Source organism: Sphingomonas sp. Ant H11, assembly GCF_000797515.1.
GTDB lineage: Bacteria > Pseudomonadota > Alphaproteobacteria > Sphingomonadales > Sphingomonadaceae > Sphingomonas.
The window spans coordinates 1-57,671 of sequence record NZ_JSBN01000040.1 but is presented as its reverse complement, the minus strand read 5'-3'; the positions used below and the strand labels follow the sequence as shown (position 1 = coordinate 57,671).

47 protein-coding genes and 14 pseudogenes (1 of these 61 running past the window's edge) are annotated in these 57,671 nt (G+C 62.3%); 35 read left to right on the top strand and 26 right to left on the bottom strand.

The window, feature by feature from the left end; genetic code table 11:
- Nucleotides 1-1,862, top strand: the 3' portion of a protein-coding gene (locus tag NW75_RS08820) for an Atxe2 family lasso peptide isopeptidase (RefSeq protein WP_081988701.1). 373 nt of this gene lie to the left of the window's left edge; the window shows 1,862 of its 2,235 coding nt (coding positions 374-2,235); its start codon lies beyond the left edge, outside the window; it ends in the stop codon at nt 1,860-1,862.
- Here NW75_RS08820 and NW75_RS23690 read toward each other — a convergent pair whose 3' ends face one another.
- The 6 genes from NW75_RS23690 to NW75_RS08795 all read right to left on the bottom strand — a co-directional run bounded on the left by NW75_RS23690 (nt 1,863) and on the right by NW75_RS08795 (nt 6,220).
- The gene (locus tag NW75_RS23690; protein WP_081988700.1) at nt 1,863-3,539 is read right to left on the bottom strand and encodes an asparagine synthase-related protein; all 1,677 of its coding nucleotides are present in this window, start codon (nt 3,537-3,539) and stop codon (nt 1,863-1,865) included.
- Nucleotides 3,539-4,249: a lasso peptide biosynthesis B2 protein gene (locus tag NW75_RS22850; protein ID WP_197057774.1), complete on the bottom strand. Its 711-nt coding sequence runs from the start codon at nt 4,247-4,249 to the stop codon at nt 3,539-3,541. The genes NW75_RS23690 and NW75_RS22850 overlap by 1 nt, the downstream gene beginning before the upstream one ends.
- Before the next feature lie 13 nt (nt 4,250-4,262).
- Complete coding sequence (locus NW75_RS27305) at nt 4,263-4,397, bottom strand: hypothetical protein (protein WP_269430303.1); 135 nt, start codon at nt 4,395-4,397, stop codon at nt 4,263-4,265.
- A gap of 153 nt (nt 4,398-4,550) precedes the next feature.
- Nucleotides 4,551-5,195 (bottom strand): GntR family transcriptional regulator, encoded by a 645-nt coding sequence (locus tag NW75_RS22845; protein WP_052192324.1) that lies wholly within the window; start codon nt 5,193-5,195, stop codon nt 4,551-4,553.
- Between the two features lie 13 nt (nt 5,196-5,208).
- The gene (locus tag NW75_RS08800) at nt 5,209-5,625 is read right to left on the bottom strand and encodes a helix-turn-helix domain-containing protein (RefSeq protein WP_033964766.1); all 417 of its coding nucleotides are present in this window, start codon (nt 5,623-5,625) and stop codon (nt 5,209-5,211) included.
- 163 nt (nt 5,626-5,788) lie between these two features.
- Complete coding sequence (locus NW75_RS08795; protein ID WP_033964765.1) at nt 5,789-6,220, bottom strand: hypothetical protein; 432 nt, start codon at nt 6,218-6,220, stop codon at nt 5,789-5,791.
- Between the two features lie 307 nt (nt 6,221-6,527).
- Here NW75_RS08795 and NW75_RS08790 point away from each other — a divergent pair, with 307 nt between their 5' ends.
- The 23 genes and pseudogenes from NW75_RS08790 to NW75_RS24415 all read left to right on the top strand — a co-directional run bounded on the left by NW75_RS08790 (nt 6,528) and on the right by NW75_RS24415 (nt 29,834).
- Nucleotides 6,528-6,806, top strand: a complete 279-nt coding sequence (locus tag NW75_RS08790; RefSeq protein ID WP_033964764.1) for a hypothetical protein — start codon at nt 6,528-6,530, stop codon at nt 6,804-6,806.
- A 50-nt stretch (nt 6,807-6,856) separates the two neighbouring features.
- On the top strand, nt 6,857-7,603 hold the full coding sequence (locus NW75_RS08785; RefSeq protein ID WP_052192323.1) for a DsbC family protein: 747 nt from the start codon (nt 6,857-6,859) through the stop codon (nt 7,601-7,603).
- A gap of 214 nt (nt 7,604-7,817) precedes the next feature.
- Nucleotides 7,818-8,132, top strand: a complete 315-nt coding sequence (locus NW75_RS08780) for a hypothetical protein (RefSeq protein ID WP_025549873.1) — start codon at nt 7,818-7,820, stop codon at nt 8,130-8,132.
- Between the two features lie 116 nt (nt 8,133-8,248).
- Nucleotides 8,249-8,515 carry a type IV conjugative transfer system protein TraL gene (locus tag NW75_RS08775; protein ID WP_033964762.1) on the top strand — a complete coding sequence of 89 codons (267 nt, stop codon included), beginning with the start codon at nt 8,249-8,251 and terminating at the stop codon, nt 8,513-8,515.
- 7 nt (nt 8,516-8,522) lie between these two features.
- Nucleotides 8,523-9,162 (top strand): annotated as a pseudogene (locus tag NW75_RS08770) (TraE/TraK family type IV conjugative transfer system protein).
- Nucleotides 9,146-9,914: pseudogene (locus tag NW75_RS08765) on the top strand (type-F conjugative transfer system secretin TraK). The pseudogenes NW75_RS08770 and NW75_RS08765 overlap by 17 nt, the downstream one beginning before the upstream one ends.
- Nucleotides 9,911-11,246, top strand: a pseudogene (locus NW75_RS28195) (TrbI/VirB10 family protein). The pseudogenes NW75_RS08765 and NW75_RS28195 overlap by 4 nt, the downstream one beginning before the upstream one ends.
- Complete coding sequence (locus NW75_RS08755) at nt 11,246-11,968, top strand: TraV family lipoprotein (RefSeq protein WP_081988697.1); 723 nt, start codon at nt 11,246-11,248, stop codon at nt 11,966-11,968. Before NW75_RS28195 ends, NW75_RS08755 begins: the two are co-directional and overlap by 1 nt.
- Complete coding sequence (locus tag NW75_RS08750; RefSeq protein ID WP_033964761.1) at nt 11,965-14,499, top strand: TraC family protein; 2,535 nt, start codon at nt 11,965-11,967, stop codon at nt 14,497-14,499. The genes NW75_RS08755 and NW75_RS08750 overlap by 4 nt, the downstream gene beginning before the upstream one ends.
- Nucleotides 14,499-14,840, top strand: coding sequence for a hypothetical protein (locus NW75_RS08745; RefSeq protein ID WP_081988696.1), 342 nt, complete (start codon nt 14,499-14,501; stop codon nt 14,838-14,840). Before NW75_RS08750 ends, NW75_RS08745 begins: the two co-directional genes overlap by 1 nt.
- Nucleotides 14,841-15,042: 202 nt before the next feature.
- A complete protein-coding gene (locus tag NW75_RS24420) occupies nt 15,043-15,234 on the top strand; it encodes a hypothetical protein (protein WP_197057773.1) in 192 nt (63 codons plus the stop codon).
- An 8-nt stretch (nt 15,235-15,242) separates the two neighbouring features.
- Entirely contained in the window at nt 15,243-15,491 is a 249-nt protein-coding gene (locus NW75_RS08735; RefSeq protein ID WP_182914010.1) for a hypothetical protein, read from the top strand.
- A complete protein-coding gene (locus tag NW75_RS08730) occupies nt 15,484-16,161 on the top strand; it encodes a conjugal transfer protein TraW (RefSeq protein ID WP_231565064.1) in 678 nt (225 codons plus the stop codon). The genes NW75_RS08735 and NW75_RS08730 overlap by 8 nt, the downstream gene beginning before the upstream one ends.
- Nucleotides 16,158-17,171 (top strand): TraU family protein, encoded by a 1,014-nt coding sequence (locus NW75_RS08725; protein WP_052192321.1) that lies wholly within the window; start codon nt 16,158-16,160, stop codon nt 17,169-17,171. The genes NW75_RS08730 and NW75_RS08725 overlap by 4 nt, the downstream gene beginning before the upstream one ends.
- Before the next feature lie 326 nt (nt 17,172-17,497).
- Nucleotides 17,498-19,429, top strand: a complete 1,932-nt coding sequence (locus tag NW75_RS08720) for a hypothetical protein (protein WP_033964759.1) — start codon at nt 17,498-17,500, stop codon at nt 19,427-19,429.
- 212 nt (nt 19,430-19,641) lie between these two features.
- On the top strand, nt 19,642-20,649 hold the full coding sequence (gene traN / locus NW75_RS08715; protein WP_033964806.1) for a conjugal transfer protein TraN: 1,008 nt from the start codon (nt 19,642-19,644) through the stop codon (nt 20,647-20,649).
- Between the two features lie 25 nt (nt 20,650-20,674).
- Nucleotides 20,675-21,508, top strand: coding sequence for a type-F conjugative transfer system pilin assembly protein TrbC (locus NW75_RS08710; RefSeq protein WP_231565063.1), 834 nt, complete (start codon nt 20,675-20,677; stop codon nt 21,506-21,508).
- Nucleotides 21,480-22,076, top strand: a complete 597-nt coding sequence (locus NW75_RS08705) for a S26 family signal peptidase (RefSeq protein WP_033964757.1) — start codon at nt 21,480-21,482, stop codon at nt 22,074-22,076. Before NW75_RS08710 ends, NW75_RS08705 begins: the two co-directional genes overlap by 29 nt.
- An 86-nt stretch (nt 22,077-22,162) precedes the next feature.
- Nucleotides 22,163-22,969, top strand: coding sequence for a conjugal transfer protein TraF (locus tag NW75_RS08700; RefSeq protein ID WP_156143006.1), 807 nt, complete (start codon nt 22,163-22,165; stop codon nt 22,967-22,969).
- 62 nt (nt 22,970-23,031) lie between these two features.
- Nucleotides 23,032-23,565: a hypothetical protein gene (locus NW75_RS08695; RefSeq protein ID WP_081988705.1), complete on the top strand. Its 534-nt coding sequence runs from the start codon at nt 23,032-23,034 to the stop codon at nt 23,563-23,565.
- A 52-nt stretch (nt 23,566-23,617) separates the two neighbouring features.
- Nucleotides 23,618-25,064, top strand: a pseudogene (locus tag NW75_RS08690) (conjugal transfer protein TraH).
- Between the two features lie 11 nt (nt 25,065-25,075).
- Nucleotides 25,076-28,803: pseudogene (locus tag NW75_RS08685) on the top strand (conjugal transfer protein TraG N-terminal domain-containing protein).
- 89 nt (nt 28,804-28,892) lie between these two features.
- Nucleotides 28,893-29,834 (top strand): annotated as a pseudogene (locus tag NW75_RS24415) (IS5 family transposase).
- A 128-nt stretch (nt 29,835-29,962) separates the two neighbouring features.
- Here NW75_RS24415 and NW75_RS22840 read toward each other — a convergent pair.
- Both NW75_RS22840 and NW75_RS08665 read right to left on the bottom strand, forming a co-directional pair.
- Nucleotides 29,963-30,415, bottom strand: a complete 453-nt coding sequence (locus NW75_RS22840) for a hypothetical protein (RefSeq protein ID WP_052192320.1) — start codon at nt 30,413-30,415, stop codon at nt 29,963-29,965.
- Between the two features lie 646 nt (nt 30,416-31,061).
- Nucleotides 31,062-31,814 carry a helix-turn-helix transcriptional regulator gene (locus NW75_RS08665; RefSeq protein ID WP_052192319.1) on the bottom strand — a complete coding sequence of 251 codons (753 nt, stop codon included), beginning with the start codon at nt 31,812-31,814 and terminating at the stop codon, nt 31,062-31,064.
- Nucleotides 31,815-31,938: 124 nt separating this feature from the next.
- Here NW75_RS08665 and NW75_RS28190 point away from each other — a divergent pair.
- Nucleotides 31,939-32,046, top strand: a pseudogene (locus tag NW75_RS28190) (IS5/IS1182 family transposase); the annotation flags it as partial.
- 72 nt (nt 32,047-32,118) lie between these two features.
- Here NW75_RS28190 and NW75_RS08655 read toward each other — a convergent pair.
- From NW75_RS08655 to NW75_RS08615, 10 genes and pseudogenes are all read right to left on the bottom strand, one after another.
- Complete coding sequence (locus NW75_RS08655; RefSeq protein ID WP_052192318.1) at nt 32,119-33,807, bottom strand: long-chain-fatty-acid--CoA ligase; 1,689 nt, start codon at nt 33,805-33,807, stop codon at nt 32,119-32,121.
- Between the two features lie 26 nt (nt 33,808-33,833).
- Nucleotides 33,834-35,593, bottom strand: a pseudogene (locus tag NW75_RS08650) (acyl-CoA dehydrogenase C-terminal domain-containing protein).
- Between the two features lie 18 nt (nt 35,594-35,611).
- Nucleotides 35,612-36,463: an enoyl-CoA hydratase/isomerase family protein gene (locus NW75_RS08645; RefSeq protein ID WP_197057772.1), complete on the bottom strand. Its 852-nt coding sequence runs from the start codon at nt 36,461-36,463 to the stop codon at nt 35,612-35,614.
- Nucleotides 36,399-37,517 (bottom strand): thiolase family protein, encoded by a 1,119-nt coding sequence (locus NW75_RS08640; RefSeq protein WP_033964751.1) that lies wholly within the window; start codon nt 37,515-37,517, stop codon nt 36,399-36,401. Before NW75_RS08640 ends, NW75_RS08645 begins: the two co-directional genes overlap by 65 nt.
- A 191-nt stretch (nt 37,518-37,708) precedes the next feature.
- A pseudogene (locus tag NW75_RS08635) lies at nt 37,709-38,184 on the bottom strand (OmpW/AlkL family protein).
- A gap of 298 nt (nt 38,185-38,482) precedes the next feature.
- Nucleotides 38,483-40,111: a GMC family oxidoreductase gene (locus NW75_RS08630; RefSeq protein WP_033964749.1), complete on the bottom strand. Its 1,629-nt coding sequence runs from the start codon at nt 40,109-40,111 to the stop codon at nt 38,483-38,485.
- Between the two features lie 48 nt (nt 40,112-40,159).
- Nucleotides 40,160-41,620, bottom strand: coding sequence for an aldehyde dehydrogenase family protein (locus NW75_RS08625; RefSeq protein WP_081988692.1), 1,461 nt, complete (start codon nt 41,618-41,620; stop codon nt 40,160-40,162).
- Nucleotides 41,621-41,683: 63 nt separating this feature from the next.
- Nucleotides 41,684-41,899: a rubredoxin gene (locus tag NW75_RS08620; RefSeq protein WP_025549963.1), complete on the bottom strand. Its 216-nt coding sequence runs from the start codon at nt 41,897-41,899 to the stop codon at nt 41,684-41,686.
- A complete protein-coding gene (locus NW75_RS23675; RefSeq protein WP_081988691.1) occupies nt 41,896-42,114 on the bottom strand; it encodes a rubredoxin in 219 nt (72 codons plus the stop codon). The genes NW75_RS08620 and NW75_RS23675 overlap by 4 nt, the downstream gene beginning before the upstream one ends.
- A gap of 166 nt (nt 42,115-42,280) precedes the next feature.
- On the bottom strand, nt 42,281-43,492 hold the full coding sequence (locus NW75_RS08615) for an alkane 1-monooxygenase (protein WP_033964747.1): 1,212 nt from the start codon (nt 43,490-43,492) through the stop codon (nt 42,281-42,283).
- A gap of 202 nt (nt 43,493-43,694) precedes the next feature.
- On the opposite strand from NW75_RS08615, the pseudogene NW75_RS26185 reads away from it, so the two are divergent.
- Nucleotides 43,695-43,866 (top strand): annotated as a pseudogene (locus NW75_RS26185) (IS5/IS1182 family transposase); the annotation flags it as partial.
- Nucleotides 43,867-44,228: 362 nt separating this feature from the next.
- Here the strand turns inward: NW75_RS26185 and NW75_RS08605 are convergent.
- The 5 genes and pseudogenes from NW75_RS08605 to NW75_RS08590 form a co-directional block, all read right to left on the bottom strand.
- Nucleotides 44,229-45,268, bottom strand: a pseudogene (locus NW75_RS08605) (IS110 family transposase).
- Nucleotides 45,269-45,374: 106 nt separating this feature from the next.
- Nucleotides 45,375-45,695 (bottom strand): 2Fe-2S iron-sulfur cluster-binding protein, encoded by a 321-nt coding sequence (locus NW75_RS08600; protein ID WP_033964799.1) that lies wholly within the window; start codon nt 45,693-45,695, stop codon nt 45,375-45,377.
- Nucleotides 45,696-45,774: 79 nt separating this feature from the next.
- On the bottom strand, nt 45,775-46,128 hold the full coding sequence (locus tag NW75_RS25055; RefSeq protein WP_197057768.1) for an oxidoreductase C-terminal domain-containing protein: 354 nt from the start codon (nt 46,126-46,128) through the stop codon (nt 45,775-45,777).
- Nucleotides 46,118-46,993 (bottom strand): NAD(P)/FAD-dependent oxidoreductase, encoded by an 876-nt coding sequence (locus tag NW75_RS08595; RefSeq protein WP_197057767.1) that lies wholly within the window; start codon nt 46,991-46,993, stop codon nt 46,118-46,120. Before NW75_RS08595 ends, NW75_RS25055 begins: the two co-directional genes overlap by 11 nt.
- A 12-nt stretch (nt 46,994-47,005) precedes the next feature.
- Nucleotides 47,006-48,262, bottom strand: a complete 1,257-nt coding sequence (locus tag NW75_RS08590; RefSeq protein ID WP_033964744.1) for a cytochrome P450 — start codon at nt 48,260-48,262, stop codon at nt 47,006-47,008.
- A 1,142-nt stretch (nt 48,263-49,404) separates the two neighbouring features.
- Between NW75_RS08590 and NW75_RS08585 the strand changes: the two genes are divergently transcribed.
- From NW75_RS08585 to NW75_RS22830, 8 genes and pseudogenes are all read left to right on the top strand, one after another.
- Nucleotides 49,405-50,277, top strand: a complete 873-nt coding sequence (locus NW75_RS08585; RefSeq protein WP_033964743.1) for a hypothetical protein — start codon at nt 49,405-49,407, stop codon at nt 50,275-50,277.
- On the top strand, nt 50,274-50,945 hold the full coding sequence (locus tag NW75_RS08580) for a hypothetical protein (RefSeq protein WP_033964742.1): 672 nt from the start codon (nt 50,274-50,276) through the stop codon (nt 50,943-50,945). Before NW75_RS08585 ends, NW75_RS08580 begins: the two co-directional genes overlap by 4 nt.
- 119 nt (nt 50,946-51,064) lie before the next feature.
- On the top strand, nt 51,065-51,919 hold the full coding sequence (locus tag NW75_RS08575; RefSeq protein WP_197057766.1) for a helix-turn-helix transcriptional regulator: 855 nt from the start codon (nt 51,065-51,067) through the stop codon (nt 51,917-51,919).
- Nucleotides 51,829-52,260: pseudogene (locus tag NW75_RS27715) on the top strand (hypothetical protein); the annotation flags it as partial. The gene NW75_RS08575 and the pseudogene NW75_RS27715, both read left to right, overlap by 91 nt.
- Entirely contained in the window at nt 52,239-52,988 is a 750-nt protein-coding gene (locus NW75_RS08570) for an alpha/beta fold hydrolase (RefSeq protein ID WP_331386024.1), read from the top strand. The pseudogene NW75_RS27715 and the gene NW75_RS08570, both read left to right, overlap by 22 nt.
- 297 nt (nt 52,989-53,285) lie before the next feature.
- Nucleotides 53,286-53,549, top strand: a complete 264-nt coding sequence (locus NW75_RS23665) for a transposase (protein ID WP_081988690.1) — start codon at nt 53,286-53,288, stop codon at nt 53,547-53,549.
- Nucleotides 53,550-53,804: 255 nt separating this feature from the next.
- Nucleotides 53,805-54,146, top strand: coding sequence for a hypothetical protein (locus NW75_RS25050; RefSeq protein ID WP_197057765.1), 342 nt, complete (start codon nt 53,805-53,807; stop codon nt 54,144-54,146).
- Nucleotides 54,100-54,489, top strand: coding sequence for a hypothetical protein (locus NW75_RS22830; RefSeq protein WP_052192316.1), 390 nt, complete (start codon nt 54,100-54,102; stop codon nt 54,487-54,489). Before NW75_RS25050 ends, NW75_RS22830 begins: the two co-directional genes overlap by 47 nt.
- A 71-nt stretch (nt 54,490-54,560) precedes the next feature.
- On the opposite strand, the pseudogene tnpC reads toward NW75_RS22830, so the two are convergent.
- A pseudogene (gene tnpC / locus NW75_RS08555) lies at nt 54,561-55,921 on the bottom strand (IS66 family transposase).
- Nucleotides 55,922-55,986: 65 nt separating this feature from the next.
- On the opposite strand from tnpC, the pseudogene NW75_RS26175 reads away from it, so the two are divergent.
- A pseudogene (locus tag NW75_RS26175) lies at nt 55,987-56,205 on the top strand (IS5/IS1182 family transposase); the annotation flags it as partial.
- 63 nt (nt 56,206-56,268) lie between these two features.
- Here the strand turns inward: NW75_RS26175 and NW75_RS08550 are convergent.
- Nucleotides 56,269-56,748, bottom strand: a complete 480-nt coding sequence (locus NW75_RS08550) for an IS5 family transposase (protein ID WP_052192315.1) — start codon at nt 56,746-56,748, stop codon at nt 56,269-56,271.
- Between the two features lie 144 nt (nt 56,749-56,892).
- Nucleotides 56,893-57,671, bottom strand: a 779-nt coding sequence (locus tag NW75_RS08545; protein ID WP_033964739.1) for an FAD-dependent oxidoreductase, incomplete at its 5' end; no start/stop codon positions are given.

Below are 57,671 nucleotides of genomic sequence, written 5' to 3'. Positions count from 1 at the left end.
CGTTGACCCGCACTGGAATCGCCAATTTTCCGACGGGAGTTCCGAAGGTGATCACCCCTCATTGGTCGCCAGATGGCGAGTGGATCGCTTACCTGAAACGCCGGAATGGCATTACCCAGGTTTGGCGGGCGCGTGCCGATGGGTCCGCGGCCGAGGCTGTGACGACTTCCGAAATCGATGTTGAGGATCTGGCCTGGTCCGAAGATGGTGGATCGATCATCTTTTCTACCAAGCCGGGTTTGCGCGACACGGAGCGGGCCTTCGATCGTGAAGCGCAAGTCGGTTATCTTTTCGACGATCGGTTTGTACCGAAGGCCAGCAGCCGTCCGTTTGCCTATTCTCCCTTAAACGCGGCCTATTTCGTCGTTGATCTGGGGTCGCGCAACGTCCGGCAGGCCACGTTGCTCGAACGTCAGTTGGTCGATCCAACCAGCGATCCCAAGCGGCCACCGCACGCGATGCTCGTGGCGACCGGTCGCGATAGCGTGGCTTGGACGCGTGCCCGCGATGCCAATGAGTATATTCCCACGACCGAGTTGCACGCACGAATTGCGCAGGGACCAGAATTCGTCTGCCGGACGGATGCCTGCACGCACATCGTCGGTGTGTGGTGGGCGGATGACGGACAAACGGTACGGTTCATGCGACGGGAAGGCTGGGGCCTGAGCCAGCTCGGCATTTATGTCTGGCGCCCAGGGCATGGAAATCCACGTCGCACGTTTTTAACCGATGACTTGCTCGCCAATTGCCAGCCCGCAAGAAGCGATCTGATCTGCCTTCACGAAAGCTCCGGGAACCCGCGCCGTCTAGTGCGCCTGCATGATAATGATCGGATCGGAACCATCATCGATCTCAATCCGGAGTTTGCGGGGCTGGAGCTGGGCAAAATAGAGCGTCTCAAATGGAGGAATGATCGTGGCGTTGAGACGTTTGGCGATCTCGTCCTTCCTCCTGAGCACCGACCGGGCCAGCGCCATCCGCTGATCATCGTGCAATATGACAGCCGCGGATTTCTTCGCGGCGGCACCGGCGACGAATATCCGATCCAACTTTTCGCCGCTAACGGCTTCGCTGTGTTGAGCTTTGAGCGTCCGCGCGAAGTAGGACGGCTGTCGCCGAACCGCGACGGTGACGAGCTTGAGCGCAAGAATATGGAAGGATGGGCCGATCTTCGCAGCGTCCTTTCCTCCCTGGAGCAGGGCATCCGCATCGTTGTGGGGCGAGGGGTCGTCGACCCGAAGCGGATAGGCATAACCGGCCTCAGCGACGGCACTCGAACCATCCAATATGCCCTCTTGCACAGCACCTGGTTTGCGGCTGCAGCCGTCAGCAGCTCATTTGAGGAACCGGGGTCGCTCATTCCGCTGGCAGGCTCTGGAGCTGAAAAGAGCTATGTGCGCTCCGGTTATCCGGCGCGCGGCGACGAGGGAGAAGCGTTTTGGGACTGTTATTCGATCGCGCGCAATGCGAACCGGATCAGAACTCCGATCCTGATGCAGCTCTCCGACGACGAGTATCTGGGCGCACTGGAGACCCTGGCCGCGTTGAGACAGCACCATGTCCCGAGCGCGTTATATGTGTTCCCAGGTGAGCATCATATTAAATGGCAACCCGTACACCGACTGGCGGTATACGAGCGAAACCTTGCATGGTTTCAGCTTTGGCTTGGCGATAAGGATCAGGCGCCGCGGCGGTCACCGCCTGATGAACGAAACCCTGGCGCGACACCGTCGGATCAGCGCATTTCATTGGGCATGTTTCACGTCGCGCCGATGGCTCCTGCGCCTTCAAAAATTCCCGCTCCGGTCGACCAGTGTCGCGCCCAAGCCTCGGCGTCGACGAGCGCAAGCAACCGGAGGTGATCATTGTCGCGTGCCGGCCCGACGTAGGAAAGGCAACGCTCGACAGCACCTCGGTCTAGGATGCCATTTTGCGCAAGTAGTCCGTCCATCAACATTTCCCTGACCACCTCGCGATATGCGACCAGCAGGTCGATGCAAAAAAGCCTCGGGTCCCCCTTTGACGGTACGTTTGAGCGTGGCGGCTGGTAGCACATCAGCATAAGCCCGTCGTACCGCCGAACGATTGATACCGCCTGCCACCCATTCCCAGCTTGGAATGCCCAGGCAGTGTTCGACGATGGGTTGCGCCTGCAACGGACAAATGAGCTCGAGAGAAGCGCTGGGAGCATAGCCTTCCGCAAATCGCTGAACGCGAACCACCCACTGAACGTGGGCGGCACGCCCAGGTGGAACGGCCCGCCTCGTGGCAAGCCAGGGATGGCCTGGATATGCCGAAGAGAATCCCGCTTCCGACGCCAGGAAACGATTGTCGCGATGATCGCCTGATGAGCGGGGGCCTGCACAAGCTCGTTTCAATGCCGCGCGCAGAACCGCGCCCAGGCTGCTTTCCGTTAATTTGCAGACGTCTCGTATGGTGCGCCAGATAGCCGGGTGCAAACCCTCTGCAGCCAGACGATCGACGATCGGCGATGCGTTCTGCATGAAGCAGAAAACCGCGTCGCCACCATTGCCCCGGAAGAGACTGTCGATGCGCTCGTCCCGGGCAATTTCCCGCACGATACGGTCAAAGCTCTGCAGGAAGGGCTCACCGATTGGACGGGGTATGGAAGGAGCACTCGGCCGTCGAAGATCCACATGGTCGATCGAGAGCTTTGCTTCATGGAGTGGTAGCCCCACAGCAGCACACATTTCGCGCGCAAAGCCGCGTTCATCCCCAGCGGGGTGATCGGTCGCAACGGTCACGCCATCGGGCTGGCAATGGCCGCGCACCAGGGCGGAGGCGATAATCGAAGAATCCAAGCCGCCGGAAACGCCCACCAGCATCCGTCCCTTTGGTATCGCCAGTGCTTGGATGCAGCCATCGACGGTGCGGCGTAAGCGTTCACCGACGTCGCCTGTCACATTAACGGAGGGAGAGCCGATATAATCCCATGGTGACCAGTAGGGCTTTTCGGCGATGTCGGAGCCATCAAGAACCAATCCGAAACCTGGCAGAAGTTCGCGCACACCCTTGAGCGCCGTGGCCGGCGATCTCTGATTTGGGAAGCGAAACTGGAAGCCGATGTTGTCCCAATCCACCTCGGCTCGCAAAAGCCCAGCCGCTACGAAAGTTTCAACGTCCGATGCAATGGCGTGATCCCCGCCAACGTGAAGGTGATACGCAGGGAGACCACCGGACGGGTCACGCATGACTGAGACCGTACCATCGGCGTCCTGCGCAACTGAGACATATCGGCCCCAGCACTTTTCAATCAGGTAAGATTGAATGCAGCCGAGAGGCTCATCGGCAGGCAACGCCGCACTTTCGAGCGGCCTGAAGGTTGCTTTGTCGAAGATAGTTCCGACGACTATCCCTCTGTCGTCACGGCGGGCAGTGAGCGGACAATCGGACCCGGTGAGAACGGATATATGATGGCCTTCAAAGGCCGAGCGCATACCCGTGAGTCTCGTGATCCGACTCTTTACATCCGGGCGTTCCGCCAAGCGTGAGAGCAGGATTAGATATCGGGCAGCCATCAGACGACCAGGATCGGCGAGAAAGTTCGAACGCGATCAAGGCTATCATTCAGAACACAATCGCCACGCTGTACCCAGGCATGAGCAGCGAATGGAGCAGCCGTAACGCCGATCACGAGAACGGCGTCGACGCCTGTTGATCGCAGCAGCTGCAAGAAAGCTATCGATCGGATGAGGCACTTATCGGCCGTTGAGATCGCGAAATCGGCAACGGCAAATGCCGACCGAAGTCGATGAATTCCATGCTCGACGTCAGCCTCAATCAATAACCGACTATTTGGGCCTTCTTCCGCCAACTCGCTGATCAGATCTTGGAATCGGGATCGCCTAAGCGCGACTGCCACGCGGTGCTGTCGCCACAGGACATGCAAAGCAAGCAAGGCGCTCGTACGAACCTTTGCCTCAGCGTTCCAGGATTTGAGCGGCGTGATGAAGAGTTGGGGTTGTCGGCTCGTTCTGCATTGGCCGCCTGCGCGCAGGATTCCTGCATCAAGCAGTTTCTGATGTGCGATATCTCCTTGGCCGGACGGCTTATCGTCCTCCAGGGCCGCGCGGAATGATGAATTCCAGCTTGGCGGTATGCTGAAATAGCGGCCGGTGGCGACATTCAAAAAAACGATGTGGCCACCAGCGTCACTGAAATGCAGATGCGGTCCGAGCACGTACGCCATAGCGGCCAACATCGGGATCGGGGCACGCAGAGTCTGCATGCCCCGACCGCCTTCAGTCGTCGAGGATGCCGGCGCCGCCGAGCGGCGACTGGTCCAGATCCTTCGACAGGCCGACGATCCCCTTGGTCTCGACCGCGACGGATCCGAGGTCGAAGAGGTCATTCTCGGTTTCGATTTCGCGTTGCATGATACACTCCTTGTCACGCTGCGGACTGCAGCGGCGGGATGTTACCGGCTGGGGAGCGTATTCGAGACTTTATAAGTGACCGATATGGGAGCTTATATGCGTGGCCGAAGGCAGGCCGGAGATGAAGCTCATGTCGCTACAGGTTGAGTCAATCTAATCAAATTCTTGCGCTGCGGTCGTGCCGCTGCCCAATTTTATAAGAGCCGGAACGCGGCGCAGTCTCCGCCGATGATAGGCCCAGATGGCGTCACGGATGGTCGATTCTCGACCGGATGCGGTCGCGACCCAGACCGCGCGAAGTTCGCCCACACGGTCCTTGATCGACGACTCGCGTAATCGAGTCGCATATAGCTTGTCAGCCACAGCCGCGATCGTCGCCGCATGTTGCCGGTTGCGCGAGCCGGCTGCGAGACGGCCGAACAATTCCGTCGTTGCGTCGGTGATCGCGCGTGTATCCATCGGGTCGAGAGCGTCCAATGCAGAAGACATGTCGATGCTGATGCTGGGGCTTGAGCGATGTTTGATCGCGAGACGTAAGACCTGGCCATGCCAGACATACAGATCCCGGAGATCTTGTTCCGTGAGAACGGGAAGCTGGAAGCCCCCGCCATGATGTGCCTCGATCAGACCCTCCCCTACCAGTCGGTGAATGGCATCACGTACGGGCGCAATGCTCGTGCCGGATTCCTCGGAGATCGCCTGCACGACAAGCGGCGCTCCGGGAGCATAATAGCCGCCGACGATTGCGCGACGCAGTCCGGCGTAGACCCGCTCGGAGGTAAGCGCTTCGGGCGCCATGTTCCGCGCGGCCTCAATCTTCGTCGTCAGTTGACGGACGCGGAGCCGCTGGCCGCAGCCGGCTCGCGATCGAATCGACATAATAGTCGCCGATGCATCTGATGCAGTGCTCCTCGAGCGCTGCCATGTCATCGAGAAGCAATTGCCGTGGAAATGCCATCTTGTGATCCATGAACATCAGCGGGATCAGGAAATAGGAGGCTGGTAGTCCCACCCCGGAAGCGCAGCGAAGATGATCCTCGATTGAGGATTTCGGATTGCCCGACTCGATCTCGCGTAGCCAGCGCACCCCGATGCCGACATCGGAGGCGAGCTGCTCCTGCGTCTTCCGTTCTTTCCGTCTCCGCTCTTCGATGCACTTTCCCGAGATCACCTTGATCTGCGCAAGGACAGTCGCATCTCCAATGCTGGATGTGCTTTGAAGCGACACGTGCAGGTTCTCCCTGACTGTTGCTCAAAGCTCCCTTTGCACAGTTCGACAGAGCGGAAACTGGTGTTAAATATGCCCGCGGTCAAATCCAATCGTTCCCAAATTGGAAGACGGCCAGGGTGGTAACGCTCGAAGTGCGTTTGCTTAACTAACTTGGATGTCGTTAATTTTTCTTTGCCCGTCTTGGTCCTTCGCCGGCGATACGGCGATAAGCCTCGACCAAGTCCTTATCTTCCGCTGTTCTGAATGAAGCAAGACCGACGATGTAAAGCTTGCCGACCGGTGGGCTCTGCGCAAATCGATCGGATGCGACCAGGCGTTCGCACACCAGATGCATGATCTCGGTGAGTTCCGCCGAAGATCCAACAAAGCAGGTCTTGTCGCCCGTGCATTGCAGGCAGGAGCGCGTTTCGAGCTCGGCCGCGATGTCATCGGCATCCATGCGTTCGAGAAGCGCGACCGCGACGGAAAAGGTCGCTCCGTAAGGAATGAAGTCGCGCAGGAGCTGCGCCAGGCGGTAGTGGCACGCAAGGAACAGGTCGATTCCCTGTTCCGATAGTCGCAATTTGTAGGTCCTTGAGGCCGCCTTTTCCATCTTCCCCTTCCCTGCGACTCGTGCCTGTCTCCTTATGGCTTGACGAGATTTGAGCCCAAATGGGCACTTCATGAACGATTAGAGACCCAAATTGCGGCACGGATGTGCCGATTGCGGTCCGCGATTGCCGCCTCCGGCACGGCGGTGCCCTGCCTATTGCGGCACGCCGATCACTTACTTCATGACGCGGTCATCCCGATTTGGGGTGACGGCGAGCACCGTTCGACAACTCAACGCTCCCAGCCCGATCCCGATCAAGTTCCCCGGTCATCGCAGACGCGATTCCCGGACAGAGGAGGCGTGTCTGATGACCAAACGAATAGTCTTGAACAGCCTGGGCAGCGTTTCGCTTGCGCTCATCACTATGCCAGCTGGCGCCTGCCCCCGGCAAGTTGCCGCGCCCGTCAGCGCACCGGCGCCGCAGGTTCGGGTCATCGCGACGGCCGATGGTTTCGCCATCGCGGCTAAGACGGAGACTCCCACGGCGGCGCCGCCGCGCTCGGCCGTGCCGCTCGGCGTACAGATGCAGATCGACCGTGACGCCTTTGAGTGCAGCACGCGTCGCATCGCGAGTGCCCGCCCGTGAGGGGCGCGACGTCCAGGGCGGTTCGGCGCCTGTCGCTGTTCGCTTGCGCAATGACGCTTGGTCCGAGCGCGATCGCGCAATCGGTGGAAACCGCGAAACAGGGTGATCCGGCGCCGCTCAGCGTCGCGAGTGAGGAAGCGCAGCAGAAGCTGCAGCAGACCTTCACCAACCTGAAGTTCGAGGACTTCGGACCGGCACCCGTCAAGGGCCCCATCTATCAGGCGACCGCGGGCGGACGGATCATCTATTATGCGCCGGAGAGCGAGCAAATCCTCTTTGCCGCAGTCTACGACAAGAATGGCGTCAACATCACGGCGTTGGCCCAGGATGCGAGCGCCCGGAAAAAGCTCGGTGCACTGGATCCCGCGAAGGCGCTCGTCATCGGCCCCGAAGGTGCGCCGACGGTGATCGAGTTCACCGACCCCGAATGCCCCTATTGCCGCGCGCTCGAGAAGTTCTGGATCGCCAAGGCAGCAGAGGGGAAGCCGGTCCGGCGGCTCATTTATTTCGTGAGCGGCATTCACCCGCAGGCCGCGGCGAAATCCGAACATATCCTCTGCTCGGCGGACAAAGAGGCCGAGTTCAAGGCGATCTACGGCGGCGCGCAGCCGGCAAGCTTGCGCAAATTCGCAGCGGGCCATGCCAAGGTCGAGGCCGATGCGATCGCCGTTCAGAAGATCGGCATCACCGGCACGCCGACGCTGATCATCGACGGCAAGCTCGTCTCGGGCTTCCAGCAGGGTGAGCTTGAGCAATTTCTCGCGGACCATTCGGCGAAGACCGATGCGAAGCACTGACGATCGTCGCGCGCGAACGCGCGCGCCCTTCCTTCTTGGCGGCCGTTCGGGGGGCCGGTCCGGGCGTAGCGCCTCGGCTCCACCGATACGGGCCGGAATGCCGACGGCCGTGGCTCCCCTGGAGCCGTCCACCACGCCGCTCGGCCGCCAACGTGTCCTCACGGTGTCGGCAGGCATCTTCCCGGGCGGCTCCGCAAGCGAACGGAGTGGCAAAATGATCAGGAAAATCGGCAAGCATGTGTTCGGGGTCGCGAATATCGGCGTCCCTTTGGTCTTGTTCGCAACAATGAGCGGCGGCGCGCACGCGTTCACCGCGCCTGCGACCGGAGACCTTGGCTACGACATCTACAACATCGTCGTGAACAAGGGCGTCAAGGGCCCGATGGGGTTCGTCGCCGGCGTCGCGGCCTTCCTCTTCGGCGTGTCGCGGCTGTTCTCGAACGTCATGATCGGGATCCCGACGATCGTCGCCGCGGTGTGCCTCATCAAGGCGGACACCATCCTCCAAACCTTCGGGATGGTCGTCTGAACTGATCGGCCGCGCGGGGCCGATCAAGTCCCCGCGCGTCCCACGAGCCGGGCCGAGAGGCCTGGACACGACAACCCGGGCTCTTCGGGCTGTCTTGAAGCAGGAGGAGAAGAGCGTTGGACGAACGTCTGCCCCAGTATCTTCATCTGCCGGTCCAGATCCTCTGGTTCGGCGCGGATGAATTCATCCTGGTCATGTCGACGATCTTTGTCGCCGTCATCGTTGGCGGCGTGATCGGGTGGACGCTGATCGGCGCTCTTCTCCTTTTCATCCCCTGGAAGCGGACCAAGCCGCGCGGGTTCATCCCCCACCTCGCCTGGCGCTGGGGGCTGCTTCGCTTCCGTCATTATCCGGGTCCGACCCAGACCCGCTTCTTCGAGTAGAACGGCCATGGCGCTTTTCCGCAAATCACGCCCGAAGGACTGGGATCCGCTCGCCGACAAGCCGGCGAGCTGGGGCATCCACCGCTATCTTCAGGGCTCCGCCAATCTCTTCGAAGAGAATCGGCTGCTCAAATTCGCGATCGCGGGCCTGTTCGGCATCACCGCTGTGCTCGGCATGCTGATCTACACCTCGAACCAGAACCAGCGGACGGTCATCGTGCCGTTCGGCACCGGCGGCGATCTCTATGTGACGGGAAATGCGCCCTCGGCGCCGTACCTACGCACGATGACGCGAAACATCGTCAGCCTGTCGGGTACCTATTCGGCCTATTCCGCCGATCCGCAGTTCCAGGAACTGCTGAGCATCGTCCACCCCTCGGCCTATAACAGCATCCGCGACAGCCTGACCGCCATTCTCGACGAGCTCTCGGACAATCCGACTCTGTCGATCGCGACCTATATTCGGCCAGACCAGCCTGTCCTGACCACGAGCACCGACATCGTCGTGCCGGTCGAAAAAGGTCCGCGTCATCGGCGGTGTGATCCGCAAGTTCCGGGGCAATCTCCGGATTGGCTACGCGATCGACAACGGCCGCTTCTGGCTGACGTCCCTGCATGAGGAGAATTTCGATGCCGAAACTCGGTAATCGCGGCCGTGCGAGCCTGCTGACGGCCGGCCTCATCTTCGCGGCACCGCCGGCATTCGCCCAGGCGATTACCGCGCTGCCCGATCAGACCGCCTCGATCCGGCTGTCCAATCGCGACGTCAACCACATCATCTGCCAGGGCGGCGAGATCGAGGACGTCAAGTTCTCGGCCGAAAAGGCGATCGCGGTTGAGCGTGGCGGGTCGGACGCGTGGATTAAGTTTCTGGTGAAGGAGATCGACGGCGAAGGCACGCCGACGCGGACCTATGTGACCACGCCTTCCGAATTCTTCGTTTCGTGCAATGGGGCGATTTACCCGCTTTACACCGAGCCGTCGGACATTCCGGCGCAGACCGTGATCCTGGCCTCCGGCACCGCGCAGCGCGCCCGTGCCAATCAGGATCTGCTCGGCCCGCTGGTCGAAGAAGAGCGCGCCGTTTCGATCACGCTGTCGATGTTGCAGGACCGCGTGCCGGCAAGCTTCGCCGAAGTAGCGCCGGTCGCGGGCGACATCGTCCTGCCGACCTTGCCCGCGGCGCGCCTCCATGACGCCGGCGGTTTGCAATCGAAGGCGCTGGCCTCTCGGCATCCGAATATCTGGTCCAGGCGTCAGCGACCTTGTCCTCGCCGAGCCCGAGTTCCTGGTGTCGTTGCTCGGCTCGAACATCTTCGCGGTCACGCTCGATCGTATCGCGCTGAAGGCTGGCGATAGCGCTCGGCTCATCATCATTCGCCGGGGAGCTGTCCAATGAGCGAGAGACCAGAAGAGACCGCGCCGGATGCCGCTGGGCCTGGTGAGCAGAGCCCTTTCCAGGCGCATCTAGCCGCCCAGGCGGTCCATGACGGCGGTGACGAAGCGCGGGGTGCGGCGCTGCTCGACTGCGCGCGCGCTGGGATTCGCTGAGTTCGACGGGCAAACTGCGCATGAAGCAATTCGGCGTGGCCACGGCGATCGGCGTGCTTGGCTACGGCCTCTATTCTGCGAGCACCGCCGACAAGCCGGTTGTTGCGGCGCCCGAGGCCTCCAAGCTTGATATGGGCGCGGGCCTTCGCGGCGACAGCCTCGAGGTGAAGCTGCGCGGCGATCTGAAAAAGGTCCTGGACGGCCAGTCCATGCTCGGCGACCGGGTGACGGCGATCGAGGAGGGCAAGACACCGATCGGGCTGCAAGGCACCGGCCCCGCGGCACCAGGTGCCGACGGCGCGCCATTGCCGCCAGCCCTTCCCGGCGGCGGCGCGCCGGAGTTTCCGCCATCGCCATCCGGTGCTTCGGGCGCGGCGGGCGACAATAGTTTGCCAGCCCCGCCATCCGCACCGGTGGGACCTCCCGCTCCGCCGGCACCGCCGGTCGAAAAAGTGGTGGGTGCAATCGGCGCCGCCACATCGCCGGTCGTCCCCAAGGATGCGGCCGCGGCGTCGGACGAGTCGAAAAAAAAGATTCGGACGATCTATTTGCCGCCTGGTTTCATGAAGGCGCGGCTGCTGACGGGCGTGGACGCTTGGCGAGCCACGACGCGACCTCGAACCCGGAGCCGATCATCGCGCGGGTCCAGGCGCCAGCCGTGCTCCCCAATGACGTCAAGGCGAACCTGTCCGGTTGTTTCGTCATCGGCAACGCGACCGGCAGCCTCGCCAAGGAGCGCGTCGAGATCCAGCTCGTGACGCTCTCCTGCGTCGACTTCGACGAACATTCGGTCGTCGACCAGAGCGTCAAGGGCTTCTTTGTCGATACCGACGGCAAGAAGGGCCTGTCGGGCAAGGTCGTCACCCGCGCCGGCGCGGCCTTGGCCCGGACTTTTATCGCAGGGACCATCAGCGGCATCGCCCAGACGGTCGAGAATAGCTTTGGTGATACGTCGACCTCGGCGCTCGGCACAGTGAGGACGCTTAATGCCGGCGATGCCGCCAAGTCCGGCATAGCGGGCGGCCTTTCCAAATCTTCGGACAAGCTGACCGATTTCTATCTCGATCTCGCGCGCCAGGCCGGCCCGATCGTCGAGGTCGGCGCCGCGAAGGACGTGGTCGTCGTCATCCAGGAGGGCGTGACGCTCGAAATCAAACCATCGGCGGGGAGCAAATTCTGATGCCCAGAACCCTTTCATGCAAGGTCTCGATCCGCGGTCACCGACTGCTTCTCATCCCGGTGATCGCGGCCCTTGGTGGCTGCGCGACGCTCGGCTCGGTGATGTCACCTTACTCCGAAAAATATAGCTGCAAGAACAGCGACCATGGACAGTGCGTGCATCCCGAGAAGGCCTATGAGGATGCGGTCGCCGGCCGCCCGTCCCGGTCGGACCCTGCAGTCACCAACGACAAGAAGCTGCTGCGCGGCCAGGCTGCTGCACCGGCAATGTCTGGCATGACCGCCAAAGGCGCAGCCGCGCCGGTGGGTGCCTATCTCGGGTACAAGGACAGCGTCTATCGCGAGCTGCAGGGGCTGATCGACCAACCGGTCACGCCGATGCTCAAACCGCCGCGCACCGTTCGCACGCTGATCCTGCCTTATGCCGACCGTCAGCGGCCTGACCGCCTCTACATGCCGCGCTACGTCTTCTCGATCGTCGAGACGCCCGCCTGGGTCGTCGGCGACTATCTGGTCGATCCGGTTCAGCCATCGACCCAGGCGCCCGTCCTGGGTCAGGTCCAGGAGCGTGAGATTGACGGGGCTATTTCCGCAACGGCGCTGGCGCCGCCGGCCAGGGACCCGCGCACGCTGGTGCCAGCGCCCATGAATGCGCGTCCGTTGGCGCCGACGCCCAGGGCTTCGAGCACGCTCGGGCCCGCGCCGAAGGATCAGAGCAAGTGAAGGCGCGCGGCTCCCGAACAGGCGGCGATCTGAGCTTTGCCCAGCTGCGGCAAAGCGTCGCGCGCGATCGCTTCTCCGATTACCTGCCGCTCGTTGCATGGGACGAGGATGAGGAGGCGTTCCTCTGCATCGACGATGGTTGGGGCTATGGCTGGGAGCTCGTGCCGAGCGCCTACATGTTTGCGCATGTGCATCAGGCGCTGCTCGGGCTTCTCAACATTCACTTCCCCGATGGCACGGTCCTTCAGCTTCACAGTTTTGCCGACCCGCTGATCGAGACGGCGCTCGATGCGTTTCTCGATCTCAAGACCCGCGACGATCCCCTGATCCAGGCATCGGCCAGGCGCACCGCCGATTATCTGATGGCGGGGACACATGGCCTTCGTGCGATGCACGGCATACCGATCAGGGACTTTCGCACCATCCTGTCGGTAAAGACGAGGCGTCCGCTGGGGAGCGATCTGCGCCGCCAGATCGAGGAGCAGCTCGCCAAGCTCGGCATCGTCCGGCTGCCCCCGGAGGAGATCGTCTCCTTCTATCGCCGGATCTTCAACGGTGTGTTCGCCGCCGCGCCCGGCGTTTTCTCGTCGAGCCCTGATGCAACCGGGGCGGCGCCGCCGATCCGCAAGCAGATCATCGACGCGGGTCCCGACCTGCTGTTCGAGGGTCCGGAGCTGTTCCTCGGCAACCAGGTCGCGCGCTGCCTCACGCCCAAGTCGCCGGCGCGGCGGATCACCGCCGAGCGGGCCAATCGCCTGACGGGCGGCATGCGCGGTTCGGCCGAGGACAGCGACCAGATCGGGGGGCCGTTCCTCTACACGCTCAACGTCCTGTTCGATCATTCGCAGTTCGAGATCCACAAACGCGCCCAGGTGCTCTCTGCGCAAAAGGCCGCCGGCAGCTTTGCGGTCGAGGTCAGCAAACAGATCGAGGAGATCGGCTGGATCCTCGACGAGGCCGGCAACTCCAAATTCGTGCGGGTGATCCCGACCGTCTGGGTGTTCGGTCGCACCAGCGCCCATGCCCGGGAGATGGCGGCGCGCGCCAAGCGGCTTTGGGAAGGCGAACCCCTGCCCTTCATGATGCAGGAGGAAAGCTATCTCAATCCGATCCTGCTCACGATGAGCCTGCCGTTCGGGCTGTACCCGGACGGGCGCACCTTGCGAATGCTCGAGCGCGATTTCCGGATGCCGGTGAAGGCTGCGGTGCTGATGGCGCCGATCCAGACCGACTTTCGCGGTGGCGGGCGCCCTGCCCTCCTCTACACCGGCCGGAAGGGCCAACTGGTCACGCTCGACCTGTTCGATCCGCGCATCAACAATTACAATTTCATCGTCTCGGCGGAGAGCGGCGCCGGCAAGAGCTTCCTGCTCAACAATCTCTGCCAGCAATATTATGCGCAGAATGCGCTCATTCGCATCATCGATATCGGCGGCAGCTATCGCAAGCTCTGCACGCTCTGCTCGGGTCGTTACATCGACATCGGCGAGGAGAAGCTCGTCCTCAACCCGTTCGACATGGGCTTCGCGCTCGACGGCGAAGACAAGCAGTCGGCGATCTCGATGGCGGTCGCGATCGTCGCCGAGATGGCGAACGCCGCCACCCGCAAGGGTGTCACCACCTCGGAATGGAATCTCCTGAAATCGGCTGTCCAGTGGACGATCGATGAAGGTCATTCCGAAGAGGGCATCGATGCGGTCCGTGCATGGCTCGGCGCCTATCCCGCGTTCGCGGCATCGGATCTCGACCGCGTCGATCATCTGATACCGGTCTCGAGGGAATTGGCCTTCAACCTGCGCGATTTCGCGAGCGAGGGCGCTTACGGCCATTTCTTCAACGGCCCTTCGACCTTCGACATCACGGCCGACGAGTTCGTCGTGCTGGAGCTCGAACGGCTGAAGAGCATGCCTGACCTGTTCAACGTCATCGTCATGGTGGTGGTGAACGCGGTCACCCAGGAGCTGTATCTCTCAGGCCGCGACCGGCCGCGTTTCGTGCTCTGCGACGAAGCCGCCCAGTTCATGACCAAGACCGAAGGGCAGGATCTGTCACGACTCGCCGAAGCGTTCGGCCAGGGCTACCGCCGCGCGCGCAAATATCAGGGTTCGTTCGGTATCGTTCTGCAGTCGATGAACGACCTGATGCTGTTCGGGGGCACCGGTCAGGTCATCCTCGAGAATGCCGCGACGCGGTTCCTGCTGCAGGGCTCGACCTATGACAAGGCGGTCGAGAACAAGATCCTCGATTATTCGGGGTTCGTCCTCGAGCTGCTGAAGTCGGTCCGGAACTCGAAGCCCAATTATAGCGAGGTCTTCATCGACTCTCCGCTGGGTCTCGGCATCGCCAGGCTCGTCGTCGACCCCTTCTCGTACTGGATCAACACCAGCGCGCCGCAGGAGGTTGCCGCGTTCGAGGCGCTGCTGCGCGCCGGCCGCTCTCCGCTCGACGCGGTGTGTGAACTCGCCGGCGTCGATCCGGCCGAGATTCTTGGGTCTCGGCCCGAATTGCGCCGACATGAGGAGATTGCGTGATGCTGAAGCGCAAGCCTCCGCAGAACCAGATGGTCTTTGATCTGACGTCATTCGACAGCAGCAAGGATGCTCAGCTCGAACGGATGATCGAAGCACGCGTCGCGATCCGCGCCGAGGCGGCGGCGATCCGCTGGCGGTTCCGGCTGATGGTGATCGAGGCGGCGATGATGACGAGCCTGGTGCTCGCAGCCGGGTTCGCCCTCAACCAGCCCCATGCGATGGTGGTGCGCAGCGCGCTCATCGTCGGAGCGGCCTGCTTCGCGAGCGGCGTCATGCTGGTTGGCCTGTCCGGCGTTACCGGTCTGGCGATCTCCGCCGTTCGTCGGTGGAGGGCGCGATGATACGCGTGACACTCGCCGACGGCACCGCGGAGCTTATCGAGCGCGAGATCGAACCCCGCCGTCCGGGCGAGACGCTGTACGATTTCATGCTGCGCTCGGCGCATGAGACAAGCCTCGAGGCGAGAGCGCTGCGCGCCCTGCTCGATGCCCATGTGGCGAGCTTGGCGCGGAGCGTGCGTCCGTCGTGCGGCGGCGACGTGCGATGCTGGTCGGGCAGAGTTTCATCTCAGGCTTGGTCGCGAGCGTCCTGATCCGGCCCGACACGGTCGGTGACGCCTGGATTATCGCGATGCCGGTGGCGGTCCTGACCTTGGGTGCCAGCCTGGTGCTGTCATTCTTCATGCCGGCCCTCGACAAGGGTGTCGTCCGGATGGCGCGGTGGTGGCGGCGATGAGGGGTATCTTGTCCTCGACGCCGTCGCTCGGCTCGATCCGTTTGCTGCTCGGCAGCAAGCTGCTGTTGCTGATCCAGGCGTGGATCGTGCTGCGCAGCGGTCAGCTTCTGGACGGTATGCACTGGTTTGTCGTCGGCGCGATCGTCGTCATCGCCATCCTGTGTCTCGTCGGCGCCGTCATCGGCGAGCCGGACGACAGCGCCGAAGACCATAACCGGCCGTGGCGGCGCAGAGCGGAGGGTCGTCATCATGAATGAGGCTATTGGCGGCGCGGCAAGCTTCACCACCCCTGCGCGCATTCGTGTCGTGTTGTTCCAGGGCGCCACAACGATCGTTCTGCTCGCCTGCGCGCTTGTCACCGCTGCGGCGCATGCCCAGACTTCGGTGATCGGACGCACCTGGCCGATCGCGGAACCCGATGCCCTGGAGGAAATCGAGGGTCGCACACAGAAGCTGCCGGCCTTTATGGCCAGCCGTTTCGGCCCGCGCGCGAGCTGGTCGGCGATGAAGGCCGCTCCGCTGGCCGTAGCGCAGGCGAACCGCGTGCGGAGCGTCGTTCCGTTCTACACGCTCGATTTCGATGTGAAGCTTCCGGACGGCAAATTGCTTTATCCGAAGGGCTTCACCTTCAACCCGCTGACCTATGTGTCGCTGCCGCAACGCCTGGTCGTCGTCCGCCCCGAGGATCTTGGCTGGGCGCTGCGCACCGCCACGCCATCAGATTGGATCCTGCTTGCCGCCGGCCCGCGTGGCGGGAGCGATCCGATCACGCTCGGCCAGAAGGTTGGCCGCTCGCTCTTCATCCTCGAGCAGCGCGTGAAAGACCGTCTCGGTCTCGAGGTGGCGCCGGTCATCGTGTCGCAGATCGGCCAGAAACTGGAGCTGACCGAGGTGAAGCTCAACCGCACCGGGAGCGCGCCGCGATGACCCGTCTCGCATTGTTGCGCAGCTTAGCGGCTGCCTTTCTGCTTCTTGTGCTGTCCCCGGCTTCGCCAGCGCATGCGTCGTCTTGTCCGACCGGGACGGTGTTCAACCCGATCACGAAAGTGCGCTGGACGTGCATCTTTCCGATCACTATCGGCGGCGTGAAGATCGGCACGGGCGACAAGCTCGGCAAGGCGCTCGACGCGCAGTCGTCCTCGAGTCCGATCTGCGCCTGCCGGAAGGGTGCGACCTTCTGGTTCGGGGTGAAGGTCTCCTTCTGGTCGCCCAATCGCATGGTCGACGTGGTGACCGAGCCAGGATGCATGATGGCGCTCGGCGTCGACCTGATGCCGACCCACGGCAAGCTGCAAGGCAGCCAGTCGTCGATCGCCGACGGGACGAACACGCGCAAGATGTTCGCGCAGATGCACTATTATATCTCGCCGGTCTGGAAGATGCTGGACATGTTCACGGACCTGCCCTGCTTCCAGGATGACGGGTTCGACGTGGCGCTCATCACCGAGGTGCTGCCGACCTGGCAGTCGGGGACGCTCGGCGCGATCATCCAGCCCGAGGGCATATTGTTCGGCAACCCCGCCGCGGGGCTCGCCTGCATGGCCGACAGCGCGGCCGCGGCTGCCGGCAAGGTTCTCGACCCGCTCTTCTGGTGCATGGGCAGCTGGGGTGCGACCTATCCGATCGCCGGCGACATTCATTTCGATGACTCGGTCGAAGCCTGGGCTGGCCTCGCCGCGCGCGGTACCTTCATGATGGGCCGCCTCGGCGCGCTCACCATCTCGTCGACTGACGGCTGCTCGTTCAAGGCCCAGCCGATCTGGACCAAGTCCCGCTACAAGCTCCAGCTGATGGAGCCGGTTAAGGGCGGGAGTTGCGTCAATATCGGCCGGCCAGGTTCCTTGTGGTCGAGCGCGAAGCACGCGCCCGGCAAGGACAATGCCCAATTCATGCTCTTCGAAAAGACGATCTGCTGCGCCGGAGTGTCGGTGCCATGAGCGGATCGTTTCACGGACACCTCGTCAGTTCCGGACGTCAGGCCGGGTCTGCCCGCCAGGACCCGTTGGGTCTCCCGGGACAAAGCGAGGTGGGAGCGGCGCTGCACAGCCCCCGCGGTGCCGCTCCAACCCCGGTCAGCGCGGCCGGCTCCCTCCCGGCTCGGCAGATGGCATTCCCCCCGTGCCTCTGTCCTGGCGGCGGCCGCGCTGACCATTTTGAAGGCCGGGCGGTGTCCCGCCTTTCCCGTTCTTCGGACTCCCAGGCAGCTCCACCGTTTCCGCCTTCGTCAAAGATCGCGGCAGGACGGGCCGTCGGAGCGCGTGCTATGAGGCGAGCTGTCGCGGTTCTGCTCGTCGTCAGCGCGCTTCCCGCGATGGCGCATGCCCAGACGATGGAGGATCGCGCCCGCGCGGCCGCGCAGGCGTCGCGTGCGAAGACGGGTGACAGCGATACGCTACTCAACACCACGATCACGCCGGCGATGAGCGGGCAGCCGATCGCGACCGTCGACAACAGCAAGACGTTCACGCCGACGATCGCCTGCCAGAAGACGCAGAGCCTGCTCGAAGTGTTGGTCCAGCCCTCGGCCAGCGGTGACATTGGTATCGTCCGGATCAGCCAAGACAAGGATTTCGACGGGACGTTCGACACGGTGAGCAACCTGCCCGTGCCGGTGTCCGGTATCTGCGCGAACGGCATCATCTCCTGCGCGCCCGGTACCTGGAACCAGTGCAAGTATTTTCGCTGGGATGTCGACTCGTCCAAGTCCTTGAAGCTGACCCAGGTCGACATGCCCGAGCTTTCCGGTTGCTACTGCGTCAACAATAGCTGCGGCGCCAATCTCGTCTGGAACAACCTCAATTCGGTGCTGGGCGATCTCGGCGGCGGCATGGTGGGCGCGCTCACTACCGCCGATCCGCGCATCGGCGTGGCGCAGGCACAGATCAATGGTCCGGTGATTGACTATGTCGGTGCCCAGTCGACCGCTTGCGCGAGCGACGGGACCGTCGCGCAGACGGCGTACAAGAACAACCCGGCCGCCATTCAGGGCGACGCCGCGGCGATCGCCGCCGGCAACAGCATCTTCCAGATGGTGGCGGCATCACCTGCGGGTTCGGGAAAAGCGCAGCAGACCAGGGCCTGCACGATCGAGCGTCAGGTCAATGTCATCGACCCACAACTCGATGACATCATCGCCCGCACCGCCGGCGGTTATGCGACCAGCCGGACCGCCAACAACGTTGCCGATTTCCTAATGGGCTCCCCACCGGACAACAGCCTGAGCGGAGGGTCCTGCAGTCTCTTCGATTTCCGCATGACACTGCACGTATCCGACCCCGCGCGCATTCGGCAAGCATCCCTGGTCGAATGGTTCGCGGACGACTGGGGTCAGGTGCGGATCGACGGCAACCTCGTCGATTCGGGACCCTCGCCCTGGACAACCAGCGGTCTGCCGCCCGGAAAATGCGAGCTGAAGAAGACCTATTACGCTTTCCCCAATCTCGACCTGAAACCCTATCTGACCAAGGGAGACCACGAGATCTGGTTGCGGGCGGCGGTCAGCAGCGGTGGTGAGGCGTTCGCAGATGTCCATGTCGAGGTGGATGACAGCTGCGGTTCCACGGAGCAGCTCGTCGACCTGTGTTCAGGGTACGCGGCGGACAGCAAATGCCATCTCGACAGCGAGGATGTCGACGGCGTTGAGACCTTCCGGGGCGGCGTTGCCACCGGCCTGAGGCCCCTGCCCCAGACCTGGCTGTTCGGAGCCGACCGGTGCACGTTGCAGCTCACCCGCGACTTCTTCCTGCGCAAGCGCAACTATGTCTGCGAGACGGACAACGCGGCGTTGCCCGATCCGGACCTGAGCCGCGGCGCCTATATCATCGACCATTCGACCGAGACGTTGCTCGCTGACAAGCAAACCCAGGCGGATGGCAGCGTCACTACTACGACCCGGCCCTTCAGCCTTCCGGATCGGGGCAGCGTGCCCGCCTGCGAGACGATCTGCAAAACCCAGGCGCCCAAGGTCAACACCGCGGCGGCGCCCTCGGGTGTGATGGGAAGCCAGCAGAATGATCCGACAGGGATCGATACCTTCTATCATGTCTGCTCGGCCGACAATGTCTGCCCGACCGGACCCGGCGAGCAGATCGCCTCGGCCTGCGGTTGCCTCGACGATTTCCCTGAAGCCGTCGTGATGATGCAGACGGTCCGGCTCGGCGGCGCGGACATGACCTGCACGAGTGCCACGCCATGAAGAGCCTCTTCCTCACGCGATCCGTGCTGTTAATCTCGGCCATATCGGTCGTGAGCGCCCAGTCGGCGGCTTATGCGCAGGCGAGCGCCGCCGCGATGCCGCAAGCGCGCGCGGCGATCGCCATTCCGGTCGAGCCCACCGATCCGGTCGAACCGACCGACCCATCGGGCCCTACCGCGCCTACCGGTCCCGCGCCCACCAGCGCCAATGAAATGTGCGCGGTCGATCTGAACGGCAATGGCGATGCCGCCGATGAAGGCGAGACCGCGAGTTGCACGGCGACGGCGAGCGGCGGCTGGCAATGCCCGATCCGCGCTGTCGCCTGCACGGTGACGGGTCCGGCCACCTATGCCTGCCCGCTTGGATCCCAATTTGCGTGCGAAGTGCCCGCGGGCGGCGGGGCTCCGACCTGCTCGCCCGACGCCTGCATCGACACGGGCGCCAATCCGGTCGTCACCGATCCAGTCGTCGACGATCCGGGCGTGCCCAATGACGGCCAGGTCGACGCAGAGGGGAATTGCCTCGATCATATCGAGATTTTCTCGGGCCGCGCGCTGCGCTGCCGGCCGCCGGGCCTGCTCGATACCTTCGAGAATTGCTGCAAGGACAAGGGCAAGATCGTCAAGGACGGGATGGGCTCGTCGCTCACCTCGCTCAGCACCAAGATCGCGGTCGCCAAGGGCGTGCTGACCGGCATGAAGGCTGCCTACACCGCCTTCAAGGCTGGCGCGACCGCCAGTCAGGCGGCCACCGCCGGCCTTCACGGCATCATCGGTATCGATCCGACCTCGCTCGCGATCAGCCTGGCGATTAGTTTCATCATCGATGTACTGCTCCAGGGTTGCGACCAGCAGGACATGGAGACCGGCATGCTGCGGGGCTCGGGCATGTGCCATGAGATCGGCAGCTATTGCACCTCCAAGATCCTCGGCATCTGCATCCAGAAGGCCAAAGGCCATTGCTGCTTCAACACCAAGCTTGGTCGGATCATCCAGGAGCAGGGCCGGCCTCAGCTCAAATCGTTCAACGCGATCGGCTGGGGCACGCCGAAGAAGCCAATGTGCCGGGGCTTCACGCCTGAAGAATTTCAGGCCCTAGATTTCTCGAAGATGGACCTCTCCGAATATTATTTGGACATCGAGGCCCGGGCTCAATCCGACATCCAGATAGATATGAAGGACCGCGTCGATGCGTATATGCAGACGATCGGCAAGAATTAGCCTCGTCCTGACCCTGGCGCTGGGGGTGATCCCGGCCACCCAGGCGCAGACCGTGGCCGGATCGCCGCCAAGCCCACCGCCGGCCGACGCGCGCGCCAAGGCAGCCAGCGAAGGCGATGCCGCGATGGAGCGGCTCAAGCAAGCCGTCAGCGCGCAGAAGGGCCGCGCGACGACGGCGGAGCCCGGCCCATCGGTTCAACCTTCAGCCGAACTTCGTCGGCGGGCTTTCGATGCCGTGCGCCGACGTGCCCACTCGCCTGCGATGGATGCACGCGCTCGCGCAGCATACGCCGCGGGACAGGCTGGGCTCGATGCCGAGCGCGAGGCCATGGCCGCAAAGCTTGGCCAGGCCCTGGGCCTGAGCGCGCCCGACATGGCCGCCGTCGCGGGCGCTACCGCGCCGAATACTATCAAAGGGTGGGTGCCGGTCCTGTTCGCATCGTCGTCGATGCCGATCGCCACGCTTCGAACCTATGCCGCGCAGCTTGAGCGCGTGGGCGGCGTGCTGGCGTTCCGGGGTATGCCGGGCGGTCTTACCCGCGTTGGGCCCATGGCGAAACTGTCCGCCGAGATCCTGCGGATCGATCCCGGCTGCTCGGGCCCTGCGTGCGTGATGCGGAATGTCCAGCTGATCGTCGATCCGATCGTCTTTCGCTTGGCGGGCATCACCCGGGTGCCAGCGCTGGCGATGATCCCGGGCGATCCCACCCAGCCCTATTGCGAGCGCGACGCCGCCAGTCCGCCGATCGCTCGCATCGTGTTCGGAGACGCGAGCCTCTCCGGATTGCTTGAGGAATATGTCCGCCTTGGCGGCAAAGAGGAGGTGCGCGATGCTCAGAATCGCTTGGGCGCTCGCTAAATGGATCTGGCTGCAGCTGAAGGAGCTGCCGCTGCGCGCGGCGGTCGCGCTCGGCTGTAGCGGCCTCGGGGAACCACCGCGACCCGACCAGCTGTTGAAGGCCTATTGTATCGTGCTGCCGGTCGGCCTGCTGACCTGGTGGGCGATCCCGCAATTCACCCTCGTGATGACCCCATCGATCCATGCCTGGGCGGTGCGGGGCGATCCGGGCCCCATCCACAAGGGCGATCTCGTCTCGTTCATGCTCACGAACGCGGTCGCCGGACCCAAGCCGGTGTCGGTCACCAAATATGTGCTGTGCATGCCCGGCGAGCGGCTCGATATGATCGAGAAGCCGTCAGTCGGAGGGCATACGTGGGACGGCTGGTACTTCTGCGATGGCAAGCTGCTGGGTGTCAGCAAGCCCTACGGCCGCAAGGGACAGAAGCTCGATCATTATCAGCCAAAAGGTGTGATCATCCCATCGGGCTATGCCTATGTCGGCTCGAGCCATCCGGATGGATTTGACAGTCGCTATTACGGTCCCGTCGCTATCGACCGGTTGACCCGGATGGAGAAAATGCTGTGATTGCCCGCACGCGCTTACTGCGCGCGGCCCTCCTCGCCGCGACCGCCCTTCCGCTACCGGTGCAGGCCCAGGATCAAAGGCCGGCCATGACGGGCAAGGATGGATATTGGTGGTATCAGGCACCGCCGAAACCTAGCGAGGAGAAGCCTGATCCCGACGCGCTGGTGAAGCCGGTGATTCCACCGATGGCCGAACTTGCAACCTGGACGCCGCCGAAGATCCACAAGCTGATCGAGCAGCAGCGCGATTATGCAGCGACCGTCCTTACGGTCGATGCCGTCGCCGATTTCTGGAAGCTCGAGGATTTCGCGCGGCGCAAGGCTCGCGCGTTCGCCGGCGTGACCCAGATCGCGATGCTCCAGCATCCCGAACTTAATTCCAAATCGGCCAATCCGATGGTCGGGGATGCGCGCGATCAGTTGACCGCGTTCAAGGATGACGCGCGCCGTCAATATCTCCGCGCCCATGCCGGCGAATTCGCGCTCGTCATGTTCTCCCGCGACAGCTGCGGCTATTGCCGGGTGCAGTGGCCGATCGTCCAGCGCTTCCAGGAGGAGATGGGCTGGCAGGTGACGCTCATGGATATCGGTCGCCGACCTGAAGTCGCACAGCGCTTCGGCGTCGAGGTGACACCGACGACGATGATCATCAGGCGGAACAGCCAACAGCGCATGGTAATCGCAAACGGCGTCGAGGCGTATCCAAACCTCGCGCAAATGGCGTATCAGGCCGTTCGGCTGCTGACCGGCGACATTCGGCCTGAGCAGTTCATGACCGGCGCCGGCGAGGAGGACGGATTCTTCGACGCGCTCGCGAATGGCCCGGTCTCGGCGACCGATCCACGCGCGCTCGGGGGCGATCTGGTCAACACCGGCGGGAGTCCGCGGCCGTGACGCGGCGCGCGCTCGCCATTGCAGCCATGGTGTCCGCCGTTGTGGGTATCGCTGGGGGCGCGATGGCTCAATCGGCATCGGCAGGGCAAGATGCGGCGCGGCGCGCGGCAATCCATCCTGTTGCCGACGCTGCCAGCCTGCAGGCGTGGCTCGCCCGCGTCCCACTGACGCGGCAGTTCCCGCCGGACTTCGCCGATACGTTACGCGGCCAGGCGCCGGCGTTCGTCATCGAAATGAGCACGAGCCCGGGTTGCGTACCGTGCGGCGATATGTGGACCAAGCTATCGGCCTTTGGCCGGCAATATGGCTGGCGCGTCGCTGCGATCGGCGGCCAGGAAGCGATGGTCCGTTCGGGCCGGCTTGGGCTGCCCTGGGTTGGCCATCCGGTCGTTTGGGTCCGACCGATCGCGGATTCGAACAGGATCGTGCCGATCGCGATCGGCACCGATCATGCGCTGAACCTCGCCCGCAACATCTATCTCGCCGTCAAGATGCTGACGGGCGTGCGACCTGATGTCGGCCTTCGGGCCATGTCCAAATATACCGGGATTGTCGGCGTGGGCGCGCCGCGGAATCCGGCCAACCGAGGAGGCTGAGCATGGCGGGCCAGCACCTCTTTCATCTCACTCGAACCCGAGGAAGCCCGCCATGTCGCTTGCCGTTCCCAGACTCTATCGTCGTCTAGCTCGCCCTCTCTCGTTCAGCCTGTGCGGGATCGTCGCTGCGTGCGGCACCGCGGCCCCGGCACATGCGCAGAGCTGGGCGGAAAGTTGGTTCGACAACGCAACCTACACCTCTCCCGGCAGCTTCGAGGATCAGACGCGCGGCTATGTGACCGCGGGTGGCATGTCAGGCCGTGTGGATGTCCATAACGACTATCTGATGTCGCTGAGCCTGCCCAAGATCAAGGCCGGATGCGGCGGCATCGACATGTTCCTGGGTGGTATGTCGTTCCTTGATCCCGACTATCTCGTCCAGAAGCTGGAGAGCATTCTTCAGGCGGCCCCCGCGGTCGCGTTCCAGTATCTGCTTGAGACGCTCGACGAGAAGATGGGTAACATCATTTCGAAGATGGAGGCGGCGACCAACTTCCTGAATTCGATTCAGGTCAATGATTGCCGGTTGGCCAACCCGCGCGGTCCAGATCGCCAAGGGCGACGACAATATGAGCGGCATCATCGAGGAGATGACCGGCTACAAGTCGGTGAAGGAAGGGTTCGCGAAAAGCTACCAGCAGAGCCGCGAGAAGATCCAGGCGAACCAGAATAACCCGACCGAGGATCTGAAGGACGCGCTGCAGAATTGCCCGGCCGAGGTGACCGACATCTTCCGCACGGGATCGCTGCTTTCGCACGCGGCTTCGCGGGTCGGTGCCGGCGACTGGGCGGATGTGATGCGCGCGCGTGTCGGCGACGTCTATATGCGCTGGGACCCGACCGACAAGGTGCCGCTCTTCTCGGCGATTCCCGCCTGCCCGAAGCAGGATACGGAAAGCGCCGATGACTTCCTCTCCGGCCGCGTCCAGAAGCGCGCGCTCAATGTGCCGCCCACGGCCGGTGATTGCAGCCAGGACGGCACCAAAGGTGCGCTCGAACTCGCCCGCACCCGGATGGAGTCGATCGCCGGCAAGATCAGGACGCGGGGTGGGCTTTCGGCGGACGAACGCCAGTTCGTTGCCAATGTCAGCACGCTACCTGTGTATCGGATGCTCGAATGGGGCGTTCGACAAGGCGTCCAGGGCTCGGTCATCAGCGATACCGATGAGCTGGTAGCGTTCACCCTTGCCTATCAGATGCTGAACGACCTGACCCGCTCCATCGACTTCGCGCTCAGCAATGCCGAGCGTGGGACGACGGCGGCCGGCGCTGCCAATGCGACCAGTACCAATATCTGCCAGACCCGCATCCTCACCAAGGGCATCGAGCAATTGCGGGACCTGCGCGAGGAGGTCCTCCGCCAGCGTGCCCAGATGCGTCAGTCCTATCTCGCGGCGCTGAGCCAGGCGAACCTCTCGACATCCTATGCTGGGCTTTTGCGTCAGCGCGATCGCGATGCGCGCGACGCCGCTGGTGCCGCCGCGAACCGCAACCAGTAGGTGCTCCAATGATGCGTCGGATCCTTCGCGCCGTTGTCACGGTCGCCGCATTGCTCGCCGCCTCGCCGGCCTTTGCCGTCGATACGAGCTTCTACACCTATGACGGCTTCGCCGAGACGGTAGATGCATTCCGTCTCGTCGCGATGATCTTTGCCGACCCGCGTTACGAGACGCTGGTCGTGGTGATCGCGACGGTCGGGATTGCGGTGGGAGCGACGCTGACCGCCATTCGTGGCCAGGGTATGGGGCTTGTCGCCTTCGGCTTTCAGATGCTGGTCGGCATCGGCCTGTTCGTCGGTATGATCGCGACCACCGGGACGGTCCACGTCTATGACAAGGTGCGCAACGCCTATCAGCCGGTCGGCGGCGTCCCCAATCTGCTCGTGCTGGTCGCCGGCACGACCAACCTGATGGAGCGCGCCCTGGTCGAGACGATCGACGACAACACGCTCGATCCGGATTCCAAGATCGAGTTCGGCGCCGGGGGGCACACGTTCGACCTGTTCTTCAATGCCGTCGCGCCGCGTGGCCCGATGACCGACACCTTCCTTGATGCAACGATCAAGGACTATGTCCGGCAATGCTATCCGGTCGCGCGCGTGTCGCCGGCTTACGGCATCGACGATGACAAGTTGTTCCGCACGACAACCGATCTGCCAGCCGCGTTCGCAGCGATGGCGGGACCTGCGACCTTCAGCACGGTCTATACGGCGGCGGACAAGGGCGGCACGACGAAGAGCTGCGACGAGTCTTGGCAATATATTTCTGACAGGCTCTCCGATCCGACCTTGTTCGACGATTACACCAGGCAGGTTTGCCTGCGGACGGGCTTCGACGCGACCGATGCCAATCAGCTCACTCGCTGCCGCGCCCAGCTCGGCGAGGTGGGCGGCATGATGATGGGCTCTCCGCTGTCGCTTCAGGCATTCATGACAGATGTCCTGCTCGGCAACACCGTGGGCGACGTCCTGTTCGAGGATAGCCCGGCAACAGCGGCCCGGGTCATGGCCAATCGCGCCGTAATGTCGAGCGGTCTTGCCACGATGTCGGTTGCAAACGAATGGATGCCGACGATCCGCGCGGTCGTATTCGGCATCATGCTGTTCATGATCCCGATCGCGCTTCTGTTCATCCTGACGCCGATCAACCTTCGGGTCATGAGCTTCGCGCTTGGGCTGTTCGTGTTCGTCGCCTTGTGGGGCGTGATCGATGCCGGCATTTACCAGCTTACCCTTGGGCGCGCGATGGGCGCGCTTGCCGAGATGCGCTCGAACGCCAACGGCGCCAACGCCTGGCTTCTCGCCCCTTCTTCCGCGCAAAAGGCCCTTGCGATCTTCGGCAGCTTCCGCACGGCGGCGGCGGGCCTGGCGGGCGCGTTCGTGTTCACGGTGTTCCGGTTCTCGGGGAATGTCTTCACGGCGTTCACCAGCGGCGCGCTCGGCGTCCAGGGTCAGGGCACTGCCGCCGCGTCGCCTATGGGCACAGCGGAAGGTCGCGCCTCGGCCCTTGAGGCACAGGCGTCCGCGTTGGGCACATCCGCGCGACGCGGGGCTTCGTCGAGCTTTGGTGACTTTGGCGAGCGATCGACATTTGGCGCCAACCGCAGCTTCGGCGCGGCGAGCACGATGTTGGGTGAGCGCAACAGCGGGGTGCCAGGAGTGCCGGCATTCGGCATGGGCGGGATCGACGCGGCGCGCGAACTTGGCGGGCTCGCACCGGCGCTCGTCAATGGGGATCTGTCCAACCCTGCGACGCAACGCGCAGTCAGGGCCAACGCCACGACGGCCGCGTTTCAACAGTTCGCCGAGAAGGACGCGCTCCGGGCTTTGGGTACAACCTATTTCGGTTCCGGTCAGGCTGGTGAGCGCGCCTTCGCTGCGTTCTCGCAGCATCTGGTGCAATGGCGCGCCTTTGGGGATCAGCGCGCTTACGACATGATGCAGCAGGGCGCGACGCGGGCCTTCGAGCGAGGCGGCTACTCGCCGAAGGACGCTGCGCTGAAGGCGTCCGGTGTCATCGCTCAGGCCTCGGCGGACCCGACCTTTGCAAAGCTGACCGCCAATGCCTTCGACCAGGAAGCGATGCTCCGCAATGACATCACCTCCGCGCAGGTCCAGGTCGGTGCTATGGAAGGGCGGCGCGATTTCGCCGGCAACAAGGTCGCCGGCATCGAGCGCGGAAACGTGGCAACCGAGCAGGCCCATCGGACCGGCACCAACCAGGGACAACGCGACGCCGCCGGCATGCTTGGCCTGTCGGTTCAGGAGACCAGCCGCCGCATCGGCTTTATCAACGCGCTCGCCGGCGAAGCGCGCTCTTCCGCGATCACCCAACTCTCCCGCGCGACTGGCCGCAATGAGGCGCAGGTCGAGGACGCGCTCGAAACCTATAATGCGTCGACGAACTCGGTACGGCGGATGGGGCCACCGCGGAAGCAGGACGCGAGGGAACGAGTGTCTACGGACGGACGCGCGAGACAGCCGGGTTCGATTTTGCCGAGCGCGCGGGCAAGCTCGACGCGCAACGCGAAGTTGGGCGGGACGGTACGAGGAGCGCGGCGCGCATCGGGGAAGAGCGTCGACAGTCGGACAATTTTGGGTTTGCGGAGGGCGCGGAGGCGGCAGGCGTCTCGACGCGCGAAGCTGCGCGGCTCGATAGCTTCATCCGCACGCTTGCCGGGACGGCCGGCAATCAGGTCGATATGGCTGACGGCGGCGCCGGTGGGATCGCGGATCGCGCGCGTAATGAGCGTACGTCTCGAATCGTCGACAATCAGCGCCTGACGCGAATGCAGGGGCTGCTGCGCGCCAATGGCATCACGATGACGAAGAAGCAGCTAGCGATGAGCCAGAATGGCGACCTTGCCATGAACGTAACGCCAGAGGTCGCTGGTCAACTGCGCCGCGCCGGGCTGATCAATGACAGCCAATATGGTGCAATTGCCGGTGGCGGTTCGGCGCGGTTCAGTTTCGCCGATAATGACCTCTTGGTGTCGAGCAGCACGGGTTTCACTAGATCGGCGCGTAGCGACACCAGCACACGCTTCGAAGCCGGCAAGCAGGCCGGCCCTGACACGATCGAGCATTTCCTCGGTGGCGGTGCCGAAGGAAAGGCCGCCATGGCCCATTGGCTCAAGGGCGGGTTCGAGATGGACCGCCAGGGGAATTGGCGGCTGAAACCGCAGGTCGCCGACACGCTCGAACGGGATGTTCAAGCAATTATGGCTCAAACCGGATGGTCGCGGAATATCACTCGTCGCGCGGAGGACAGCACCACTATGGGAACCGATGTCGGTCTTTCGGTTTCAGCAAGCGCGCAGCGCGGGTCCTCCAAGGGTGGCGGAAAAGGGAGCTCGGCATCTCTTTCCGGCGGCGCGGGCGGTTCGTTAGGTTTCGCAGGCAGCGACCGCGGAACAACTTCAGAGAATGCCGACGCTACACTAGACATAGTGAATTATGACGTGAGAGGAGCCGTAGCTTCCGCAGAACGCGCGGCATCTCGCTCGCCCAATCCGGAGCAAGCTTTTACACGAGTTCTCTCCGATCAGTTGCTTGGCGACCGTGGATTGCGGAACCGGTACCTCGAGAACGCTGATTCCGCGCGTGGGACAGCCGATATTACCGGACCCCTTACCTCGATCGAGCAATCGTCAGTCCTAGGCAGCGGCAGATTTTCGGATGATCTCGCTAACGGCCCGTTTGATGGTGATCCAAAATTCAAGGAGCGGCGGGATAAATGAAACTATTTCATATCATCTAGGGAACCCCTGAGCAAGTAGGCCTTGCAGAGGCAATGATGGAATGATTCTCTTCGCAAAAGGAGGGCCGCATGAAGCAGGGTCGTTTTTCAGGGATTGGGATTTCACGGCCACGCAAACAGACGCGGCTGGCGGTATTTCTGGATCAGATGGCGGCTGTGGTTCCGTGGGAGCGGTTCGAGCAGTTGATCATTGCGCATTACCCGGTGGTGGGGCGGGGGCGTCGTCCTTATCCGTTGCGGTCGATGCTGAAGATCCATTTCATGCAGCAATGGTTTGGCCTGTCCGATCCAGCGATGGAAGAAGCGCTGTGGGAGACGCCACTGTTGCGGGAATTTGCAGGGCCTCGACTTCGAGGGCGTACCCGACGAGACGACGATCTTGAAGTTCCGGCATTTGCTTGAGAAGCATGAATTGAGCAAAGCGCTGTTTGACGAGATGACGGCGGTTTTGACCGAGCGCGGTTTGCTGTTGCGCCAGGGCACGATCGTGGATGCGACTTTGATCGCCGCGCCGCCATCGACCAAGAACCGCACGAAGTCGAGCGATCCCGAGATAAAGCAGACCAGGAAGGGCAATCAATGGTATTTCGGCATGAAGGCGCATATCGGCGCAGACGCGGCTTCGGGCTGCGTGCATTCGGCCGAAATGACATCGGCCAATGTGCATGATAGCGTGGCGACCGATGCCTTGCTTTACGGCGAGGAGGAAATTGCCTTTGGCGACAGCGCCTATGCCAGCAATGAGCGTTCGCTCGAAGCCGATCGAACCGAAGCGACGTCGTCTGGGCCACGCCCTTCAAGCGCAAGAAGGGCCAGGCCCTGACCGATGAACAGCGCCGGATCAACCGGCTGACGTCTTCGTTCCGCTCCAAGGTCGAGCATGTCCGGGTCGTCAAGCGCCAGTTCGGCTACACCAGGACCCGTTATCGCGGACTGTACAAGAACAACCAGCAGATTTTCTGCCAGCTCACCCTGGCCAATATCTACATCATGCGCGAGCAATTGGCCTGAACTGCACGATAATTGCGCCCGCAGAACGGGAAACGGCCCGGAAAACAGCCAAATACCGACGGAAATAGGCCGAAAATCCACAATATTGGCCAAATTCGCGCACCGCAAGGAGAGCGGCGCGGCAAAGCTCACCGTTGACGCCGCACGACGCCCAATTCTCTACCTGCGCAGAGGTTCCCTAGATATCGCCAGTGGTTGGGCGAGCGAGGATCGAGGGGGTCGGCCATCGGGTCGAGGTATCCACCAACGGAGCGCTTCGGAAACAACTCGTCATGAGATGGCTCGACCCATTCCCAGCCGTGATATTCCATCCACGCCGGTACAAAGCGCACTCCAAGAACCATCAAAGCGGTGAACGGATAGAGGGCGATATTGAGATAGCCGGCCACCGCGGTCGAATAAGCATCGTCGAGAACTGGGCTCCAATAGGAGGCGAGTTTGCCCGTCCAATAGATAGCGATGCTGGCCCACCAGAGTTTCGCATACCAGGGGCGCCACAGCCAGGCCGATGCTCGGGGCCGCGACCGCACAGCACTCGCGTCCAATTCTGCCTGTTCGCTCATGACGTCGACTGGGCCCATGCCGGATCCTTTCTGCCGTGGAGAATACCATCGGCAAGGAAAGATTGGAATCCCGTCATGGCGAACTTCGGCTCCAATTCACGTCCTATGGTCATTCCCTTGGCGAGCGGCCGACCGCCCTTTCCCACTTCTCTCCTCACCCTGGAGTGGTCTGTTGTCGAGTTGCCTGATCCTCGGAGACAGCATCGCGATCGGTGTCGCCGCAGCGCTGCAGATCCTTCATTTCGGAGGGTGCGATGTCCTGGCGCGGAACGGGGCCTCTGTCGGGTCGATAGCGGCAATGGCACCTTCAATCGGGTATCGCCAGGTCGTTGTCTCAGCAGGCTCCAATGATCGTCTGAGCCCGTCGCGTGCACGCGACCTTGTCACACTGCGACGTAAGCTGTGGGGCGCAAAGGTTACGTGGATATACCCTCGGCAGCCGACGCCTGCATGGGATGTGTATCGCGTGGCGCGGCGTTTTGGCGACCGGACGGTCGATATAAAAAAGCGCCGGCTCGAGGGACGGTGTCCATCCGCGAAGCGATATCGCGGTGGCACGCGCAATCCTTTTCCAAGCGGACCGGGCTAATTTTCAACAGTCGCGCTGGCGATCGGTGGGCGGGACGATGCGATAACGCCATCAGCGTTGACGTTACCTGCCCTGTTAGCGCCGAAGGAGATCGGTGAAGGCGATCTGTCCATCAAAGAGCGCCCGCACGATCAAATAGGCGCGCTGCGCGTTACCATAAGCCCGCCTCACCCCCTCGACATGTTCATGGGCGGTCGATCGCGATACGCCGAGAATATTGCCGATCTCCCGGTCGGTCTTTCCCCTTCCGACGAGGACAAGCGCTTCCATCTGTCGCGGCGTAAGGTCCGGTACAACGGTATCCTCGAGCCTCAATTTCTTCCGCATGATCCGCCTGGCTGCTTCGAATGCAAATGTACCGCACAGTTGGGCGATTGGCAGTGCGTTTTCGTGGAGTTGGTCGAGCGATCGCGCCGCGAAGGAGCATGTTCCCTGATATTCACCGGGCAGATGCACAGGCACCGTGAAACCAGCGCCAAGGCCGAAGCCGATGGCTTCCGAAAGAATCTGCTTGTGACGGGGCGTCAGACGGATGATGTCTCCGACGTCGTGCCACGAGAAGCCATTGACGGTCTTGGTACTTGCAAGATGGATAGGATCCTCCGCGAAATATGCGCGCTCGAGGACATGGGATACCCAGTCTTCGTTATAGGTCGATAACCGGATTGCTCCTTGCGGCGGGCACGTCAGGTCAACATGGTGGCCCATCGCAAACTGCGAGAACCCGAGCATATTGGTGACCCGCCTTAGGGCTTCATTTAAATCGTCTTCGGTCAGAACCGAGCGAAAGGCCTTAAGGAAGTGGTTCAGATCCAGTTTGGTCAACATAACGGCAGACCCTTCGAAAAGGAGGAATGCCTCTCGAGCCCTCTCCTGAACCGTGTACTTTTGAGCGAAAATCTCTTTCGTTTCGTCGCAGGCCGAGTCTTCCCGATACCGCTAACTACATGTGTTGTTCGCTAATTTCGGCCAACAGCTCAAGGAACGTGGTTATCTCGCTATGGGCGGTCAGATCGTCGATGCGACACCGGTGGCCGCGCCAAAGCAACACCGCGCCAGGATCCAGACCCTTTTTGATCAGCTATCGGGCAGTGTCGAGTTCGTGTTTATCTGCCCGATGTGGGGAGCTTCGCTATGAAGCTCTGCCGGGCGCCGGATGCCGATCCAGGTCGCCTCCTGCGGTACCTTCGTCCAGCGATCCCACCTGCAGTTCCTTCACGACGATCTCGCGGATGGCTGTCTTCAGCAGCTTCCCGGTCGCGGTATGCGGCAGCTCCTCGACGACCAGCACATCGTCCGGAATACTCCATTTGGGGATCTTACCCGTGTACAGTTCGACCATGTCCTGACGTGAGAAATTCATCTCCGGCTTGAGCTGCACGATGAGCACCGGGCGCTCGCCCCAGCGCTCGTCCGGCTTGCCGACGACAGCGGCCTCTTTGATGGCCGGATGGGCCTGGGCAATATTCTCCAGCTCGATCGAGCTAATCCATTCGCCGCCGGATTTAACCACATCCTTGGTGCGGTCGACGATCTGGATAAAACCATCGGCATCCATGGTCACGACGTCGCCGGTGTCGAACCAGCCCTCGGCCGCGTGCGCCGGGCTGATGGGGCTGTTGTAGTAGCCGGCAGCGACCCAGGGGCCGCGCACGAGCATCGAACCGAAGCTCTTGCCGTCCCTCGCGATCGGCTCGCCATCGGCGCCCTTGATGCAGAACTCCATGCCGAAAAGCGGCCGTCCCTGCTTGGCCTGCAGCGCCAGTTTCTGTTCGGCCGGTAGTCCTTCGTGCTTCGTCTTCAACGTCGCGGCGAGGCCGATCGGACTGGTCTCGGTCATCCCCCAGGCGTGCCGGACCATGACACCCTTGTTCTGGAAGCGGCTGATCATGATCGGAGGCGAAGCGGAACCCCCGATCGCGACGCGCTTCAGACTTGTGAACGATTGGGCGTGCGAGTCCATCCAGTCCAGCAGTGCGAGCCAAACGGTCGGCACACCGGCGGTAAATGTCACGCCTTCCTGCTCGAACAACTCATGCAGGCTGGCGCCGTCCAGCCTCGGCCCCGGCAGAACAAGCTTGGCGCCGACCATCGGTGCCGCGAAAGGGACACCCCAGGCATTGACGTGGAACATCGGCACGATCGGAGAGGCCGAATCCAGGGCCGAGAGTCCCAGCACATCGGGCAGCGCGCAGGTCATGGCGTGCAATACGCTGGACCGATGGCTGTAGAGCACGCCCTTGGGCTCGCCCGTAGTCCCGGAGGTGTAGCACAGGCCCGACGCAGTATTCTCATCGAGATCCGGCCACTCGTATTCGTCCGATTCTCCCGCGATCAGTGTCTCGTAGCAGACGAGACCGGGAAGTATCTCGGATTTCGGCATATGGGCTTCGTCGGTCATGATGACGACGGCCTTCAGGTCCTTCAGCCTGTCCGCCAGCACTTCGAGGATCGGCAGGAACGACAGGTCCGAGAAGAGGATCCTGTCTCCGGCATGCGCGATGATATAGGAGATCTGCTCTGGGAAGAGGCGCGGGTTGATCGTGTGGCAAACGAGGCCGGATCCGGACACGCCATAATAGAGCTCCATGTGCCGATAGCCGTTCCAGGCCAGTGTTCCGACCCGGTCGCCGTTTTCGAGGCCGAGGCGTCCGAGGGCATTGGCGAGCTTCTGCGCGCGCCTTGAAAGCTCGGCATAGGTATAGCGGTGGATCGGCCCTTCCACCGTGCGCGATACGACCTCCGTGTCGCCGTGATAGGCCGCCGCGTGTCGCAGAATCGACGACACGAGCAGCGGCGAGTGCATCATCTGTCCAAGCATCACATTTCCTCCCAAGGAATTTCTGATCAAAGCAGTTCGGCTTCGATATCCATCAAAGACGCTGCCCCGCTGATGATTGCCGCCTCCAGCCAGAGCGTCTGCGGCAGCACCCGCTCTGCAAAGAACGTCGCGGTCGCCAGCTTGCGGCGATGAAGCGGAGTCTGTCCGGTGGCCGCCTTGGCCGCCATCCGGACCCACACCCAGCCGAAGGCACGAGTGCGAAAAGGCGCAGATAATCGGCGGCGGCAGCTCCGGCCTCCGCGGGCGCGGCTCGCGCCGCGAGAAGGTGGCGCGTCGTGGTTTCCAGGCGGCCGAGCGCCCGGGCAGTGGCCTTCGTGATGACACCCGCTGCGGGTAAATCCGCAGCTGTACGCAGATCCTGCTCGATGAGCGCGAAAAAGCGCGAGGCCAGCGCGCCATCCTCCACCGGCAACTTGCGGCTGACGAGGTCGAGCGCCTGAACGCCGTTGGTGCCCTCGTAGATCTGCGTAATGCGCGCGTCTCGGACGAACTGCTCCATGCCCCATTCGCGGATGTAGCCGTGGCCGCCGAGCACCTGCTGCGAGGCCACGGCCGTCTCGAAGCCGAAATCGGTGAACGCTGCCTTCACAACCGGCGTGAGCAGTGCCACGAACCCGTCGGCTTCCCTGCGCGCGGCCTCGTCAGGATGCCGGGCGGCGATGTCCATTTGCATGGCGGTCCAGATCGCCAGCGCCCGGGAGGCATCGGCCAGGCTGCGGCCGGTCAGCAGCATCCTGCGTACGTCGGGGTGTTCGATAATCGCAACGGGACCGCGGGTGCCGTCTGAAGAACGGCCCTGAAGGCGCTCGCGTGCGTAGCCCGTGGCCTTCTGGTTCGCCGCTTCTGCGATGCCGAGTCCCTGGATGCCGACAAAAAGACGCTCGGCGTTCATCATCGTGAACATGGCGTTGAGGCCGCGGCCCGCCTCGCCGACGAGCCAACCGATCGCGCCGTCGTAGTTCATGACGCAGGTCGGCTGCGCGTGAATGCCCATCTTGTGTTCGAGCGACCCGACGGACATGTCGTTGCGCGCTCCGAGCGAACCGTCCTTCCCGATGAGGAACTTCGGAGCCAGGAACAGGCTGATGCCCTTGACCCCCTTCGGCGCGCCCGGCAAGCGCGCGAGGATCAGGTGGATGATATTGCCGCCGAAGTCATGGTCGCCGGAGGAGATGAATATCTTCGTGCCCTTGATCCGATAGGAGCCGTCGCCAACGGGCTCTGCCTTCGTTGTCAAAAGGCCGAGGTCGGTACCGGCCGCGGCTTCGGTGAGCGCCATTGCGCCAGTCCATTCGCCGGAGATCATCTTCGGCAGATAGGTCGCCTTGAGGTCCGAGTTCGCGTGGCGGGAGATCGCCTCCACCGCGCCTCGGGTGAGCCCGGGGAACAGGCCGAAGGACAGGTTCACGGAGGAGATCATCTCATCGACCAGTATCTGTACGACGCGCGGCAGACCCTGGCCGCTATATTCCGGATCGCCCGAAAGACCGGCCCAGCCGGCCTCTACGAATGCCCGATAGGCTTCGGGAAAGCCCTTCGGCGTGGAGACGGCCCCGTTTTCAAGCCGGCAGCCCTCCTCGTCGCCGGACCGGTTCAGCGGTTCGAGCACGCCGACGCAGAACTTGCCAGCCTCATCGAGAATCGAGACAGCGAGGTCCGCGTTGACGTCTTCGTGGCCCGGCAGCCTCCGCATCAGGCCGTCGAAGTCGAAGACCTCTCCGAGCAGGAAGGTTATGTCGCTGACAGGCGGTGCATAGGATGTCATTGTTCTGTCTTTCTCTCGTCAGTTGCGCAGCGGCTTGCCGGTCGCAAGCATGTGCTTCACGCGGGCCACTGTCCCCGGCGTCCCGCACAGGGCGATGAACGCGCGCTTTTCCATCGCGGTAATCTCGTCTTCGCCGACCGGCTTCAGCGGATCGGCGCTGACACCGCCCGTCAGGGTGTCGATCAGGGCAATGCCCACGACCCGATCATGCGCTGTGGCGCGACCGGCGATCCCCTCGCTATCCAGCAGGTTGCGGATGGCGGGCGCTCCCGATAGACCGGCCAACGCGATCTTCGGCCTTTCCGGAGCCGAGTAGCCGGGCACGAGATCCAACGCCTTCCGCTTCGCATCGGCGAGCAGTCGGTCCCGGTTCATGGTGATACCGTCGGTTACCCTCAGCAAACCGAGATTGCGCGCCTCGAAGGCGCTCCCGGAGACCCTGGCCGATGTGATCAGATTGAAGGCGGCGATCGCGGGCGCCACAGGGCCGTGCGGTGCGGCTGTCAGTGCGTACTGCCTGATCAACATCTCCTTGCAGCCGCCCCAGCCGGGGACGACGCCGATCTTCGTCTCGACGAGACCGATCGACGCCTCGGCATGCGCCTGGATTGCACTGCAATGGAGCAGGATCTCGCAGCCGCCGCCGAACGCCATCGCCGCGAGTGCGCCGACGACCGGGAACGGGGCATATTTGATCGCCCTGAAGGTAGCGTGACCCCGATCGATGAAGGCATTGCCAGATGGGCCGCGATGCCGGAACCCATAACGCCCGCGCCGATCACGGCGGCTTCGGCAATCACCCTCATCAGGCCGCTTCCAGGACCATAGCGATGCCTTGTCCTCCCCCGATGCACTGGGTGGCCAGCCCATAACGTCCGCCATCGCGCTTCAGCACGCTCGACGCCTTGCCCACCAGACGCGCGCCCGTGGCGCCGAGCGGATGACCGAGCGCGATGGCACCGCCATCCCGGTTGAGACTGGCCGGATCGATCCCGAGATCGCGACAGCAGGCGAGGACCTGCGCGGCGAAGGCCTCGTTCATCTCCACAACGTCGAGGTCAGCCACGGAGATGCCGGCTCGCTTCAAGGCCTTTCGGCTCGCCTCGACAGGTCCGATGCCCATGATCTCTGGAGCACAACCCGTAATCGCGTAACCCGCCACACGCGCTAGCGGATCGAGCCCGTGCCGCCTGACGAAGTCAGCGGAGCAGACGAGCGTCGCGGAGGCGCCATCGGTGAGCGGCGACGAGTTGCCAGCGGTAACGGAGCCGTCGACCTTGAACGCCGTCTTCAATCCGGCAAGCTTCTCCGCATCCGTTTCCCGCGGACAACCATCGGAAGCGATATCGCCGACCGGGGATATCTCGCAGCCAGCCTGCCGTCCGCCCGCGCCGCCAGCGCTTTTTTGGCTTTCGAGCGAATAGGCATCCTGCACCTCGCGGGAAAGGCAGTAGCGTTCCGCCAGGGTCTCCGCGGTAAGACCCATGTTGAGGAAGACGAGCCGCTGAGCATCCGTCCAACCGGGGTTGGGTTGAGGATTGAAACCCATCATCGGTACGCGGCTCATGGATTCGACACCGCCGGCGATGAAGGCGTCGCCAGCTCCCATGGCGATCGCGCCGGCGGCCATCTGGATGGCCTGCATGGAAGAGCCGCACCAGCGGTTGACCGTGGAGCCGCCGACCGATTGCGGCAGGCCGGCGGTCAGCGCGGCGCAGCGAGCGATGTTGAGCCCCTGCTCACCTTCCGGAAAAGCACAGCCGAGATTGACGTCCTCGATCTCGTCGGCCGGGAATCCCGCTCGGGCTACGAGCGCCGCGATGACGCTGGCAGCGAGATCGTCGGGTCGGACCGGGGCGAGCGCACCCCTGTAGGCCGGAGCGAACGGCGTGCGCAGATAATCGACGATATAGGCTTCGGCCATTCCGGTCTTCCTTGATGTGTTAGTTATCGACCGTCAGATCTGGGGCATTCTCGCGCCGTTGATGGCATAGGCATGGAGGACAGTTGAGCGAAGTAAGCTGCGAGATCATCAACGGGCGGTCCATCATCAGACTCGACACTCGGATTTCCCCTTGAAATTCAGACCGCCCGTTAAGAAGCGCCCGATCGAATCTAGAACCGGTAAGTTACTCCGACGCTGGTCAGGACCGGGTCGATGTCCAAACGGGTCCGGACAGGCGCTCCACCCAGTGAACCGGTGGCGTGCGTGGAGAAGGGAACGTATCGAACGTCGGCGTTCAGCATCCATTCTGCGCCAAGCTCATACCGAACACCCACCTGAGCCGCAGCGCCCAACTGTCGTCAATGCTGAAATTAGCCAAAGCCCTGTCACGCGCATTCAGAAAGATGATCCGTCCGACCCCCACTCCCAGATAGGGATGAACCTTGCCAAGATTGTTGAAATGGTACTGGGCCGACAAGATGATGGGTCCATAGTTGACTTTGGCCACTGTTCCGAGCGGCTCAAGCGAACCGGCGCCGTCAATTTGCGCGGTCGGTGGTACGCCGAGAAACAAATTTCCGGCAATATTGGGCGTGACGAAATATCCGATATCAGCGGTCACCGTCGTTGCGTCTCCGATCCTCACATTCGAGCCGGGGACATGCCCTCCCGCCAAGGTGATGTCGGGCGCATTCTCACTCACCAGACCCGGGTTGCATTCACACTTACTGCCCACCGCTTGAAATCTCCCGAGTCCTGGGCCCACGCAGGTTGAGGGAGGCACTCAAGACGGCGAGAGCGGCGGTGTATTGCGCAAGCCTTGTATAGGTATGTGCTGCATTTTTTCTCATGAAATTATCCTCCCTATGGGCCGCCACTATTCTGGATCGGCATTTTTTGATGGATCTATACGGTTCCAACTGTCGTCCTATTTCTGCGACGAGTTAGCGGGCTGCCTCCATGTCGGTGCTGAGTGCGAGTTTCGTTTCCCCAAGAATGAGCTCGGCAGCTCTTTCCGCAATCATCATCGTCGGGGCATTGGTGTTTCCGGCGACCAGCGTCGGCATCACCGAGGCGTCGACGACGCGAAGACCTTGCACGCCACGCACCCGGAGAGACGGATCGACGACCGACTGAGGGTCTCGTCCCATCCGGCATGTTCCCACAGGATGATAGATCGTCTCCGCTCGCCGACGGATATCCGCCACGATATCCGCCTTGCTCTGGACCGCTGGCCCAGGGACCAGTTCGGTTTTCGAGAAGGCCGCCATTGACGGCGCCGACAGAATTTGCCGGCCGATCTTCACCGCCGCGACCATGGTCTCGATGTCTTCGGGGGCAGAGAGATAGCTTGGATCGATCAGCGGATCGTCGAGCGGGTTGGGGCTTGTGAGCCCGATGCGGCCCCGACTCTTGGGGAGAAGATCGCAGACATGCAATGTATAGCCATACCCGAACGCAATTTCGCGCCCATGGTCCTTCAAAAGCGTGGGGAGAAAATGAAACTGTAGATTCGGCCGACTCCGCGAAGGTGTGCTTTTGACGAAGCCGCCCGCCTCGGCGACGTTGCTCGTTAAGAAGCCCTTTCGGAGGAAGGCGTAAGAAAACGCTCCGGACAGCGCACGCGGGATGAATGACGGTGCGATGCCGATCGGTGTATGGTCGTTCGCCTCATGCATGATTGTGATATCGAGGTGATCCTGAAGATTCTTTCCGACTGCCGGAAGGTCGACGACCACCGGAATACCGAATGCGTTCAGCTCGGCTGCGTCGCCGATACCGGAAAGCAGCAGTAGTTGCGGGGAATTGACGGCGCCGCCCGAAAGAATGACCTCACCCTCCCTGGTTCGCACATCGACGAGTTTGCCCCCCACGGCATAGGTCACGCCGACCGCTTTGCGGTCCTCCAGAATGATCCGGGTAGCCCGCGCGCCCGTGACTATCCGTAGATTGGGCCGGCCCTTGGCTTTGGAAAGAAAGGCGCGCGCGGAACTCCAGCGCCGGCCTTTGTGCTGGGTGACCTGGTACAGGCCGACGCCGTCCTGCGTCTCCCCGTTGAAATCGACGGCACGCGGAAACTGGGCCTGTTGTCCAGCCTCGACGAAGGCATCGCTCAAGGGGTTGCGGGTTCGCAGGTCACTGACGTGAAGCTCACCGTCGCCGCCATGAAACGCGTCGGTTCCAAATCTTTCGTTGGACTCCATTGCTCTGAATAGCGGCAGTACATTGTCATAAGACCAGATCGGATCGGCTGCCTCGCCCCACGAATCATAGTCATCCCGGTGCCCGCGAATATAGACCATCGCATTGATCGAACTCGATCCGCCAAGGGTTTTGCCGCGCGGCCAAAACAGCCGTCGACCGCCAAGATTGGCCTGTGGCTGTGTTTCGAATGCCCAATTGAGAGTCTTGCTCTTTGCCAGCAGCGCTATCCCGATGGGCATGTGAATCAGCGGGCTGCGGTCGGACGGGCCCGCCTCAAGCAGACAGACCCGCGTCCTGGGATTGGCTGACAACCGCTCCGCCAACAAGCATCCGGCAGATCCCGCTCCAACAATAATATAGTCAAACATCCTGATCTCCAGACGGCAGCTACCGACGCCGCTCTCTTGTTTCTCGATTCAACCCAAAAAGCGGACGGTTAGATTGATCAGCTTCTTTACGGCCGGGGTGTACGGCGGGAATAGAAGGCGCAGGACAGAGAATTTGTCTCTCAGAACCGCACGTTCATGGGAGAAGGCTTTGAAGCCGTAGAATCCGTGTGCCGTGCCGATACCGCTGTTGTTCACACCGCCAAACGGCAGGTTGGGATGCAAGAATTGGACGACATTGTTGTTCACGCAGACGCCACCTGAGCTGGTACTCAGTATGATATCCTCGCGAACGGCGGCGTCGTTGCTGAAGACATAGATGGCAAGCGGCTTTGGACCCGCGTTGATCGCATCGACAACGACGCTGATGTCATCATACTCGATGATCGGAAGAACCGGACCGAATATTTCTTCCTGGGAAATCGCCATCTGCGGCGTCGTCCCGCCGAGTATGGTCGGCGAGAAATAGTTCTGGCCTGGATCTCGGTCTCCGCCTTCCAGGACGGTCGCGCCGCGCGATGTGGCGTCATCGGCCAAGGCAGTCAGGCGCTCGAAATGCCGCCGGTTCACGATTCGGCAATAGTCCGGCCCGGTTTTCTGCTGGCCGTCCGTTTGCCCGTAGACCCGCCTGATCTCGAGCCGCAGCGCATCAATCAGCGCCGGGGCCTGGTCTCGAGCGACATAGACATGATCCGGAGCGATGCAGGTCTGGCCGTTATTGGCGAACTTGCCCCAGACGATCTTGCGAGCGGCTTGCTCGATATTCGCGGTCGAATCGACGATGGTCGGGGACTTGCCCCCGAGTTCAAGCGTCACGGATGTTAAATGTTTCGCCGCGGCCGCCATCACGATCTTGCCGACCTGGGGACTGCCCGTGAAGAAGATATGGTCGAAGGGCAGATCCAGCAAGGCCTGCGAAACCTGGACGTCGCCCTCGCAGACGGCGACCAGATCCCGGGGGAAGGTTTGCTCGACGATGTCCCTGATCAGGGCGGACGTCGCCGGCGTCAGTTCGGAAGGCTTGATGATGGCGGTGTTTCCGGCCGCAAGCGCGGACACCAGCGGCCCGAAACTGAGATTCACCGGATAGTTCCACGGGGAAATTATCAGACAGACGCCCTTGGCCTGATAGCGGACCTCGGCCGCGATTCCGAACATCCCCAAAGAGCCGTGAACCCGGTGCGGTCTCAGCCAGGATCGGAGGTGGCGCCGGGCATGCGATATTTCCTGATAGACCGGGAACAGTTCGGTCAGACGCACCTCGGATTCTGGCTTCCTGAAATCCGTGTAGAGAGCTCGGATAATCTCGTCTTCCCGGGTCTTCATCGTTGCCTTTAGTCGCGACAACATAGCCAGTCGCGCTTTTAGCGTGAATTTCGTCCTGTTCTCTACGGCCGATCGGCGGTGCGATGAGAACAGGGAATCGATCTCGCCGTCGCCGTCGGGATGAATCGGTGCCGCGGTGGTCGCGGTGACTGCATGAACGTTCACTCGGCCCTCCTCAAGGAATTCGCAAGGTTGCAAAGCGGGAAGACAAGTGTCCGCCCGAATGAGTCACCGATAAAGGTCATAATCTTCCTTGGTCGCGCCGCAGTCCGGGCAGTACCAATCGGCGGGTACATCTGCCCAACGGGTGCCAGGTGCCACGCCCGTATCGGGATCACCGAGGGCCTCATCGTAGATATGGCCGCAGGTCACGCAGTGCCATTTCGCGAACGGCACGGTTTCGACGGCACCTGACGGTTCCGCCTCCTGGTCGCCCTTGGTCATCGTTCGGCTCCGGAACCAGATTGAGGCCCCGCCTCGTCTCCGACCTCGCCCGAGTCCAGAGGGATGAAATCGGCTTTGTCGCGCACTGCGCAATCGGGACAGGCCCAATCCTCGGGGATTTGCGCCCAAGACGTATTGGGCGGGAATCCCTCGTGGGCCTCACCCCTAAGTTCATCGTAGATGTAGCTGCAATCGGGACACTGATACCGCGCCATGGCGCCTTGTTCCTTTTGTCGACTTGAGTTTTTAAAAACCTTCGGGACAGGCCGCTGACGAGGATGCGATCGCGCGGCACGCCCTTTTCAGGACGCCATCGCGGCCCGCGACTGCCGGCCGAGGAGACTCGGAACGAGCTCCTCGGCTAGTCGCCAAGGCAGGCGACTATTCGGCGGCCGCCCGCGTCGGCCGGTGTGAAGCAGCACCAAACTTGCGTTCGATCTTCTTCCTGCGCGCGCCGTCGATCTGAATCTTGCCAAGATCGCCGTCAGCCCATCCCACGACGCGGCGGTCCATGACAGATCGGAACACAGGCGGAATCAGCGCCATGAAGAACATGCCGGGGTAGCCGCTCGGCAACTCCGGCAGGCCCTCAAAGTCCCGGAGCGACTGATAGCTGCGGGTCGGGTGGGCGTGGTGATCGGAGTGCCTTTGGAGATGGAACAGGATCAGATTGGAGGCGATGTGATTGCTGTTCCAGGAATGCCGGGGCTGGGCGCGTTCATAACGTCCGTCCGCCATTTTTTCGCGCAACAACCCATAGTGCTCGATGTAGTTAGCGCTGGTCAGCTGCCACCATCCAAAGGCGATCTGGATAGGCAAGAACACCAGCAGCTTGGGGTCGGGTCCGAACGCCAGCAACAGGGACGTGTAAAGGACGATTGTAATCAGCAGCGGCGGGATGATTTCGTTGTCCAGGCTCCAGATTCCCTTGTTCAAGCGCTCCAGCCGCACCTTTTCCAGATTCCAGGCGCGCTTGAAGGCGCCCGGAATTTCGCGCAGCGAAAATTTATAGATGCTTTCTCCCATCCTGGACGTAGCGGGATCCTCGGGGGTCGCAACGTCGCGATGGTGGCCTTTATTGTGCTCGATGAAGAAATGGCCGTAACCCACCACGGCCAGAACGATCTTGGCCATCCAGCGGTCAAAGGCTTCCTTCTTGTGTCCCAATTCATGGCCGGTGTTCAGAGCCAGGCCGTTGACGATGCCCAAAGACAGCGCAAGCGCGACAACTTCCCACCAGGCCATCGGCTTGGTCACCACCCACCATGCCGAGACGATGAGTGAGGCATAATGCACTGGGACGGTAAGATAGGTTAGAACTCGATAATACCGATCCGCCTCGAGACGGGCCACGGCCGCCTCCGGGGGGTTATTCGGATCATTTCCAAACAAGACGTCCAGCGCCGGGATGACGGCATACCAGACGACCAGCGTAAAGGCGTAAAACACACTCCACCCGGTCACGCTGACAAGGTAGAGGCCAATCAGCGGCGCCGCTGGCCAGACGACCGACAACATCCATAGATAGCGCTTCCTGTCGACATAGCGATCAGGCGCGGTATAGGGAGACGGATCTCGTGCGATGGTGCTCATCAGGTACTCTCCTCATCTCAATGAAGACACACTTCACTGGACTTATTAAATCGGCTCTCATTGCCCGTTCCCACCAAATTGGATTCATCAAGGTCACGGAACAACCCCACTAAAGTGTGGTTTTAGCCGGGCGCCTCTAAAATCCTGCAGCCTTTAACCGCGTGAGGCGATTCACTGCCACCGGCGAGAGCGGGAGGCAGCGATGGTACAGCGCGGTTTCTTCGATGTGGATGGGGCGGCTTGAGGCATTGTCGGCGACCGGCGAACTGCTGGATTGGCTGAGCGCGGTAGTGGACTTCGAACTGTTCCGGCCGGTGCTGGATGCAGCCCTTGTGCGGTCGGACCGCAGCAAGAGCGGCGGCCCGCCTTATGACGCCCAACCCGTTAAAACCTCTGTGCAGAGCCTAGCGGACCGCGTGTTCTCGGAGCGACGTGCCGCTTGGGCGCCGCAGTGACGCACCGGCTGAAACGGTGAACTGAGAGTCCTCTCTGATTGGGGGTCCTCGGGTCAAGCTGCTTCCTCATATTCGTGACCGTCCGCATGGATCACTCGCTTCTCTCCGCGGTCAGCGCTGGGCTGCCGCATGATGGGGTCAGGAGAGCGAGATGCCTCAAGCTGTTTTCGCGACCTTCGGCAATGCCGAGGATCCGGACTCTCAACGAGATCATCCCGCCCATCGTCCCCATGGGAACGACCGCTACCCGCCTCTTCAGGCGAGATCTGGTTCGTGTCTCCTCATGCTACCGCAAGCGCTGGCGCTTTGCCCAAGCGGAACTCTGCGTGATCGCCACATGCGATGTAGGATGACGGCCAGCTTGCACGCCACGGCGACACGCGCCTTCGCCATGCCGCGGCGTTGGGCGACGCGCATCCCCCCAGGCTTCGAGCGTCGACCATTTCTGGCAGCGCCTCAGCAGCGTGTGTGCTGCCTCGTAGAGCGCGGCGCGCGCAAGCACGTTACCGCACCGCATCGGCTAATGCGTCCCTGGATGTCGGTATCACCGGACTGGTACCGCCGGGGCGTGAGACCGAGATGGGCGCCGACGTCGCGGGATCGTCGAAAGCGCTCCGGCCGATCGACCGTCGCCCGGAAGGCCAGCGCGGTTAGCGGCCCGACGCCTGGCACCGTCATCAACCGGCGGCAGATCGGTTCGACTTTGACCGCGTCCAGCACGCGCTTCGTCAGCTGCTCGATCTGGCGCGCCATCGTGTCGAGCACAGCCAGCAGCGGCTCGACGATGTCGGAGATGGCGGCATCCGCCGATACGAGCTCGCGGACCCGACCAGCGAACAGCTTGCGGGATGGTGTGCCGAGCTCGAGCCGACCTCACGAAGCACAGCGCGGATTGCATTCTCGAGGTCGCGCTGCTTGTTCAGCATCGTCCGACCTGCGCCGAGCAGCGCACGTGCCGATCGGCTTGGCGTCCTCTCACAAGGACCGCACGATACCAGCCGGTGCGAATGATCTGCGCCAGGCCGCGGGCGTCGTTGCGGTCGGTCTTGTTCGGCATCGCGCCCATTGCCGCCTTTGCCGCCCGCGTTTCGATGCACAGCGCCGGCAGCCCAGCGCGCGTCAGACCCTGATGCTGCCACGACGAGAGCGAGCACGCTTCCAGTCCGATGCATTCGAACTCCAGACCGGTGGTGGCCAGCGTTTCGATTAGCAGATCGGGCTCGCTGGCCCCACGCAGCTCGCGAACCACCTTGCCGGTCTCATCGACAATGCAGATCGCGGTATCTTCCAACGATACCTCCAGTCCGGCATAAGGGCGCATGGTTGCTCCTCCTCATGGTTGTGGCCGCTCGGTGCGGACCACGTTTTACCATCTGCGAGAGGCAGCCACCCCACCGACTCAGGGCTGGGGCCCAATCACCCATCTGTCAGTGCTGCCCTTGCGGGGTGCGCACGACCAAGCCATCAAGATCGCCGGACACGGTGATCCGGCACGCCAACCGCGACGCGGCGGTAACGCCCTCGGCCATCTCCAGCATCGAGCGCTCGGTCTCTCCGATTTCTAACAGTTTTTCCGCCAGCGGACCCTCGATGTAGCAGTGGCAGGTCGCGCAGGCGCAGGCACCACCGCAGTCGCCGTCGATGCCGGGCACCAGGTTATCGACCGCCGACCGCATCAACGACTGGCCGTTTTCGGCATCAATGCTCCGCTCGGTTCCGTCGAACTCGATAAAGGTGATCTTGGTCACATTGTATCCTTTAGTGGTGATCCGCACCATGCGGAAATTCGAAAAAAATTGGTGATGCGGCACTCGGCCGCGTATGAAATCAGACCGCCAGCGCCTTTGCTTCGATGCTGTCGTCACCCAACTGCTGCGGCGACGGCGCCTTGCCGTCCCAGATCCAGCGCTTGGCCAGGGTGAACTCAACCGGCCGGTTGACGGCGTCGACCGCCAGCAGCCGTCCGTCCTTCATGTAGAACGCCGCAAACGAGCGCGTCGCCATGTTGCCCCGGATCACGACCTGGTCGTAACCCTGACTCAGACCGGCCGTCTGCAGCTTGAGCTCGTACTGATCGGACCAGAACCACGGCACCTGGTCGTACGCCAGCGGATTACCGCAGATGTCAGCCGCCGCCGTTTTGGCCTGCTCCAGAGCGTTGTGCACGGATTCAAGACGCAAGCGCCGGCCGTACAGGCGGCTTGGATGGTTGCTGCAGTCGCCGACCGCATAGACCCCCCGGTACCGACGTCCGGCAGAACGCGTCGACGACGATACCGTTGTCGCAGTCGATCCCGGCCGCCTGCGCCAGCTCGACGTTCGGCAGCAGGCCGACACCGGCGACGACCAGATCGGCCTCGATCCGGCCACCCGCCATCGACACCACCACCGCCTTGCCGTCCCGGTCGTCGATCGCGCTGACCGCGGCACCGGTGCGGAGATCCACACCAGCACCGCGATGAACGTTTTCGAAGAAGCCAGCGACCTCCGGGCTGGCGACGCGCGCCAGCACCATCGGCGCCATTTCCAGGACGACCGGCCGCAGCCCGTGCTTGATCGCGACTGCCGCCACCTCCAGACCGATGTAACCGGCACCGACGATTACGATGCACGCGCCCGGAACGAAGCGGGGACGCATCGCGTCGACATCAGCGATCGTGCGCAGATAGTGCACGGCCGGGTGATCCGCGCCCGGACACGGCAACGGCCGCGGCCGGCCGCCGGTAGCCAGGATCATATGATCGTACGTCAGTTGCCCTCCGTCCGACAGCGTCAGGCTACGGCGCCCCGCGTCGAGGCCGGTCACCTCGATGCCCAGACGCACATCGACTCCCGCGCCCTCGTAGAAGGCGGACGGCCGCATCAGCAGGCGCTCGCGCGGCAACTCGCCGGCGAGGTAGGCCTTGGACAGCGGCGGCCGCTGGTACGGCAGGCTCTGTTCGGCCGTGACGAGGGTGATGTCCCCGTCAAAGCCACCCTGCCGCAGGCTGGCCACCGCCTGCCCACCGGCGTGCCCGCCGCCGACGATCACGACGTTCGCGCTCATTGCGTCGATCGCTCAGGCATTGATCCGGACCGGCAGCGCCTCGAAGCCCTTGACGAAGGTCGAGAAAACCCGGCGCGGCTCGCCCACGACCTCGATCTGCCCGGGCTTCGGCCATCGCTTGAGCGTTTCCTCCCACAGCACGCGCAACTGCATCTCCGCGAGGCGATTGCCGACACAGCGATGGATGCCGAAGCCGAACGACAGGTGATGACGCGGATTGGCACGGTCGATGATGAACCGGTCGGCGTTCTCGATCTCGTCGCCGTCACGGTTGCCCGAGACGTACCACATCACGACCTTATCGCCCTTCTTGATCTGCTTGCCGCCGAGTTCGAAGTCTTCCAGCGCCGTGCGGCGCATGTGCGCCAGCGGCGTCTGCCAGCGGATGATTTCCGATACCATCGACGGAATCAGTGTCGGGTCCGCGCACAACTTGCGGTATTCCTCCGGATTCTCATTGAGCGCGAGCAGGCCACCGCTCATCGAGTTGCGGGTGGTGTCGTTGCCGCCGACGATCAGCAGCACCATGTTGCCCATGAACTCTTCCGGGCTCATGTTGCGGGTGTTTTCCGAGTGCGCCAGCATCGACAGCAGATCGGGCTGCGGATCAGAGTTCGCACGCTCGTTGAACAGCTTGGTCATATAGGCCCCGCACTCTTGGATCTCCTTGATGCGCTGCTCTTCGGTCTCGACCCCGCAGGTGCCGAGTTCGCAAGTCGTGACGTCTGACCAGTGCGTCAGCTTGGTGCGATCCTCGAACGGGAATCCGAACAGCGTCGCCAGCATCTGCGCGGTCAGGTTGATCGAGACGCGCTCGACCCAGTTGAAGGTCTCACCGACCGGCAGCGCATCGAGTGCATTCTGGGTGCGCTGACGGATCAGGCCTTCGAGCTTGGCGAGGTTTTCCGGCGCGACGATCGGGGTCACCGTCTTGCGCTGCACGTCATGCTTGGGCGGATCCATCGCGATGAACATCGGCAGCGACGCCGCCGCATTGTTGTCCATGATCGTGATGCCGCCGGAGCGGGACGCGGACGAGAACACCTTGTGGTTGGTTTCCACGCTCATGATGTCCTTGAACCTGGTGACCGACCAGTACGGCCCGTACTGGCTGTCATTGCAGTAGTGAACCGGATCTTCCTTGCGCAAGCGCTCGAAGTAGGGCCACATCATGTTGTCGCGGAACAGCGCCGGATCGGCGACGTTGATCCTGTCCAGCGGAATCGAATATGCATCGGCGCGATCGGCGGTCGCAGCAGCCTGAGTCATCTCCTGGTCTCCTTCTGAGTCATCTCTAGTCTCCTAGTCTTCTTTTTGGGCGCAGCGGCGGGCTTCGATACCAGCAAGGTGCTGGCGCCGGTTCGGTGGACGGATTTCATGCGATGGTGCTCATCCGGCGTTCTCCTCATCCCATTGGAAGACACATTCACTGTGTTCTAAAATCAGTTCTAATTGACAGTCCTCAGCGAATGGGGTTCGGCAAGGCACGGAACAACCCCACTAAAGTGTGGTTTTCAACCCCTCCCCTTCAGGCCCCCTTATGCTTGGAGCAGGCTCGCAGGCGCGGCGGGTGCTTTGACATCGCGCGCGAGGCGCTCGGTTTGGGCGAGAGGGCTTCTGTGAGCCGATCGGACGCGCATGTGGTGATCTTTGGCGCGGGCCACGCCGGGGGAAACGGTCACCGCCCTGCTTCGTCAATATTGGTTTGAGGGAGCCGTAACGCTGGTCGGCGAGGAACTCATCGCGCCTTATCATCGCCCGCCGCTGTCCAAAGCGTGGCTCCGGAACGTCCCGGCGCCGCATCGCTCCCCTTGAAGCCGGTGGAATTCTGCGCCGGACACGGCATTGGCCTCCGACCTGGTGTTCGCGCGGAAAAGCTGACGCGTCAAACCAAGGCAGTTCATCTCTCGACGGGCGAAGTCCCGAGCTGGGCAACCCGCCTTCGCCCTGAAGGAGATCGCGGAGATCGCAGCCTAACTAACAGCCGGAGATTGAAAGTTGATGACACGGACACTGCCTTGAACGCATACGAACGGCGAGTGAGGGCCTGCGGTCGGCCAACCCAATCGGCCCAAAGCCCACACTAAAGAGTGGTTCTGGATTGCACACGGGCGGCCTGCTGCTATAGTTCCGCCCCGATGACGCATGTAAAAACAGACACAGCATCTGCGAAAGTGAGAGGCATTCGAGCGGATGAGCCTGCGTCGACTCATCCGCTCGGATTTGAGATGCGGCCTCGGGAGACCGACTCTAGCCCGCGACAAAGGGCACAGCCTCCCACAGGCTCTATCAATGAGCGAGTGGCGTCGTTGGCCTCCGGATGCCTTTCGCGCCCTCGCCTCTTCGCTGCCGAAAAGCCGACGCGCTGCTATCTCCTTCGCGCGCCTCAAGGTTACGGAAAGACTGTCGCGATGGCACAGCATTGGGCCGATCGTCGGCAAGCCTGTGCTGCGGCGGCATGGGTTTCCATCAAAGAATGCCGGGGCGATCTGCAACTCCTCGCGGACCGTATCTGCGCGCAGCTCGCCGCTACCCAAGAGGCCGGCGGCCACGACACGCCGCCCCCGCCGCGGCCGAGAGAATGTCCTCGCAGCCTCTATGACCTCGCCACTTGGCTATGGGAGACCAAGGATCGACTAGGATCGAAGGTTCTCATCTGTTTCGATGATCTCGAATTTGATCTGCATTCGATAGACGAGATCGAGGCCTTCATGCTGGCGACGCCAGCCGAAGTGGAATTCATCGCGGCAAGCTCGGCAGACATCGGCTTTGCGCGCATGAAAGCGCGGCGAGAAACCCACGAGCTAAGACATGACGCGCTTGCCTTCAATTTCGACGAAGCAAAAGCAGTCGGGCTCACCGAGGAAAGGCGAGCAGCCTCAGAAGTTGAAACTTATTCGCTTTGGAAGCGCACCCAAGGCTGGCCAGAGATATTCTGCCTTTTGATGCAAGCAGCATCGGAGAACCACTCAACCAATCGCCTTATAGTCAACAGCATCACAGGCGTAGATATTGACTTGGATAAATATTTCCGGAGCACAATACTACACTCACTTCCGAATGATATTCGAGAATTTTGTCTCTGCGCCTCCATTCTTGGATCGGTATCAGCAGAATATTTCAACCATGCGTTCCAACGAAACGATGCGGCTTATTTTATAGACAAACTTTCCACCGAGCAGATGCTTCTCCAGCCTCTGGACCGATCGCAGACAGCTTATGAGTTCCACCCTTTGCTTCGTGAATTTCTAGAGCACAGATTCTCGGTGGAGAACCCCGCTTGAAGCCGAACCTGCTCGCCCGCGCCGCCCAATGGCAAAGACAAAACAACAACATTCGCGACAGCATCAATCTCTCCTTACGCGCGGGTGAGAACGAATCGGCCGCTGATGTTGCGTCTGAAAATATGATGGATATTGCTCTGCGGGAAGGCGAGATAGATCAAATCCAGTTTTGGCAAGGCAGTTTTTCCGCTGCTGTCATTTCGGGTTCTCCAACAATCGCCCTTGGCCTGGCCTGGGCCCAGATTTTTAGTCACGACCACCGGCGGGCGAGTGGGCTGTTGGCCGATTTGCGGGCCACGGAACTTAGCGGTCTTGATCAACAAGTACGCCGACAAATAGAGTGCTGGTGCGACCTCATCGAAGCCATCGGAGAAGCAACCGGCGACAATCTGTCGGAAAGTCGGCGGCAGTGCGAAGCCTGGATGAAAGTCTATAACGAGGCGGACCTCGTCAGCAAAGGTGCTGTGCTCACCTGTCTTTGCTTCCTTGCGGCCAGCGAGCACCGGTTTGGTGATTTAAGGACACTGTCCTTGGAGACGTCATCGGTAAACAACATCGCGGATCACCACTACGCACTGGGATGGCTTTACGGCGCCATGATTCTCGCCGAGCTTTCAAGAGGAGATATGCGCGCAGGTGCTGCCTTACTCAAAAAAAGCGCGCGGTGACGAAAATGCTCAAATCAACACGACCCCTTTCTCAGTAAACCTTCTGAACACGCTGGAACTAGAAATTCAGTACGAGGCGAACCAACTTGACGGCATAGAAGCACACGTCGACGAGATTCTTGATTTTGTACGGCGGCATGGCATTGTCGATTTTACATTCTCGGCCTATCGCACCGCTGCAGCAATTGCCCGCTGCAAGGGCAATCCAAAAACGTGCTGCCGAGCTTCTTAACGAGATGCGCGTGATAGCGGGAGAATCTGGTTTCGTCCGGCTTGAGGTCCTGGCGCGACTGACGCTCGCGGATATGTTCGTTGCAGAGAGCGCGGAGCAGGCGCTCTCCACCTTGCCGAACCACAATCACCCAATTTTTCTCTCGACACATGGACCGTATCTCCGCGCACGGCAATCGCTTACCGAAGCGCGCATTGCGGCGCGACAGGGGAAGTTTCACCTTTCCAACCGCTTTGCAAACGTCGCTCTAGACCATGCACGCCGATTTGAACTTGGCCGGCTGGAGGTTGCGGCGTTACTTTGCACCGCCGTTGCTTGTGCCGGGACAGGAAGATCGGCCGTGTCTGAACAGCGCGTAGCCGACGCGATCGCCATTGCTTCGCGACTTGGATGTTATCGCACATTCCTCGATGAACGGTGGCATCTGGAAGCGCTTGGACCCATCTCGACGCCACTGTTGAATCTCATTCCGAGCGAGGAGGAATTGGGGCGTCGAGAACCCGCGCCCGGCGACTATCGCGTCCGCTCGCCGAGAAGCACAACTTCGGTTGTGCTCACGAGAAAGGAACTGGCGATGCTTCAAAGGATAAGAGAAGGCCTCTCTAATCGTGATATCGCGTCCAAGCATCGCATAAGTGAAGACACCGTCAAATGGCACATTCGCAATCTATTTGCCAAACTGGCAGTCAAGAACAGAGTCCAAGCGCTGCTGGAATCGGAGAGGCTCGGAATTCTACAGTAAAACTACCCGCGACCATGAGCGCTACACGATTTCAGAGGTCGTTCCTTCGCCAAATCACCCTCCGGTTCCGCTTCGCTCCACCTGCAGCCAACACTGGCGAGGGAGACAACGATGCGCTAACACTTAAGCGGGACCGCCCGGTGGAGGCGATCAAAATGCGGGCTGTCGGGTCGGGCGCAGAAATGAGATCACCTATGAATGAACCAAGCCGAGCGATCTTCAGAACAACCGATGGCCTCGACCTCGCCGCAGATATGCATGGTCGGCCAACGCGCGGCTCAGTACTCGTGGCGCACGGCGGCGGCCAGACACGGCATGCCTGGGCCAAGACGGCGGCGGCGCTTGCGGATCGGGGCTGGGAAGTGGTCACGCTCGATCTTCGCGGCCATGGCGAGAGTGGCTGGTCACCGACGGGCGATACGGGATTCGGCGGTTCTCGGAAGATCTCGCGGAGGTCGCGCGCGCGATGGGTGGCCGTCCGGCGTTGATCGGCGCGTCGCTCGGCGGTCTCGCCGGACTGTACGCGGAGGCCGAGATCGCGCCCGGGGGTTTCAGCTCGATCACCCTGGTCGACATCGTTCCGAACATGGACCCAGACGGCGCCGCCAAGGTCATGGAGTTCATGAACGCCCATGTCGCCCAGGGATTCGGCAACCTTGAAGAGGCTGCAGACGTCATTGCGGCCTATCTACCTCACCGACCGCGGCCAGCGGATCATTCTGGACTGGCCAAGAACCTGCAGCAGGGCGATGACGGGCGGTTCCGCTGGCATTGGGATCCCGGCGTTGTCTCTGGCATGCAAAGCTGTCGATCCTTGCGGGATGCCGACGCGTTCCAAGCCCGATTGACCGGCTTGACGCTTCCGGTGCATCTCATCAGGGGTCGGCTGAGCGAGTTGGTTTCTCGGGAGGCGGCGGAAACCTTCGTCGCGCAGCTTCCGAACGGAAAGTTCACCGATGTCGCCGGCGCGTCGCACATGGTGGCTGGTGATCGCAACGACGCCTTTCTCAGCGCCGCGGTCGGATTTCTTGAGCGGCTGGACCGGCAGACGCGAGCCTATGACGGCTGAAGCCTTACCGAACGTCTTCGCCCTGACTCCTCTCGACCCGAAATTCAGAGCCGATCCCCATGATGCGCTCAACGACCTGCGAACATGTTGCATCGTGAATTGCGATGAGGTTCGTCCTCCTCGTGTGAGGATCGGCTCGGCCCACCCGAGCAACCCTCGGATCACCAGTGTAGGGCGAACCACCTCTAACAACGTAACCGACCGGTTGAGGCCGCCTGCCTTGCGGTGATGTGAGCGCGTAAGGGACGTCCATAAGGACGTCGTTATGGACGTCCTGAGCCAAAGCGAGGGACGGCGGTGGAGATATTGGGCCGGGAACGGCGTCGTCGGTGGAGCAACGCGGAGAAGCTCGATATCGTCGCCGCTGTGGGAGTGAACGGAGAGACGTTGGCGCGCGTCGCGCGGCGCTACGATGTGTCGCGAAGCCAGATCTATCAATGGCGCCATCTGCGCGGCGACAACTACGGTGGCCGGTTTAGCGACAACTATGATGGCCGGTATGCTCGCCCGTCAGGCCTGATCGCAGGGAGGGGCGAAGCCCCGACCGGAGAGCGGGCCTGACGGGCGAAGGCGATCTTCAAAGCCCCTTGTCGGGGCTCTGATCGGGCGACGCCGGGTGGTGGTATTGGAACGCTTATCGAACACAGCAACGATAGGTTCCGATGCCTGGCCTCCACATTCTCGATCAGCAGGCACATCTCTTTATGGTTCAGCGTCGTCATCACACCCAGGCCGTCGCGGCCGCCAAGGCCGGTATCAGCGAGCGCAGCGCGCGTCGGATCGAGAAGGATCGGGCCGGAGAAGCTGGAGTTGCTGTTGGCGCAGACGCTGGACGTTGCGATACGCACGAACGCGGTGACACCGCAGGCTTTTGAATGCGTGACGCTCGATACGACGGTACAGACCAAGGCTGTTGCCTATCCGACCGACAGCCACCTGCTGATGCGCGGCATCGAACTGCTCAATCGGCTCGCCAAGAAGCACGGCATCCCACTGCGCCAGTCATTCCTTCGGGTGGGACGCCGCGCCAAGCGTGACGTATCCCGGCTCATCCATGGTCGCGGCCACAAACAAGCGATGCGCTGGGTGCGCAAGATGCGGACCTGGCTGGGTGGGTCGCCTCGATCGCGACATCGGCCGCAAGATCGCCGGCCATAATACGCTGGAAGCTGCCTTTGCGGTGCCACGTGAGCGGATCGCCAGGATTCTGACACAGAAGGCAGGCGACACCGACAAGCTCTACGCCCTGCACGCGCCGGAGGTCGAATGCATCGCCAAGGGAAAAGCCAGGACACGCTATGAGTTCGGCGTGAAGACCTCGATCGCCGTCACCAACGCGCGGTCCGCCGGCGGCCGGTTCATTGTCGGCATGCAGGCACTGCCCGGCAGCCCCTATGATGGTCACACGCTCACCGGCCAGATCACGCAAATCGAGCGCCTCACCGGGGTGGCTGTTGAGCGCGCCTATGTCGATCGAGGCTATCGGGGCCACAAACATTAAGGCAAAGCTCAGGTTTACATCGCCCACAGCCGTGGCATCGTAATTGCTCACGGGGGTGGCGATGAGCATTATCAGGCGATGGCGAAGTTTCCATCGACGAGATCGCGGATGGCGTTCCAGTGCGGCTGTCCGTGGAGGCGAGCGGTACCGGTGACGGAGCGGTATCCGGCATGGATCTGAGCCCCCAGTCTGATCGGAAGCCGTTGGTCACCTTTCGGAAGACGACGGAGGGCCTGATCTCCCGTTCAGAGATGTTGTTGGTGGGCGGCACGTCGCGGTCGGCGAGGAAGACGAAGAACTTGGTGCGCCACGCCTTGATCTGGCGTTGCAGTTTGCGGCTGGCGGGATGTGCGGCGGGCACAGCGACGAGCGCGTCGAGTTTGCGGTCAGCCTTTCCGGCATAGGCGGTGAGCGTGCTGTCCTTCAATTCGGATCGTCGCTTGCCGACGCGGATCGCCCATCGCAGATGGTCGCGGATCTTGGGAGCGATCACAGTATCGCCGCAGTCGATGGCATATTGGACATCGCGCAGCACATGAGCGAGGCAGACCTGGTGTCGCTGCCCGAGTTCCTGCTGGCCGGCATAGCGATCCGAGACCCAGACTTCGGGCCGATAGTCGCCCAACACCTCCTCGGCGACGCTTCGCGCCCGGCGCGGCGCGATCTCGTGGAGCACCGCCTGGTCGGACAGGAACACCCATTGCCAGTGGGTGACGCCGTCGATCCGGGTCGTGGTTTCGTCCGAAGCGATCATCCGCGCGGCCAGCAGCTTGTCCTTGATCGCCGCGCGGGCCGTCGTCAGCGCGGCCCCGGCCCGGCGAAAACCATTGGCGATGGCGCCCTCGGAAATGCTCAGGCCGAACAACTCGGCCATCATCCGCGACAGCCGCTCGAAGCTCACATGATGGCTGTGATGAAGATAGAGCAGCAGCGAACGGATGCCCGGCCCGAACGGCGTGCCCGGCGCCATCCCCTCGGGCGCCTCGGCCCGGTAGCGACGCCCGCAGTCGCTGCAGCGACCACCGAGCAGTTCGACCCGCGTCACCACCGGCCGGATCGCCGGCAAATCGATATGATCATAACGGTGCCGGCAGCGCTGCACCGCGCCCGAAACGTCCGTCCCGCAATGCGGACAGGCCCCAACCATCCGCCGCTCCGTCTTGTCGGGCTTCTCGCTCAGCGGGCGGGACACACCGGGCCGTGACGGGCGAGGCCGCTTCGGTCGGATCGGGCTGCGCTTCCGGTTCGGCCGCTCGGGACCATCCTGAGACGGCGGCGTGTGCGAGTTCGAGGATGTCTTCTTCGGCTTGCCTTTGAGTGCCGCCTCAAGCTCCGAAATCCGAACCGCCATGCGCTCGATCACCGCCGCCTGCTCCAGCAGCAGCGCATCCTTCTCAGCTTCCGTCAGGCGATAACCAAAGGGCGGCTCCATGAGCATCTTGACTCATATTCCGAGTCTCGCCGCAACCCCCTTTTTGCCACCCCCGTGAGCAATTACGTGGCATCGCGTCACCGACAATCAAGCGGGAGCAGCGTCGGCGCAATGCCGTCGAGCCGATCATTGGCCATACTAAGAGCGATGGACTGCTCGAGCGCAATCACCTGGCCGGCGCGACCGGCGACGCCATCAACGCTATCCTGGTCGCCGCCGGACATAACATGCGCCTGCTCATCGCATGGCTGACTACCTTTTGGCATGCGCTGATCACGGCGCTGTTCTCAGCCATCCTGCCAACAAGAATCGTCGCCTGAAGCGCCACGCTATCAAACCGGGGAATTTTAAAACCACACTTTCTCCAGCGACAGCGCGAACTCCACAAAACCGCATTCTTCACGGACGACAAGATAGCCGCGAGTCTTGAGCTCCAGGTCGAAGGCAGCAAACAGCGGGTCCATGGCCCCGGCATGGGTCAGCCGCTCGCGGAACATGCGGATTGTGTTGGCATCCGGCGTCGCTGCGGCGAGATCGAAACCAAGAAAACGCAGCCAGCTCAAACGGTCGCGGATCAGATATTCCATGCGCGCGTCGCTCACGTTGTTCTGCGCCGCGAGGATCAACACTTTGAACATCGGGACCGCGTCATACGGTGGCCTGCCACCACCCCGCGAGCCATCCCCGTAGGACAGTGCCGTTACCAAAGCGGGGCGAAATATCTCAAAGTCGATGAGCCCGTTCAATTCCTCCAGCGGATCGCCATTCGCTGATAGCCGATTCAAATGCTCCGATAAGCCAAAAAAGTCCCGATTGCCGCATGCCATGCTCCCGATCCTCGTCAGCAATGAATCATGCCCGCAGCCGTTTGGCGAGAAGTAAATGGAGGTGCCCAGGTTGCTGACTTCTTAGCTTATGTCGACTTCGCACTTGGGCGGAAGGCACCTCCACAGGGGCTAAATAGCGACCTGTTAAATCAGGCTCCGGAGCGGAACCTGCACGTCACCCGCGGCGGCAAGGTTGACGACCGCGCGCCTGCCAACTAGCCGTCGGCCAACCGCCATGTCCGCGCCCCGGTTGACGGTAAGAACACCTTCTACAATTTTATCCGAGAGAAAGAGGGCAGTAAAGCTGTCGCCCTCCAAGTCGCCGCGCAATATCAGCCTCAAGCTGTCGTCGATGCGTCCAGCGACCTGGATGTTGAAATCGTACTGGTCGGACCAGAACCAGCAGGGCTGAACATAGCCGCCAGCGCCACCCAATATTGCAGCGGCCGCGACGTCCGCCTGCCCAGCCGCGTTCTGAAAGGTCTCCAGCCTGACCCGCGTGCCGAAGAAGCCGGGCTGGTTGCTCACGTCGCCCGCTGCCCAGACATGGGGATCGCTCGTCCGGCCCTGCGCATCGACCACGATCCCGTTGGCCACACGGAGGCCTGCGGCCGCCGCGAGTTCGACGTTGGGATCGACGCCGATGCCCACCACCACGGCGTCCGATTCCAGCCGCACGCCGTTGGTCAGGATCACGGTGCGTACCGTACCGCCTTCCCGCTCCAGCGCAGAGACGCCCACTCCGTAATGCGCGGTCACGCCCCGCGCCCTGTGGAGTTCCGATAACCACCCTCCGAAACGGCCACCCAGCGTGCGCAGCATGGCCGCGCCGCCCGGTTCCACGGCGGTGACCCGACATCCGGCCTGGACGGCACTCGCCGCGACCTCCGCGCCGATCACGCCCATCCCCACCACGACGATCG

Coding starts and splice junctions, on each gene's coding strand:
- NW75_RS23690 (WP_081988700.1), bottom strand. CDS start 3,539: ATGGCTGCCCGATATCTAATCCTGCTCTCACGCTTGGCGGAACGCCCG.
- NW75_RS22850 (WP_197057774.1), bottom strand. CDS start 4,249: ATGCAGACTCTGCGTGCCCCGATCCCGATGTTGGCCGCTATGGCGTAC.
- NW75_RS27305 (WP_269430303.1), bottom strand. CDS start 4,397: ATGCAACGCGAAATCGAAACCGAGAATGACCTCTTCGACCTCGGATCC.
- NW75_RS22845 (WP_052192324.1), bottom strand. CDS start 5,195: ATGGCGCCCGAAGCGCTTACCTCCGAGCGGGTCTACGCCGGACTGCGT.
- NW75_RS08795 (WP_033964765.1), bottom strand. CDS start 6,220: ATGGAAAAGGCGGCCTCAAGGACCTACAAATTGCGACTATCGGAACAG.
- NW75_RS08790 (WP_033964764.1), top strand. CDS start 6,528: ATGACCAAACGAATAGTCTTGAACAGCCTGGGCAGCGTTTCGCTTGCG.
- NW75_RS08785 (WP_052192323.1), top strand. CDS start 6,857: ATGACGCTTGGTCCGAGCGCGATCGCGCAATCGGTGGAAACCGCGAAA.
- NW75_RS08780 (WP_025549873.1), top strand. CDS start 7,818: ATGATCAGGAAAATCGGCAAGCATGTGTTCGGGGTCGCGAATATCGGC.
- NW75_RS08755 (WP_081988697.1), top strand. CDS start 11,246: ATGCCCAGAACCCTTTCATGCAAGGTCTCGATCCGCGGTCACCGACTG.
- NW75_RS08745 (WP_081988696.1), top strand. CDS start 14,499: ATGCTGAAGCGCAAGCCTCCGCAGAACCAGATGGTCTTTGATCTGACG.
- NW75_RS24420 (WP_197057773.1), top strand. CDS start 15,043: ATGCTGGTCGGGCAGAGTTTCATCTCAGGCTTGGTCGCGAGCGTCCTG.
- NW75_RS08730 (WP_231565064.1), top strand. CDS start 15,484: ATGAATGAGGCTATTGGCGGCGCGGCAAGCTTCACCACCCCTGCGCGC.
- NW75_RS08725 (WP_052192321.1), top strand. CDS start 16,158: ATGACCCGTCTCGCATTGTTGCGCAGCTTAGCGGCTGCCTTTCTGCTT.
- NW75_RS08720 (WP_033964759.1), top strand. CDS start 17,498: ATGAGGCGAGCTGTCGCGGTTCTGCTCGTCGTCAGCGCGCTTCCCGCG.
- traN (WP_033964806.1), top strand. CDS start 19,642: ATGTGCGCGGTCGATCTGAACGGCAATGGCGATGCCGCCGATGAAGGC.
- NW75_RS08705 (WP_033964757.1), top strand. CDS start 21,480: ATGCTCAGAATCGCTTGGGCGCTCGCTAAATGGATCTGGCTGCAGCTG.
- NW75_RS08700 (WP_156143006.1), top strand. CDS start 22,163: ATGACGGGCAAGGATGGATATTGGTGGTATCAGGCACCGCCGAAACCT.
- NW75_RS08695 (WP_081988705.1), top strand. CDS start 23,032: ATGGCTCAATCGGCATCGGCAGGGCAAGATGCGGCGCGGCGCGCGGCA.
- NW75_RS22840 (WP_052192320.1), bottom strand. CDS start 30,415: ATGGGCCCAGTCGACGTCATGAGCGAACAGGCAGAATTGGACGCGAGT.
- NW75_RS08665 (WP_052192319.1), bottom strand. CDS start 31,814: ATGTTGACCAAACTGGATCTGAACCACTTCCTTAAGGCCTTTCGCTCG.
- NW75_RS08655 (WP_052192318.1), bottom strand. CDS start 33,807: ATGCTTGGACAGATGATGCACTCGCCGCTGCTCGTGTCGTCGATTCTG.
- NW75_RS08645 (WP_197057772.1), bottom strand. CDS start 36,463: ATGGGCTGGCCACCCAGTGCATCGGGGGAGGACAAGGCATCGCTATGG.
- NW75_RS08640 (WP_033964751.1), bottom strand. CDS start 37,517: ATGGCCGAAGCCTATATCGTCGATTATCTGCGCACGCCGTTCGCTCCG.
- NW75_RS08630 (WP_033964749.1), bottom strand. CDS start 40,111: ATGTTTGACTATATTATTGTTGGAGCGGGATCTGCCGGATGCTTGTTG.
- NW75_RS08620 (WP_025549963.1), bottom strand. CDS start 41,899: ATGACCAAGGGCGACCAGGAGGCGGAACCGTCAGGTGCCGTCGAAACC.
- NW75_RS23675 (WP_081988691.1), bottom strand. CDS start 42,114: ATGGCGCGGTATCAGTGTCCCGATTGCAGCTACATCTACGATGAACTT.
- NW75_RS08615 (WP_033964747.1), bottom strand. CDS start 43,492: ATGAGCACCATCGCACGAGATCCGTCTCCCTATACCGCGCCTGATCGC.
- NW75_RS08595 (WP_197057767.1), bottom strand. CDS start 46,993: ATGAGCGCGAACGTCGTGATCGTCGGCGGCGGGCACGCCGGTGGGCAG.
- NW75_RS08590 (WP_033964744.1), bottom strand. CDS start 48,262: ATGACTCAGGCTGCTGCGACCGCCGATCGCGCCGATGCATATTCGATT.
- NW75_RS08585 (WP_033964743.1), top strand. CDS start 49,405: ATGGCACAGCATTGGGCCGATCGTCGGCAAGCCTGTGCTGCGGCGGCA.
- NW75_RS08550 (WP_052192315.1), bottom strand. CDS start 56,748: ATGGCATGCGGCAATCGGGACTTTTTTGGCTTATCGGAGCATTTGAAT.